Below are 56,680 nucleotides of genomic sequence, written 5' to 3'. Positions count from 1 at the left end.
TGCCGCCGCCGATATCATCAATCAGCTCACCCAGCGTGATGCCGAAAGCGACTTCGAAGAGGCCGCCGAACTTGATGTTACCCGCGAGCTGGATCGGCATCGTGCCACGCGAGCGGCCCATGCCGTAATCCGCATAGGCCTTGGCGCCGTTGTCGAGGATGAACGGTATCGCCGCAAACGAGAGGACGTTGTTGATGACCGTCGGCTTGCCGAACAGGCCTTTATGCGCCGGCAGCGGCGGCTTGGCGCGGACGATGCCGCGACGGCCTTCGAGACTCTCCAGCAGTGAGGTCTCCTCGCCGCAGACATAGGCGCCGGCGCCGACGCGGACTTCGAGATCGAATGCGTGCGCCGAGCCGCGAATCTTGTCGCCGAGATAACCGGCGCGCTTGGCGGCAGCGATACCCTCATTCATCGCCTCGACGGCATGCGGATATTCCGAACGGATATAGATGTAGCCCTTGGTGGCGCCCACCGCGATGCCGGCAATGGTCATGCCTTCGATCACCACGAAGGGATCGCCTTCCATGATCATGCGGTCGGCGAAGGTGCCGCTGTCGCCCTCGTCCGCATTGCAGACGATGAATTTACGATCGGCTTTGGTATCGGCAACGGTCTTCCACTTGATACCGGTCGGGAAGCCAGCGCCACCGCGGCCACGCAGGCCGGATGTGGTGACGTCGGCAATGATGCCGGCGCTATCCAGCGTCAGCGCGCGAGTGAGGCCCCTGTAGCCATCATGCGCGATGTAATCCTCGACCGACCGGGGATCGACGACGCCGCAGCGCACAAAGGTCAGACGCGTCTGCTTCTTGAGCCACGGAATCTCCTCCGCGACACCAAGACGCAGCGCGTGAGAGCCGTTTGCGACCATCGCATCGAGCACCGACGCAACGTCTTTCTCTTCGACCGGCCCGAAGGCGACGCGACCTTCCGGCGTCGCGACTTCGATCATCGGCTCCAGCCACAGCAATCCGCGCGAACCGGGGCGAATGATCTCGATTGCAAGCTTGCGCTTTTGAGCCTCCGCTTCGAAGGCACTGACGAGTTCATCGGCACCGACGGAAACGGCGGCCGCATCGCGCGGAATGTAGATCTTCAGAGTTTTATCAGACGATGTCATCGCTGTGCCTCCGCGACCAGCGCATCGATGCGCTTCTCATCGAGGCGGCCAACCAGACGGCCATCGAGCATCGCCGATGGCGCCGTGGCGCAGAGCCCGAGGCAATAGATCGGCTCCAACGTAACACGCTGATCCGCCGTCGTGTTTCCGAATTTTACTCCCAATTTCGCTTCCGCGCGCGCAGCCAGCGCGTCGCCGCCGGCCGCCTGGCAAGCCTCGGCCCGGCAGATCTTCAGCACATGTTTGCCAGCCGGTTCATGCCGGAAGTCGTGATAGAAGGTGAACACGCCATGGACCTCAGCGCGCGACAGGTTACGCGCCAGCGCGATCATCGGGATTGCCGGCTCTGGCACATAACCGAAGGCTTCCTGCATCGCATGCAGAATCACGATCACGCCGCCTTCCACATGGGACAGGCTCTCGATGATCTCGGTGCCTCGGTCAGCACTCCAAGGCTCATAAGCATTCGGCTCGTAGGCTGCGTTCATCCCGGTACTCGATTGATCTTATGACTGGAAAACCAATCAAAATTGGAATCGATCCAAAGATCAATAAAGCTGTCTCATGCTGCGATACGGAAACGGTATCGACACCCGGCGAAATCGATGAATTTGAAATGGTTAGCTTGGTTGCAGCGCAGCAATTACAGCGCCCGAAACGAAGGTCTTACGCCTCCAGCGACGGTGCAACCTCCCGGGCGATCTGGACCAGAGTCGCCACCAGCGGGGTCATGGGATCGCGCTGGGGCACCACAAGGCCGACGCCATAATTCACCACAGGATCGACGATCGGGATCATACGGACCGAGTCATTGGCGGTCAGACCCAGCGTCTCCGCCAGCTTGGCCGGCATCACGCTGGCCCAACGGCCGGTCTTCACATGGGTATAGAGCACGATGATCGAATTCGACGTCAGCATCGGCATCGCCTCGGCGCCGACCGACTTCAGGGCACGATCGATGATGCGTCGATTCTGCATATCGGGGGTCAGCAGGCACAGCGGCACTTGGCCGACTTCGGACCAGGTGACACTCTTGCGATCGCCGAACATGCTGTCCGGCGAGGTCAGCAGCCGGTAGCTTTCTTTATAAAGCGGGATCGAACGCACTTTGCCGAGCGGTTCGTTCTCGATGTAGGTCAGGCCCGCATCGACTTCGAGATTTTCAAGCAGACCGAGCACGGCCGTGGAGGTGCAGGACACGATGCGAAACCGCACATCGGGATGCCGCGCACGAAACGGCGTCGTCAGTGAGGCGACCATGCCGAGCACCGTAGGAATTGCGGCGATGCGGATCTCGCCGGACAGACTGTCCTTGAGGCCGTTGATTTCCTGCTTCATCGCGCGAGCATCGCCGACGATGCGGCGTGCCCAATCGAGTGCGCGTTCGCCTTCCGGCGTAAACCCCTGGAAGCGCGAGCCGCGCTGCACCAGCATCACGCCGAGCATGTCCTCGAGCTGCTTGAGGCTCGTGGACATGGTGGGCTGCGTCACGCCGCAAGCTTCCGCGGCGCGGCCGAAATGCCGTTCCTTCGCCAGCGACAACAGCAGTTCAAGTTTTTCGATCAAGGGACGCCCCGCTCCGACCACATCATTTTGCCGAGGTGCGGCGCGACGATCGCGTGTGTGGCCTTCGGTACCCGCCCTCGGGGCAAAGCATATGGTGCGAAGCCGCCTTGCCGCAACCATCGCAGCAGGACGAGTAGAGATCAGCCCCGGCCAAGCTTCCCGCTTCAAGATAGAATCTGGTTGGGGTCTTTGGGGCGGTCTGCTTCGTCGCGGGGTCCAAGGCCCCGGCGACGACAGCAAACGGCAAGTACGATCAGCAAGAAGGCTGATCCGAGATCAACCCAGGCGGCTGATCTGCTCTTCGGTCACGACACGCTCGATGTTCTCGGACTTGCTCTTGATCCGGTAACGCGGGCGACCATCGGCTTCGATCGGAAGGCGAGAGGTGATGGTGTAGATGCTGCGTTCCTTGATGGTGGAACGGCCCTGCGGCCCCTGCAGCTGGTGGTGAACGTCCTCATTAATTGCGTAGTTATGCGCCATTATTCATACTCTCCACGATGAGCGGCTTTTAGCCACAACTTGCTCAAAAAGCAAGAAATCTCTAGCAATTTCGGTCAGATAGCTCGTCAGTCCTGATATGCAACGACGGGCAACAGGTCATAATTTGGATGCCTCTGCGACAGATTCCATCTCATGCTGCCGATCTGGTCAGCAGCAATTCTGCCGTTTTCAGAGGGGGTTGGACTGATTCAAGGACGTGCCGGCATGACACAGTTCCCGCGCCCTTCCGCGTTAGCAATAATCCTGGAATACCAGCGGGCCACTCGAAACTGGCCCCAAAAAAGCCGAAAAACCACCGGCAGGGCATTGCCGGTGGTTTCGGAGATTTACAGCAGAGTGCGCGAGTCTCCTCGAAGACTTAGGGCCGTCAAAAATTTGCCGGCTGCGCACGAAAATATTACATGAGCCAGAATGTTGAGCGCAATACCTGATTTGCTCAATCAAATATATTATTGGCCGCTATCGTTAGCGGGAAACATGATGTGGGCTGGCGCCAGCCCTGCCCGGGCCCGTTCGGCCATTTTGCGAAATGCGGTTTCGATATCACGCGCCAGACACCGGGTGTCGAAGGCCGGCATGTTCAGACGATTGGCCGATAATTTCTCCCGGATCGACGACAACCGCTCGGGATTTTCCGCCAGCTCGATCGCCATACGCTCATAGTCATCTCGCTTCGCCGCAATCAACTCCGGCACACCCAGATTCTGCAGAAGACTCGCGGCAACGCGCCCTGCAAAGGTTTCTCCACGACACGTCAGCAACGGCAATCCAGCCCATAATGCGTCGCTCGCTGTCGTATGCGCATTGTACGGCAACGTATCGAGAAATAGATCCGCACAACGATGCCGCGCCAGGTGCTCGGCCGGCAGCATGCGCGCGGCAAACACCAGACGCGCGGGGGCGATGCCCCGCAATTCCGCTTCGCGGCGCAGATTCGCCACAGCCGCAGCGCTGTCCTCCAGCAGCCAGAGAACGCTACCGTCAACGGCTGACAGAATCCGCGTCCAGCTATCGAAGACATCGGGCGTGATCTTGTAGGCATTGTTGAAGCAACAGAACACGAAGCCCTGCGCAGGCAAGCCGACCTCCGCGCGCGCGAATGCACGCGTCGATATCTCCCGGCGATCGTCATTGGCCTGATAGCAATTCGGCAGCCAGGCCACCTTCTCGCTATAGAATTGCCGGTGCTCGGGCGGCAGGACGTGCTGATCGGCGAGGATGTAATCCATGAAACCCGCGCCGAGCGTGCCGGGAAAGCCGAGATAATTGACCTGCACCGGCGCGGCCCTGCGCGCGAATACGCCGGTGCGCTGCTCGCCGAAATAGCCGTTGAGATTGACGAGGATGTCGATGCGCTGCGCACGAATGGCGTCCACCGCCTGCGGATCGTTCAGTGTGGAGATATCGACGATCCCATCCACGGCGCCAGCGATGCGTCGCCTGATGTCGCTGCCGTCGTCATGCCCGTTGTCGATGGCGAAAATCTCGAATGCGCTTTTGTCGTGCTGCTCCAGCACACCGACCAGCAGCAGCGAGGTCGCCTGCTGTCGAAATTCACCCGAGAGATAGCCGACACGAATTTTTGCATTCGGCCCGCTCGGGGACGCGCGCAGCAGTGGAGCTTGCATGGGAAAGCGCGAGGCGTTGGTCAGTTCGGCGCAGCGCTGCAGGCTGCGTTCCGAAGTGGCCACGCCTTGCCAGCCAAACGGCTCGGCGGCCAGTTTGCCGACTATGAGATCAACCTCGATCTCGGCAATCAGCGCATTCGCGTCATGCCAGTCGCAGATCAGCATCTTCTGATGCAGCAGATTGCCCTTCAGCAGCGGCATGTCCGGATTGAACTGGCGTGCGCGGCCATAGGCCTCCACCGCTTCTGCCGGCATCCGCATCTGGCCAAAGATGTAGCCGCGACCAAACCAAGCTTCCGCCAGATCGGGCTGCAAGGCGAGCGCCGACCCGCAGGCTGCGAGCGCCTCGTCATAGCGCTTCAACTCCGCCAGCGACTTGCTCTTGTTGAAGAAGGCTGCGGCATAGCGCGGGCGGAGCACCAGCGCGCGATCGAAATCAGCCAGCGCGGCGGGGTAGTCGCGCAGATCGTTCAGAACCGTGCCACGGTTATTCAGCGTTTCGGCATTGCCAGGATTGAGCGCCAGCGATTCGGTAAAACGCTGCAGCGCCTCATCCGGCCGGTTCAGCGCCTTCAGCACCAGGCCGTAATTGTAGAACGTAGCATCCGATGTCGCATCGATGCGCAGGGCCGCTTTCAGATGCGGCTCGGCTTCCGCATGGCGCTTCAGCGCGACCAGCACGATGGCGAGAATATTCAGCGCCGGGAAATGCTTCGGATCCTTGCGCAAGAACTTGCTGAACCCGCGCTCGGCCTCCTGGAGGCGGCCCTGCTGGAAGGCGGCGAATGCGCTTTGAAACAGTTCAGCTGGAGACGCCATGGTTCTTCGGACTTCTGGCTTTGCGGCTTGCGCGGCCGGAGGCCACGCCGCCCGGTATAGACGCCCGCCTCCGCGGCGTCGAGAACGCCTAGTCGAGCGGACGAAGTCGGACGCGGCTCCATACAAGCAAAAACCCCCGGCAGTTTCCTGCCGGGGGTCTTTGTTTCAAAGACTGGTCGTCGTGAGACGATCAGAATTAGAAGGAGCGCAGGATCTGCACCGAACCGTTGTAGAGGTTCTGGTCGGCGGTCGTGAAGACCGTACCAGTCGGCTTGCCCGACATGCCACCAGCGGCGGTGGTGTAGGTGCCGTTCAGGTTCTGATCGAGACGGCTGTAGGTAAACTGAGCCGACAGGGTCAGGTTCTGAACCGGGGTCCAGGCCGTACGGGTACCGATCTGGGCGAGACCCAGGTCGAAGTTGCCGGTGCCGGCGAAGACGCCAGCGCGAGCAGCTGCGGCTGCCGAGCTATTCGCACCCGGACCACCCGTCGCGCCGGGGGCTGCCGAGAATGCAGCAAGCATAGCGGCGTTACCCGAACCATACGAGATGTGGCTGTAGTTGCCGAACAGCGAGGTACGCCAAGCCGGGGTCCAGTAGTGCTCGTAGAAAGCACTGACCTGCCATGCGTCACTCTGAACGATCTGGCCACCGTTGTTGTAAACGCCGTCCAGCACGTAGCCGAAGCCGAGGGTCGAACCATCAACCTTCGCGTAACGACCACCACCGACGGTGTCGGTCGTACCGCCGAAGACGTACTTGGCAGCGCCCTTGGCGTAAGTTGCTTCGAGCTTCAAGCTGTCGCCTGCGCCGGTGGGCAGGTTCTTGAATTCGACCGCGCCGGTGACAGCGAAGCCGTACTTGTCGTCAGCGTGACCGAGCGACTCGTTGCCTGCACCGCCCGCAGCCGTGGCGTAGAAGCCAGGAGTTGCAGCATGCATCGCAGCGGCGAAGTGCAGGGTGCCCCAAGCCTGATCGAGGCGGATGTTGCCGACGATTTCAGGAATGTGGTTGCCGCCGTAGGCGTTGCCCAGGAAGGTGTTCGAGTTCGAACCGTAGAACGTACCGGTGAAGGTCGTAGCGCCCGGGCCGACGATGAAGGTGTCGGTGTTCCAGAGGCCGGCGTTGCGGTAGGCCGAACCGTTCTCAACCGAGATCGTGCCCGACACGCCGTTACCGAACGAAGCGGTGTAGGCGAGCTGCGGGATACCGGTTGCGTTGTTCGAACCAGCGTTGAAGCCCGACGAGATGTATGGCTTGGCAAGCGCCCACTGGGGATCGAACTGCGAAACGGCCTTACCGAAGGTGAAGCCGGCGAACTGGATGAACGCGTAGTCGACTTCGGTGTAACCACCAGCGATCGATTCACGATCCTGGAGGAAGTCGAACTGGATGTTCGCGTAGGTACGAACCACGCCGTATTCGGTCGCGGTGCGGGTGTCCGTCGTCAAGTTGACGCGTTCACGGGTCGAGAAATAGTTCTTGGTCCAGAGATTGTTGCCACCGGCACCACCCTGCCAGAACGGAACGTCGTAGGTGCTGCCGTTGAACGCAACGTCCAAACGGATCGCGCCGCCGATCTTGATGCAGGTATCGGTGCCCGGGATGTAGTAGAAGCCTGCGCCATAGAGCGAGCAGATCTTCACGTATTCCACTGCCTTGGCCTTCACCGGAAGATCGGCTGCCTGAGCTCCGCCGATGGCGATCAGACCCGCCGCCGAGCCGAGGATAAGGCTCTTAATCATCGTCATGTTAAACCTCCAAGTTGTCCAAAAGGGAAGGTTCCGGATCTGCCAGGCGCGTGCGCCCGAAGATTTAGTCCCCCAAGTCCCCAAACTAACCGCTAGAGCACTTCGCGCTTTCGGAAACACCCGCATAACGCGAGGCACTCAAGCGAACTACTTCAACGGGACGATCGAGGGTTTCCCCATCGCCGGAACTGAGAATGCCTGCGCAATTCTTAGAAGCAAAATACTTTATGAACTCAGGTAACTTTATCGCGATGCAGTGTGGTTTCCCGGCAACACACGAAATCGTGGTTTGCACGTCACAATTCACTGATACAATTATAGAATTCTGAGAAGTGTGGGACGATGGAATGGCCGGCGGGGCAGTGGTGACTATGCGTGGGGGATCTGCGGGCTGGAACGAAAATGAGCTTTCGATTTGGGTGACCGGCCAGAATCAGGAGATCATCCGACAGTTCATCTGGGACATCGCCTCGATCAACGTCCATCTTGAGGGAATCCGACAATTCTGGGCCAAGGAGCTCGGCATCAGCGGACCGCAATGGATGATCCTGATGGCCGTCAGCGACCTCGATCGCGGCAACGGCGTGCCGGTCAAGGATGTGTCCGCCATGCTCCACGTCGACCCCTCCTTCGTCACCACCCAATCCAAGATGCTCGAGAAGAATGGCTTCATGCGGCGCGTCGCGTCCCGCGAGGATGCCCGCGTCGTACTGATGTCGCTGTCCGAAAAGGCCAGCAAGAAGATCTCCGCGCTATCAACTCGCAGGGAGTCGCTCGGGGATTTCATTCTCAGCGATTTCGACGAGCAGGCCTTGAAGGAGATCGGACAGCACATGTCCCGGCTCAAGAATCGCCTCGAAAAAGCGACACTGATGCTGGAAGTTGAGAGCTGACCATCGCCGGATGAGCGGCGGGTCAATCGACCGAGCCGCGCCTGCCTACTTCGTCATTGAGTTCAAACGATCGACAATCCAGTCGAAAATGAACTCGTTGCCCACGGTCGGAATATCGATCTGGGCGGGCGGGGCCACCGTTTCCGACGCGCGAAAGATCTTCAGTTCGATGTCGAGACCGTTTTGTTTCATGACGCGGCAACATTCCGTGACGTGATCGACATCGAGCCAGTCGCGCTCGCCCATCGCAACTAGGACCGGGCATTTGATATTGGCGGCGACACTGCTGCTGTTGAAGCCCTCGATTTCACTCGGACAGCCCAGACCAGCCCGGCCTGAAATGCGGCTGGCAATAAACGCGCGCTCGTGAAGCTCCCAGATTCCGGCATCGCAAACAGCTGCTGCAAAGCGGTCGTCGAGATTGGCGCCGCGCGTCGCAAAGGCAGCTCCCAAGCCGTCTCCGAAGATCGCAATTCGCTCCTGATCGATATCGCTGCGGTCGGCCAGGAAATCGACCCAGCCGCTGATCGCCGTTTCGACCTCATACCGACAAGGCGACCCGATCATCTCCTGGCTATAGGATTGACCGGGCAGATCGACGAGCAACAGCGAGAGACCGCGTTCCAGCGCGTAGCTGGGCACCCTGTGCAGATGCTCTTCCTTGTAGTGGCCCTGCCCGACGACGCAGAGAACGACCGGCAGCGGCCGCGTCGCGCGCGGCGCAGGAACGAAGTATCCCTGCAACACACCGTCCCGCCACGGGATCTCGACGACCTCGCCGGCAGGCGTTGCATGCTGCACGTAAAGTCGGGCGCAATCCTGCATCAGAGCAATGGCGGCGCCTTGCCGCGGATCGCTGCAAGCGAGCATGACCTGAGCGGTGCGATAGTAGTTGGCCGCGCGCAGCCAGTTGCTCAGGGCCGTCGGGATACGGCCGCTGGCCAGCGCCTCCGCGGCGCGCTCACGGTTGATATCAGCCGCGCTGTGCCATTCGCGATACCAGCTCTCGTCATCGCGCGGATTGATGCGCTCCGCCGCCAGGAAACATTCCGAAACGGTACTTCCGCCTTCCTGCGCCGCGCGCAGCACGCGCAGGAACTGCAGCGAAAAGTCTTCATGGCCAGGCCATTGCTGCCAGCCGCGCCCCTGCGACGATGGGATGGCCCTGCCGAAATCGATAATGGTCACATCCCTGGCCCTTGACGGAGATCGCTTGAAAGATCGACGAGAAGCATGGGTCTTGCGCCCATTTGTGTACTGCCAGACACACTCGGGAGTCCGACTTTTCAGCAGTATTATCCGCGCTTTACGAGGGGGCAAGCATGATTATTATACCGCAACTGCACTAATTGAATGCTGCAGCGCCAACGAATTCTGCATCCGGGCCCGATGCCGCGTAACTCGCGCGAAGGCTTGTTACTTCGGGACGATGGCCTGTGCATCGACCCAGATTTGCGCATCGCTTTCGCGCACCGGATAGCGTCGCAAACCCCTGCTCGGCCAACCCGGCGACATGCTGCCGTCTGCCAGATCGAACCAGGCCAGATGACGCGGACAGTGCAGCCGGCGATCGGCGACGCGGCCAAGGCTGAGATCGGCCTGCTCATGCGGACAGGCGCGCTCGCAGGCGTAGATCGTCTCGCCATCCTGCACGATGAGAACACCGAGGCCAGCCACGTTGACGCAGACGATTGTCTGCTCGGTCAGGCGCTCGCGCGAACAGACCGCGACCCATCGGGCGGGATTGTCGTCATCCGCCAAGATAGGCCCGTCGGACATGCTCGTTCTCGATCAGCTCCGCTCCCGCGCCGGACAGCACGACACGGCCGGACTCCAGCAGATAGGCATGATCGCACATCTCGAGCGCGGCGAAGGCATTCTGCTCAACTAGCAAAACAGTCGTGCCGGCATCGCGGATCGCGCGGATGATCGCAAAGGTGCGCTCGACGATGTTGGGCGCGAGACCGAGCGAGGGTTCATCGAACATCACAAGGCGCGGGCGCGACATCAATGCACGGCCGATGGCCAGCATCTGCTGCTCGCCGCCGGACAGCGTGCCAGCCGCCTGCTTGCGGCGTTCGGCGAGGCGCGGGAACTCGCCATAAATGCGATCGCGGTCCACTCCGACTTCGCTCGTGTCCGAGCGCAGATAGGCGCCCATGTCGAGATTTTCGGCCACCGTCATATGCGGAAAAACGCGACGTCCTTCCGGACAATGTGCGATGCCCTTTGTGAGCACCCGCTGCGCGCCAATGCCGGTGATGTCTTCGCCGTCGAAATGCAGACTGCCGGAGCGCGATGGCACGAGGCCCGAGATCGCCCGCAGCGTCGTGCTTTTGCCGGCGCCATTGGCGCCAATCAGCGCCACGAGCTGACCGGCCTTGACCGAAAGCGAAATGCCCTTGAGGGCTGAGATCTGGCCATAGGCGCAGACCATGTCACGGATCTCAAGCATGGACTGCGACCTCCTTGACCACATCCTTCGCGCTCTGACCGAGATAGGCTTCGATCACTGCGGGATTCTTGCGGATTTCGTCGGGCGGTCCTTCGGCGATGATGCGGCCGTAATTCAGCACCACGATCCGATCCGATACGCTCATCACCATCGGCATGTCGTGCTCGACCAAGAGAATCGTGACGCCACGATCCCGGATATTGCGGATCAGCTGCACGAAAGTATGCGTCTCCGACGCGTTCATGCCGGACACAGGCTCGTCCAGCAGCAGCATCTTCGGCTGCGCGGCGAGCGCCAGCGCGACACCGACGAGACGCTGCTCGCCGTAGGACAGCGAGCCCGCAAGATCGTTGGCGCGCGCTTCCAGCCCGATCCAGCGCACCAGTTCGGCTGCACGGGCGCGCTGCGCTTTCTCCGATGCGCGGGCGCGCGGCAGGCCGAGAATGGCTTCGGCAAGGCCAAGCTTGCCTTTAAGCTCCCCTTGGCGATGCAGGCCGATCAGGACGTTGTCGTAGACGGTGTCGTTCGGAAACACGCTGGTGCGCTGAAAGGTGCGGATCAGACCGAGATCCGCGATTTCATGCGGTTTCTTGCCCTTGAGGTCCGCGCCGCAATAGTTCACCGCGCCCTTCGTGGGCGTGAGAAAGCCGGTCATGACGTTGAAGGCCGTGGTCTTGCCGGCACCGTTCGGCCCGATCAGGCTGACGATCTCACCTTTGTTGACATGGAAGTTCATGTCCGAGATTGCGACGAGGCCACCGAAATGGACCGCGACGTGTTCGATGCTGAGTACTGTCTCGGCCATCAGGCGTGCTCCTCGGCGGTACGTTCGGAGACGGCGATGGACGCCCGCCTGGTTCCGCCGGCCCGCGCTAAACCGAGTTTCGCGGCAAGCGACGGCACGATGCCGCGCGGCATGACGAACAGGATGACGATCAGCACCACGCCATAGGTGATCCACTGTGCCTCCGGCGGCATGATCGGCCGCAGGAACACCGGCAGCAGGCCAAAGATGACGCCGCCTACCACAGGCCCGGCCAGCGACCCCTTACCGCCCGACACCACCATGATCACCATGGTCACCGTCGAGATGAAAGCGAAGACGTCGGGATCGATGATGCGGATGTAATGCGCGTAAAGGCTTCCCGCCGCGCCGGCGATACCGGCAGAGATCACGGCGGCCAAGGTCAGCGTCTTGGTGACATCGATGCCAACGGCAACCGCGAGCGTCTCGTTCTCCATCAGCCCGCGCATGGCGCGGCCGTAATGCGAATGAACGAGGCGCGAGATCAGGAAATACGAAATCGCGGCGACAGCGAGCACTAGATAGTAATTGTGAAACTTGGTCTTCAGCACGAGATAGCCAAGCCCTGGCAGCCCGATGGTGATGGAGGGAATATTGGTCAACGCCAGCGGACCTTGCGTCAGCTCGACCCAGTTCAGCGCCACCAGCCGCACAACTTCGGCGAACGAAATCGTTACGATGACGAAGTAAGCGCCGCGCACGCTGAAGGACAGGCGTCCGACCAGATAGCCGCAGAAGCCCGAGATGATGATCGCCAGAAAGAAACCTGCAATCGGCGGCCACGGCACGTGGACGATGTGGAAATCACCGTAGATCGGCACATCGAAGCCCAGCGAGGTCAACGCGCTGACATAGGCGCCGATGCCGAAGAAGGCGATATGGCCAAGACTGAGCTGGCCGGTGAAGCCGAGCAGCAAATTGAGGCTCATGGCGCCGATGATGAAGATGCCGGTGGTGATCAGCGCATTGAGCAGATACGGGTCCGTCAGCCACATCGGTACGGAGGAGAAGAAAGCGAGACAGAGGAGCGTGGCGATCTGCTTCATCCGACGCGCTCCGCCCGTGCAAACAATCCTGTCGGCTTGAAGATCAGCACCATGATGATGATCAGGAAGCCCATGGCATCGCGATAGCCCGACGACACGTAGCCGGCGCCAAGCTCTTCCGCCAAAGCGAGAATGAAACCGCCGATGACCGCGCCGGTAATGTTGCCGAGACCGCCGAGAATGACGATGGCAAAGGCTTTCACCGCGGCGAGATCGCCCATCTGCGGGAACACGACATAGACCGGACCGAGCAAGGCACCGGCGGCGGCGGCAAGGCTGGAGCCGATGGCAAAGGTCGAGGTGTAGATCAGGCTGACATTGACACCCATCAGCGCGGCGGTGTCGGAATCCTGGAAGGTCGCGCGCATCGCCTTGCCGAGTTTCGTGAGATTGATCAGCGAGTAGGCCAGCACTATCAGCAGCGCGGCCGCGAACAGCACGAACAGGCGAAGCCAGGACACGGACACGGACCCGATCACCAGCGGCGCATCGGGAAACGGATTGTCGATGGACTTGGCGACGCCACCCCAGATCCACAGCGCGCCAGACTGCATCGCGATCCAGGCACCGATCATCACCAGCATGGTAGTATCGATATCGGCGCCGCGCAGCGGCCGCAGCAGCGTGATCTCGATGACGGCACCCAGCAACCAACCAGCGACGATCGCCACCGGCAGCGCCACGAAGAAATTCAGCCCGAGCTGATGCACGACAATGAACATCATATAGGCGCCGAATGTGTAGAGGATGCCGTGGGTGAAGTTCACCACGTTCATGATGCCGAAGATCAGCGTCAACCCGATGCCGAGCAGCGCATAGGTGCCGCCGAGCACGAGCATATTGACGAGGTGTTGCAGGAGCTGGTCCACGATCTATCCTTCTTGGTCATTCCGGGATTCGTGCGGGCGGCGCTTGCCGACCGTGACGAAGACCCGGAATCCCGCAGTGTTCATCCATGTCGAGGTTCCCAGCCACTCCGGCTGGAGTGGCTGAGGTTCGCCCGCAGCATGCGCTGCGGACGCCCCGGAACGACGAGTTTCGATCAGAGATCCTTCATCACGATCTTGCCGCCGGAGATCTCGACCAGATAGACATTCGGGAAGCTCTGACCGCTCTCCGAACCGGCCGGGCCCGACTTCTTGAAGATGATGTCGCCATTCAAACCTTTGACGTCGATCTTCCAGAGCGCATCCTTGATCGCGGCCGGCTCGGCCTTGCCGGCCTTCTCGATGGCTGCCGCGATGGTGCGGATGCCGTCATAGCCGCGGAAGCTCTCAGTGCAGCCGGCGAAATCGAAGCCGCGCTTCTTCCACTCGTTGATGAAATAGGTGGTGGCTTCCGGGTTGGGCGTCTTTTCCGGCATCCACGGCAAGAACGTCGTCAGATGCATGGTGTCGTTCGCGGCGGCACCGGCCTGCGCGATGATCTGATCGGGATTCTGCGAACCGCCGGTAGTGATGATCCGCTTCTTCAGGCCGAGTGCTGCGGCCTGCTTGAAGATCAAAGTGAGCTGGTCGACCGCAGCCGTGATGATCACGGTCTCGGAATCCGTTGCCTTGATCTTGGCGAGCTGGGCGCTCATGTCCTGCGCCGACTGGTCCATGGTCTCGACCAGACCGATGGTGATGCCTTTTTCCTTCATCATCTTGCTGAAGTCTTCGGCGGTGCCGCGGCCCCAGTCATTGTTGATCACGAGGAAGTCGACTTTCTTCAGCGCCAGCTTGTCGACGATGTTCTTGAACGCAGCCGCTTCCACGAAAGACGGTGGCGAGATGCGGAACACGTAAGGATTGCCCGAGGTGGTGATCTTGCTGGCCGAGGAGGTCTCGACGACCATCGCGGTTTCGTATTCGACCAGCTTCGGCATCACCGCCAGCGTGAGGCTCGAGCCCCAGGCGCCGAGCATCACCGGCGTCTTGTCGCGGGTGATCAGCTTTTCGGCGACGGCAGCGGCTTCGGTCGGGTTGCTCTTGTTGTCCTCGATGACGAGTTCGATCTTCTTGCCGAGCAGGCCGCCCTTGGCGTTGATTTCGTCGGCGGCGATCTTGGCGCCGTTGACGACATAGGTACCCGACGCGGCGAAGGCGCCGGTCAAAGGCTCGTTGACGCCGATCTTAATGGTTTGCGCAGTGGCGGCGCTGCTCAGGAAAGCAATGGCCAGGGCGGTCGCCGAGGCGGCTTTGATGGTCCGTATCATGTGGTCCTCCAGTGTTACGCTGATGAAACTTGCGCAGTCCAAACCCCGCCGCTCGCATGTCCGCGCGAACGTCGATCTCTCACGCCGATCCTCCGCGCCCGGTGAGGCGGCGAACAACATTCGTCGCGCGCTCACGCAGGAGACCAAGAATCAGCGAAACACCATTCAGATCGGCTGCCGCTGACGGCGCCGATGTCACATCGCCCGACAGGCGGCGATCGAGATTGCCGGCGAATTCCGCGACCAGCCGCGCCGCGAGATCGCGCACCAACCCGCTGCGACCGACCTGTGCCAGCATGCCGGTGAGGCTGTAGCCGATGGAAAGCTCCACACGCGTCGCCGCGCCGTCATCCTGCGGCACCAGCCGGTAACGGATTTCGCCTTGCGTGGTGGAGCGGCTGCGCTGGTCGCTGCCTATGCCGAGAATGCGGCCGGCGAGATCGGCCTCGTTGCGCTCAACGCGGGCGGCGCCGTTGAAGTTGGCCGAGATCGGCCCGATCTTGACGCGGATCGCGCCTTCGACACGCTCGGGTCTGGGCGTGCCGACCAGCGTGGCGCCCGGCAGGCACGAGGCGACGGCCGCGATGTCATCGAACAGTGCGAAAACTTTTGCAGGTGCATGCGCGACAGTGAATTGCTGCTCAAGCGTAGTCGATGGCGTGAAGTCTGGAATGTCCAGCGGTACGACGGCGGCAGCCGGTCCGGATACAACAGGCTTCGCGGGCATCAGCTTCTGGGAGCTGACACACCCATTGTGCCCCGAGCCGGCTGGCCCCAGCACCTTGCGGCCAGCATCCGGCTCCGGCGCGATATCGCGTGCACGGCGCTCTGATATCACCGACTGCACGGCGCGGACGATGCCGACATATCCGGTGCAACGGCAGAGATTGCCTGACATCCCGATGCGGATCTGCTTCTCGTCAGCATCCGGCAGGCGCTTCACCAGATCGCGTGCGGAGACCAGCATACCCGGCGTGCAGTAGCCGCACTGCAAGGCATGTTCGCGCGTGAAAGCCGCGCGTAACTCGCCAGCGATCTCGTCGTCATCGAGACCTTCGATGGTGGTGACGTCAGCGCCATCGCAGGCCACCGCATAGGTGATGCAGGACCGCGTCGGCACGCCATCGACCAGGATCGTGCAGGCGCCGCAGACGCCGTGCTCGCATCCGAGATGCGTACCCGTGAGGTCGAGCGTGTCACGCATCATGTCGGCGAGACTCGTGCGCGGCTCGACGTCCCTCTTCACGGCGCGGGTGTTGACAGTGAGTTCGACCGAGTTCATGCCGCGGCCTCCGCAACGGCGCGGCGCAGCACCGTGACATGGATGTGCCGGTCGGCCGCATCACTCATGCCGGCGTTCGACAGCATTCTATCGGCAACCCGCGCATCGAAACGCGTCTTGAAATCGTGGGCGATGCGACCGCCGAATAGCTCCTCGGCACTCTCGACGATGATGGGAGCCGCCTCTACCGCGCCGATCACAACACGTGCCTTGCCTGCTTCCGGATCGATCAACACCGCGCCGATGGCATGCGCGAATTCACCTGTCTTGCGACAGCTCTTCACATAACCCCAGCGCGCCGAGGCGGACATCGCCGGCACGCGCACGGCCTCCAGCATTTCGCCGGGCCGCAGCACACTTTCCAGCGCACCCAGCATGAAATCCTTCATCGCCACACGGCGCGCGCCTTTGGCGCTGCGCAGCGAGAGCGTTGCGCCGAGCGCTGCGAAGGTGGAGACCCAATCGGCGGAGGGATCGGCATGGCTGAGCGAACCGCCGATCGTGCCGCGGTTGCGCACGGCGCGATAGGCGATGGCGCTGGCCACACGCTGCATCGCGCCGCGCGTCACATCAGGAATGCGACCGTCCTCGATATCCGCATGAGTCACGCAGGCGCCGATCACCAGCTCATTGCCGGCGACTTCAACATGCTTCAATTCGGCGAGCCCGGTGATATCGACGATCACATCTGGTGCCACGAGACGCAGATTCAGCATCGGCCCAAGCGACTGGCCGCCAGCCATGATCTTCACAACGCCTTCGGTGCCAGCCATTGAGGCCAGAGCCGAGGCCATATCGCGCGGACGCTCATAGGCGAAAGGTGCCGGCTTCATGCGGCGGTCCTCTTCGCATCGCGCGCGGCGAGAATGCCTTCGAGCACGCGGCGCGGCGTGATCGGCGACTGCAGCATCTCGACGCCGAGACCGCGCAACGCATCGTTCACGGCATTGCCGATCGCCGCCGGCGGCGCGATGGCGCCACCCTCGCCGATGCCCTTGACGCCGAATTTGGTGTAAGGCGACGGCGTTTCCATGTGGTCCAGCCACGGCATCGGCACTTCGGTCGGACCGGGCAGCAGATAGTCGGCGAGCGTCGTATTGAGGGGCTGACCGGCGCGATCGAACGGCATTTCTTCGTAGAGCGCGGTGCCGATGCCCTGCGCGAGGCCGCCATAGATCTGGCCGTCGACGATCATAGGATTGACCAGCACGCCGCCGTCTTCGACGATGACGTAATCGAGAATTTCCACATCGCCCAAATCAGGATCGACGGCGACGGTGACCGCATGCGCGGCGTAGCTGAACGTACCGCTGTCACGCTGCGGCTTGTAACCGGAGGTCGCTTCAAGCCCGCCGGGATCGACATCGCCCGGCAGATCCTGCGGGCGGCGATACCAGGTGTGTGCGATTTCCTTCAGCGTGACGCTGCCATTGGGCCCGCGGATCTCGCCATCCACCAGCACCACATTGGCTTCGTCGACCTGTAGCAGCTTGGCGCCGATCTTCTTGGCGCGCTCGCCGAGTTCGTGGCACGCCGTCGCCACCGCGCCGCCGGCCATCACCATACAGCGCGAGCCCCAGGTACCGGTCGAATAGGGCGTCATTGCCGTGTCGCCATGCACCACGCGAATCTTGGCGACATCGACGCCGAGCATTTCGAACGCGACTTGCGACAGCGTCGTCTCGAGGCCCTGACCGTGCGAATGCACGCCTACCTTGAGTTCGAGTCCGCCATCCGGCGTCAGTCGCGCGGAGGCCTGTTCATGGCCGGGCACCATGGGAATGCCCCAACCGGAATAGACCGAGGTGCCATGCGCCGCCTGCTCGCAATAGATCGAGAGACCGACACCGATCAGCCGTCCGTCGGCTTCACCCTTGCGCTGACGCGCACGGATGCCATCGATATCGATCTGCGCCACCGCACGGCGTAGCGCCTCGGGATAATCGCCACTATCGAAATGCTTCTTAGTGATGTTGTCGAACGGCATCTGCTCCGGCCGCACCAGATTGCGCAGCCGGACGTCGCCCGGCTCAAGTCCTGCTTCCGCCGCGACAAGATCGAGCATCAGCTCCAGCGCGAAACACACGCCGGTGCGGGCAACGCCACGATAGGGCAGGATCGGACACTTGTTGGTGGCCACCGAATAGGTGCGGCAGCGATAGGCCGGCATCTGATAGGGGCCGGGCAAGATGCTGACCACCTGCGCCGCTTCGAGGCAGGCCGAGAACGGATAGGACGAATAGGCACCGGAATCGACCGTGGCTTCGCAATCGATTCCGCGCAGCGTGCCGTCGCGGTCGGCATAGACGGTGATCTTGTAGTGATGCTCACGGCAATTCGAACTCGCGACGAGATGTTCGCGGCGATCCTCGATCCAGCGAACCGGGAAGCCGCGCTTCATGGCGAGCCATGACAGGCAGACTTCCTCCGGCAGCAAGATGCCCTTGTGGCCAAAACCGCCGCCGACATCCGGCGAGACGATTCTGATCTGTCCTTGATCCATCTCAAGGCAGTCGGACAGACCGTTGCGCACAATGTGTGGCATCTGACTGCCCGTATAGAGCGTGAGCTGATCGAGACGATGATCGAACGTGGCGATGACACCCCGACCTTCGAGCGGCGACATGCATTGCCGCGCGGTCGAGATCTCGCGTGTCACCTTGATCGGTGCGTCAAGAGCGCTGGAGATATCGAGCTCGAAGAAGCTTTCGAGAAAGACATTGTCGCCCCAGTGTTCATGCACCAGAGGCGATCCGGGCTCGCGCGCCTTCAACATGTCGTAGACGGCGGGCAGTTCTTCGAGATCGAGCGTGACGGAGGCCGCGATATCCTCGGCTTCGGCACGCGTCGGCGCAACGCACATGGCGACGAGTTCGCCGACCTGACGAATTTTGTCGGTGGCCAGAATGGGTTGATCGGACGGCTTGAAACCGGCCAGCCCCGTAATCGCGCGGATCGGCTTGATACCGACAAGATCTGCGGACGTGAACACCACGTCGCGATAGCGTTCCGGAATATGGATTGCCCGGATTCGCGCATGCGCCAGCGGGCTGCGGACGAAAGCAACGTCCTGCAATCCCGCCAGCCTGATATCGCCGACGAATTGCCCGCGCCCGCGCATGAGGCGATCGTCCTCCTTGCGCGGCACGCGCGCGCCCACGCCCTGCTTTGAAGCAGGGGCGGCGGGCGAGATATCTCGCTCATTGCGCATCGACGAACTCCCGGCGCCTTCCGGATTGACTAGCGAACTGGCTTGCAAAGCTCAGGCCGCAACGGCCTGAGGAAGGATCGGAGCGATCGGATCGAAGCGGGTGCCCGCGCGCAGGCAGAAGGCCGGCTGCAGCAGGCCGTTCGCAATCACGTCGGTGTTCTCGTTGTCGCGCAGGATGTAACGACCGGGCTTTTCTACGAGCACCGAGACATCGGCATCCATGCCGACCTTGAGCGAGCCAATCTTGTCGGGCAGGCCGATCATCTTGGCCGGATTCGACGTCACCATTGGCACCACCTGCTCAAGCGTCAGGCCGAGCGAAATCATCGAACTCATCGCCTGCACCAGGCTGAACTTGGCCTGGCCCTTGAACGGATGATTCTCGTCATCCTCGTGCTCGTCCGGCGTACCGGCAGGCGCGGGCACCTCGGTGTTGTAACCGTGAATGTCGGCGCCGAGTGTGTTCGGCACGATGCCGGCGGCAATCGCCTTCTTGGCGAGGCGATAGGAAAAGTGGCTGCCATGACCGACATCGATCCTGAGGCCGCGATCGATCGCGGCCTGGATCACCGGGTGCACTTCACCTTCGCGATTGACGAAACCGCCGGGATGCCGCGTGAACGGATGCGCCAGAACATCGCCTTCCTTGAGCAGCGGGATCACACGCTCCAGAATCGTATCGACGTCCTCGCCATTATTGCCTGACTCCGGCAGGCCCCAGAGCTGGCCGAAATGCACATACACCGGCAATTCCGCGCGCTTGCCGATTTCGGCCGCCATTTCCATCACGCGAATGCCCCAGCGCGCGAAGCCGCCGATTTCCGCATGGGCCTTGATGCCGCGAACGAGATCGCGATTGGCCACCGCCGATTTCACGGTCGCGTCGATATCGACGCCATCCGGGCTGTAGAGGTTGGGATAGAAGTGGCCTTCAAGACCACCGACGAGATAGGCAGAGAGAAACGCGTAGACCCGCGATTTCGCGGGCTCGGCGATGAAGTGACGAAAGCCGGGCAGCGTCATGCAGGACGGGCCGCCCTGGTCGATCAGCGTGGTGACGCCGGATTGCACGCCGACCATGTCGGGCTGCATGCCGAAACGACCGCTGACATATTGAAAGACGTGCGCGTGGGTATCGATCAAGCCCGGTAGCACCAGCTTGCCGGTCACATCCACCACTTCCTTCGCGCTGGTCGGCAGAATATCGGACTGCACGGCGGCAATCTTGCCATTGCGAATGGCGACATCCTTGATGCCGTCGATGCCGGCTGCAGGATCGATAACGCGACCACCGCGCAGCAACAGGTCGAATGAGGCAGTAACAGACATGGCGATCTCCTTACGCTTTGGCGGCTCCTCTTTAGAGGCCCACCAAAATACGAAGCATACTTCGTATTTTACAAAAGCAAAGTCCGTGCCATAAACATTGCGATGCGGTAGTTTTTCAACGCGCTCGCACCATACGAGCCGTAGCCGACACAAGGAGAGACTGCGTTGCCCCAGGCCAAGCCACGCCGTGACAAGCCCGTCCATAAGCCCTGGCCGCTGGCCCAGCGACCGGGATTTTTGATCAGACGGCTACACCAGATCCATGTCGCGCTGTTCCAGGAAGCCTGCAGTGCCTTCGAGATGACGCCACTCCAGTACAGCCTGCTGTCTGCATTGGCGGCGCGTGGAACCGCCGATCAAACCAGCTTAGCCGCTGATATTGCTCTGGATCGCACGACGACGACGGGCGCGCTGAAGCGACTCGAAGCACGCAGGCTGGTCGAGCGTCCGGTCAGCGACGACGACCGCCGCGCCCGCGTCTGCCGGCTCACACCGGCCGGTGCAGCCCTGCTCGACAAGATCGAAACCGCCGCACGCGAGGCGCACCGCGCCACGCTCGGCAACCTCACCAAAACGGAACAGACTGCGTTTATTGCCATGATGCAGCGCATTGTCGCAGCGAACAGCAGCCGCGACGGAGTCGCTGATCTATCGGATTGAAGGTCGCCGAGACGGCTCTTCCCAGATTAGAACGGCTATAAATTAATCAGCCTGATCGCCGCGCAGGCAGACAATTATTCAGGACCGCAGCATCAGCCGTTCATCAGGCGGTGCGATTTCAGTGACGAGATCGCGGATCAGCGCCTTTTTCGGCAGCGGCGCGAGCGTCGTCATTCCCTCTTTGAGCCGAACCGTGCAGGCATAATCAACCTTGCCGTCGATCAGCATCATGCATTCCTTGCACGCATTCGCATTGATGCAGGAGAAGCGAAACGCCAGCGAGGGATCCATGCTGCGCCTGATGGCACGCAAGCCATCGAGAATGGACTGGCCGTGTTCAAAGGGAATGTCGAACGTGTCCTGATGCGGTGCTTCGCCGAGTGCGCCGCGCTGAATGCTGAGCGTCGCCTTCATGCGGCAGCCTTTCCGGTGGTGGGCATCACTTTGCGCAGGGTCATGTCGCCATCCGACATCGACACGATCTGGTTGACGCTCCACGCATCGTTCAGACCGAGATGATCATCACGCTGATGCGCGCCGCGGCTTTCGGTACGTGCGAGTGCGGGGACAGCGATGGATTGCGCGACGGCGAGCATGTTGCGCAGGTCGAGCCAGTCGGCCAGTACAGGATCAAACGCGTCTGCAGATGCAAATGGCGTATCGCCGATATCGGCCTTCAATTGCGCGATGGCTGATATCGCCGCACGCAATTTCGCATCGGTGCGGAACGGACCGACATCGTCGGCCATCACGGCCTGCAGCTTCACGATGACCGCTGCGGGATTTGGCGCATCGCGCTTGCTGGCGCTGCGCAGCAGATCGATTACCGGCTTCGCGGCATCGGCTGACCACATCGACGCATTCTGCTTTGCGCACTCCGCGGCGCTACGGCCTGCCCGCGCGCCGAACACGAAGGCTTCGGTGATCGCATTGCCCGACAACCGGTTGGCGCCATTGGCACCGCCGACCGCCTCCCCGCAGGCATAGAGCCCGGGTATGCCGGTCGCCATCATCTCGTCCACGCGAATGCCGCCCATATGATAATGCGCGATCGGGGCGACCTCGACAGGACGCTGCGCGAGATCGATGCCGTTTTCGGCGAGGCGATCCACCACCGGCCCAAATGCCTTGCGTATCTCGGCTTCAGGCACATGCTGGAAGCTCAGATAGGCGCCGCCGGCGGGGCTGCCGCGGCCAGCTTCGACCTCCTTGGTGATCGCATAGGTCGCCAGATCGCGCGTCAGCCTATAGGTGCCGTCGCTGCGCGCGTCCTTGGTCGCGTAATCCGTCTCGAATTCACGCATTTCGGAATTCAACAGCTTGCCGCCGAGCTTGTAGCGGAACGGGTCCCACATGATCGGATCCATCCCGACGAGACGCGGGGCGAGATGACCGATCGGGAAGAACTGCACGAATTCCATGTCGATCAGTTCGGCGCCGGCGCGGAGTGCCAGCGCATAGCCATCGCCACCCATATTCGATGAGGCGCTGTTGCGACGATAAAGCCCGGTGAGACCACCGGTAGCAATGACAACAGCCTTCGCGGCCAGCGTCACCGCCTGCCCGGTCGGCAGATGCAGCCCCGTGGCACCGCAGGCTTCGCCGTCACGCAGCGCGATATCGACAATGTTGAGATCGCCGATACGGCGAATGCCGCTGGCGTTGTTGAGCTGCGTGCGCAGCGTCTTCGACACCGCCGGACCGGTGGAAAGAAAATCCACATAGGCACAGCGCGGCCGGTCATGGCCCGGCGCCTGCGCCTGTTTGATATGGCCGTCCTCGCGTGCCCAGCCGACCTTCCAGGCATCCATCTCGCGCAATCGCTGCGGGCCGTCTTCGCAGAGCAGTGCAGCGAGCCGCTCGTCGCAGAGCCCGCGGCCCGCCGCGAGCGTATCGGCGAAGTGATGTTCCCAGTGATCCGGCGTCTGCTCGCCCAGCGCCGCTGCCACCGTCATCTGCGCCATCACCGTGGCGCCACCGCGCCCGATCAGGCTCCGATCGGCGAGAACGACCGACGCGCCGCCCTTCGCTGCTTCCAGCGCCGCATACATGCCGGCGCCGCCAGCGCCGATCACGAGAACATCGGCTTCGAGATGGGTGGGAACCGAAGTATTGGGAGAAGGTGATGTCATGGTCAGGCGAGTGTCTCTTCAAACAAAGGCGTTGTCAGCAACCGTCGCCGGGCCAGAACCATGCCACGCGGCGTCTCCCGTCGTCAGATATCCGTGCGCAGGATCGCCCGCGCCAGTGTCTGTGCACGCGGAACGATGCTCTCGATGTCCAGCCACTCCAGGTCGGTATGGACATTGCCGCCGACCGGGCCAAGACCGCAGAGCGTCGGCGTGCCGACGCTGGCGGTGAAACCGGAATCTGCACAGCCGCCGGCAAATTCGCCGGTCAACGTGGTGAGGCCCGAGTCGACAGCGGCCGCCTGATAGGCTTCGAACATCGCCTTCGCCGCAGCGTCCTGCACCAGCGGCAGGAATTCGCCGTTGATATGCAGCTTTGCCGTCGTGCCCGGCACGGTCGACGTCGCAATAATCTTCTCGATGGCGCCCATGATGGTCGCGCGGTCCGCCGGATCGATGTAACGGAAATCGATCTCGCCTTCGGCATGCGGCGCCGTGGTGTTGACCGACTGTCCGCCGGACACCAGGCCGACATTCAGCGTGATGCCCTTGTCCATATCGGTCAGCGCATGAATCTGCACGATCTTGTGCGCGAGTTCGCCGATGGCACTGATGCCCACCGAGAAATTGTTGCCGGAATGCGCGGCCTTGCCGAATACCTCGAAGCGCATGAACACGCCGCCCTTGCGGCCCGTGGTGATATTGCCGGTCGGACGTCCCGGTTCCGAATTATAGACGGCGCGCGCCGCACGGCCCTCGCGCTCGATGATCGGCCGCGACGAGCGCGACGCGATCTCCTCATCGCCGGTGATCAGCAGCTTGATGGGGCACGGCGCAGCATCGAACTTCTTTAGCGCGGCGGCCACGAATACGTTGATGACGACGCCGGCCTTCATGTCGGCAACACCAGGCCCATGGGCCAGATTGCCTTTAATAGTGAAGGGGCGCTTGGCGACTTCGCCCTTGGGAAACACGGTATCGCGATGGCCCATCAGCAGGATCGGCTTTTCGTTGCTGCCGGGTTTGGTGATCAGCCCATGCACGGCATCGCCATAGACATCATGAGGCTCGCGCCAGGTTTCGATGCCGTATTCGGCGAAGTGCTGTTCGAAACGAGCGCCGACGGCATCGACACCTTCCTTGTCGAAGGAGCCGGAATCGATGTTCACGACGTCGCGCAGCAGGTCGATCATCGGCTGCTTCTGGGACGCGAGCCAGTCGATGATCTGGGTTTCGGTAGTGTTCAACATGAATTGTCCTTCGGTCACTCTTGAGCGCTTGCGTTGCGCGTTCTTACTTCGCCATCGCCACGACGGGCGACGCTACATTCGACCTGCGCATCATCATGCGCGCAATGGCTTCGCCGATCACCACCGTGGTGAAATGAGTGTTGGCGCGGCAATCCGACGGCATGATCGACGCATCGGCAATGCGCAGACCCTTGAGGCCCTTCACGGTGCCATCCGGATTGACCACGCCACCCGTATCCTTGAAGCCGGTCATGCGGCAGGTGCCGGCGGCGTGCTGGATATCGCCGGTGTCACGGCGCAGCACGGCTTCAAGCTCGCGCGTCGGCAACGCCGCCGCCTGCGGCAGCGTCATGTCGGTATCGGTGAGGCGGATCCAGTCCGCGATGCCGGCCAGCGCCGGCTGCGTGGTGATCACGGCAAGCCGCTTCACGGCATCGACCATCCGCAGCATGTCGCGGGGGTCTGCCAGCATGTTCTCCTCGACGATCGGGTCGATCGACGCATCGGTCGATGCGAGCTTCAGCGTGCCGCGTGAGAACGCATTGAACAGGCCGGCGCCGATGGCACCGGGATTGCCGATGCCACGGTGATTGAACGCGATCAGGATCATGTCGCGCTTGCCGCCCTCGGCCAAGCCCGACGAGTAAGTTACACAGCAATTGGTGTGGCGGGTGTCCCGATCCTTTGGCGCGACGGCATCCTGCAGCTTGAGGGTGGTGCGAAACAGCGGATGATCGAAGAAATTCCGGCCGACGGGCAGATCGCACTCGACAGCGATGCCCATGTCCTTCAGCTCGTCCGCCGGACCGATGCCCGAGCGCAGCAGGATCGCCGGGCTGTGGATCGAGCCACCGCATAGCACGATCTCGCGCGCGCTGATTTCCTGCGTGCCCTGCCCCTCGAAGTGCACGATCACACCGGTCGCCTGACCGTCCTTGATCACAACGCGGTCGACCAGCGCATGACCGCGGATTTCGAGATTGGCGCGGCCGCGCGCCGGTTCGAGATAGGCTTCATTGGTGGAGATGCGACGCAGATCGCGGCTGTTGATCGGATAGCAGGCGACGCCTTCGCCATCCGGTCCGTTGACGTCGTCGCACCACGCATAGCCCGACGCCAGCGCCGCATCGCGCAAGCCATTGTCGATCGGCCCCCATGTCTCCGGCGGCGCGCGATAGACCGGCAGCGGACCACCACGGCCATGGCCGGGCCTGTCGCCGAAGTCCAGATCATCCTCGATCACCGAGAATAGCGGCATGACGTCCCTGGCCGACCAGCCGGTGCACCCCAGCGATGCCCATTCGTCGAATGCAGCGGCGACACCGCGGATCGCGATCTGGCCGTTCATCATCGACGAGCCTCCGAGGCCCTTGCCGCGCCAGTAGAAGCGCTGATCCTGTCCGGCAACGCGACGCGAATGCAGCTGCGGCCACTGCCACTTTTCCTGGAATTCGCGCTGGTGAATGATCGGGATCGGGTTCGCTGTGGTGACTTCCCACGGCGCATCCGCCGCGCGCCAGTCGAGCCCGGCTTCCAGCAGCAGCACGCGCGTGGCGGGATTTTCGGAGAGCCTGGCAGCCACGGCAGCGCCGGCAGATCCACCGCCGACGACGATCACATCATACATAGTGCTTCATTTCTTTCTGCTGCGGCGCCCTACGCCGATCTTGTCCGGCCGAACGCGTGCAAAATCCGTTCCCGCCATTATGCGCCCGGTGCACAGCAGACGCCAGCACGCGCGCTGCAGAGGCAACGCGCGGCAAAGGCATGGCGGTTGGAAAAAAATATGGCCACAAGTTGTGGCGGTGATGGATTGAACGGAAAGAGCCGCCTCAGAGGGGATCGCCAGGCTTCTTCGCCGGCGGATCCTCATCGAGAATCGCGCGCCATCCCGCACCTTCCAGATCCTCATACTGTCCGCTTTTCAGCGACCACATGAAGGCCCAGAGGCCGAGCAACCCAAGCGCGAGCGCCAGCGGCACGAGGACGACGAGGGACTGCATGGTTGGACCTATTTCAGCACGAGGCGGTTCTTCGACAGGAACATGCGCTGTCCGCCGGCCTCGCCTTCAAGCACCAGATCCCACAGTCCCGGCGCAAGTTCGGCGACCTTGCCGCGATAGACCACGCCCCCGGCCCCGATCAGCTCAACCGGCCGGTCCGCGCGACGATCGGCCGGCCGCTCCAGCCGCCCGGTGAAACTCAGCCCCGTGATCGGATTGCCGTGACGATCGCGCGCTTCGACACGGACCGCGGCATCACCTGCAGCATCGCGCTCGACATGCGCGCTGACCTTCCAGCCGCGACTGCTCTGGCCGCGCGCGGCCTCGATCTCGTTGCCGTAAGCGAGGCTCGCTGTATAGGGACTATCCACTTCGACACCCGGCAGCGTCTCCAGCGCGAATTTCATCATGACGACATTGACGCTGATGATCATGCCGAAAAACAAAATCAGGCAGATCAGGACGAACCGGCCGGTGATCGGACGAGGTGCGGCAACGGCGGCGCTCATACTGTTCTCCTTCACGGTGCAACGAAATGATCGGTCGCCGACGCCATGTCGCCATGGACGGCATCGGTGACCCGCATCACAAGCGGGATCGACTTCTCGGAATTGCCCGCCGCGGGCGCCGTCACCAGTACACGCAGTTCGGTAGTCTGGTCGCGGCCCAGCACGATCTCCGGCCGGCCCGATGACACCGCATCCATACCCACCACATGCACCGTGGCATTGACCGGCCCGTTGACGTCGAGCGTGACCACGCGGCCGGCGCCGCGCTTGTTCAAGAGGCGCACCGTATAGGCATTGCGGATCGAACCGTCGCTGAGGCGCACGGCAACCGGATTGCGGTCATGCAGCACATTGATATCGAGCAGCGAGCGGTTCAGCAGCGCATAGAGCATCACCGCACCGACAGCGACAATCATGCCGACATAGGCCACCGTACGCGGCCGGATGACGCGATAGATTTCGGACTTGCCCGCCTTGCGCCTGGCAATGTTGATGTCGGTGTCATAGCCGATCAGCCGGGTCGGCCGGCCGATCTTGCTCATCACGCCGTCGCAGGCGTCGATACACAACCCACACTGGATGCAATCCATCTGCAAGCCATTGCGGATATCGATGCCGACGGGGCAGACGTTGACGCATTGATAGCAGTCGATGCAGTCGCCTGCGGGTTGGCCGAGCGCGCGCAGCTCGGCCGCCTTCTTCAACGAGGTCCGCTGCTCACCGCGATCGGTCTTGTAGGTGACGTTGAGCGCCCATTCGTCGGTCAGGGCCGCCTGGATGCGAGGCCACGGACACATATAGAGACAGACCTGCTCGCGCATCCAGCCTGCCAGTGTGTAGGTCGTCGCCGTCAGGATCGCGATCCAGATATAAGCCAGCGCGGGCGCCTGAAAGGTGACGAGTTCCCTCACCAGCGTCGGCGCATCGTTGAAATAGAGCACCCAGGCGCCGCCGGTCCACCATGCGATCAGGAGCCAGATCGAATGCTTCATCGTCAGTTCGACGACACGCTGCAGCGTGAGCCCTTCGGCCTCCTTCTTCATCCGCTCGCGGCGGTCGCCTTCGATCAGGCGTTCGACGGCGAAAAACAAGTCGGTCCAGACTGTCTGCGGACAGAGATAACCGCACCAGACGCGACCACCGATGGCATTCATCAGGAACAGCGTGAGGGCGGCAAGGATCAGCAGGCCGGTGAAGAAATAAACTTCCTGCGGCCACAGCTCGATGAAAAAGAAATAGAAGCGACTGTTCGGCAGATCGACCAGCACCGCCTGATCGGGGGCACCGGGACCGCGGTTCCAACGCACGAAGGGCAGCAGATAATAGATGCCAAGGCAGACCGCCATCAGCGCCCATTTGACGTTGCGATACCTGCCGGAGACCTTCTGCGGATAGACTTTTTTCTGCGCCGCATAGAGCGGGCCGTAGTCGAATTCCTGGGGCGTAACAGGCTTGTTCATGAAGGTCACTCTCGTCCTTGGAATGACCCTAGACTTCGCCGGTGCGATGCAATTGATGTACGTCAAAGGCACGCGCGGGATTGGCCGCGCGCGCTATGACTTATTGTCCCCCCCCCAGCGAATGGACATAGATCGTCAGTGCCTTGATGGTCGCCGGATCGAGACGGCCAATCCAGGCCGGCATCACGCCGTTGCGGCCATTGGTGATGGTCTCGACGATGGTCGCTTCGTCCGACCCGTAGAGCCAGATATTATCGGTCAGGTTCGGCGCACCCATGTCGGGATTTCCCTTGCCGGCGTCGCCGTGACACGAGGCGCAGTTGTCGGCGAACAGCTTCTGGCCGGCATTGGCGTCGTAACCCTTGGCCGTCGGCAATCCCGACAGTGAGCGCACGTAATTCGCAACAGTCTCGATCTCCGGCTTCTTCAACATGCCGTCGCGGCCGAAGGCCAGCATCGATCCTTCATGCGATTCCGCATGGGCGGAACGCGCGCCGAACTGGATGGTCTTCTCGATCTGCTCCAGTGTGCCGCCCCACAGCCAGTCGTCATCGTTCAGATTGGGGAAGCCCTTGGCACCGGTCGCACCAGTGCCGTGACACGGCGCGCAATTGTCACCGAACACCACACGGCCTCTGGCGCGCCCCAGTGCCAGCAGCGCCGGATCCTTCTCAATTTCCGCGAGCGGCGCAGCGCCGAGCGTCGCCATCTTGCCTCCGCGGATCTTCTCGAGATTGGCGAGATCGACGGCGACATCCGCACGCGACGAATAGCCCATGACGCCCGTCGCATAGCTCTGCACCAGCGGCCAGGACGGATACACGACCCAATAGCCGATCGCCCAAACGATGGTGAGATAGAAAGTCATCACCCACCAGCGCGGCAGCGGCGTGTTGAGTTCCTTGATACCATCCCAGGAGTGACCTGTGGTGGTCTTGCCGGTGGCCTTGTCGAATTCACCTTCGTGATCGCTCATGATCTGATCAATCCTCTCGCAACGGCTGACGCGCAGCTGCGTCAAACATCGCCTTGTTGCGGGGCCACAATGCGTAGGTCAGAATTGCGATGAAGATTCCGACAAAGACCGGCGTCCAGAATGTGAGGACGAGGTTCGACGCGAAGTTCTCGACGGTCAGGATTGCGCGCATGCTTCCATCTCCTCAGCGGAGGTTTGCTTTTTCGTTGTAGAGTTTGAAATCGACCAGCGTGCCCAGCATCTGCAGATAGGCGACCAGTGCGTCCATCTCGGTGGGCAGCCCCGGCTTGCCATCGAAGTTACGTGCCACCGATTTCGGATAGCGCTTGAGCAGCGCGTCGGTATCGCCATTGTCGGGATCGGCCTGGATCTTCAGGTCCGCCACCGCATTGGTGATCTGATCGTCCGTATAGGGCACACCCACCGCGCGGTTGGTGCGCAGATGATCGGCGACGTTCTCGGTGCTGACAGGCGTCTCGGCCAGGAACTTGTAGGACGGCATCACCGATTGCGGCACGATGGCGCGCGGATTGCTCAGATGCGTGACGTGCCATTCATCGGAATATTTCGCGCCGACACGCGCGAGATCCGGACCGGTGCGCTTCGAGCCCCACTGGAACGGATGGTCATACATGCTCTCCGCCGCGAGCGAATAGTGCCCATAGCGTTCGACCTCGTCACGCAGCGGCCGCACCATCTGCGAATGACAGAGATAGCAGCCCTCACGGACATAGACGTTGCGCCCGGCGAGTTCGAGCGGTGTATAGGGCCGCATGCCCTCGACGGCTTCGATGGTGCTCTTGAGATAGAACAAAGGCGCAATCTCGACGATGCCACCGATGGCGATGACGAGGATGATACCCACGATCAAGACGATCGAGTTCTTCTCGAAGATTTGGTGCCGACTCCAGAACGACATAATTGATCCTCACTCAGCCGGCTGCAACGTGGCGCCAGGGCTCGACAGCGCGCCCTCTTCCGCTTCGCCGACGCGCACGGTCATCCACAAATTCCAGGCCATGATCAGCGCACCGATCAGGAACAGCCCGCCGCCCGCTGCACGGATGATGTAGAACGGGTGCATCGCTTCGACGCTTTCGATGAAGGAATATTCGAGGAAGCCCAGCGACGTGTAGGCACGCCACATCAGCCCCTGCAGGATGCCCGACACCCACATCGCCGAGATGTAGAGAACGATGCCGAGCGTCGCGATCCAGAAGTGCCACTCGACCAGCTTCAGGCTGTAGAGCTGCTTGCGATTCCACAGCCACGGCACCAGGCAGTACAGCGCGCCAAAGGAGACGAAGCCGACCCAGCCGAGCGCGCCGGAATGCACGTGACCGATGGTCCAGTCGGTATAGTGGCTGAGCGAATTGACCACCTTGATGGACATCAGCGGACCCTCGAAGGTCGCCATGCCGTAGAACGCCACCGACACCACCAGCATGCGCAGCACTGGATCGGTGCGCAGCTTGTCCCATGCGCCGGACAGCGTCATAAGGCCGTTGATCATGCCGCCCCAGGAGGGCATCCACAGCATGATCGAGAAGGTCATGCCGAGCGTCTGCGTCCAGTCGGGCAGCGCCGAATAATGCAGGTGATGCGGACCGGCCCAGATATAGAGGAAGATGATCGCCCAGAAGTGCACGATCGACAGCCGATAGGAATAGACCGGCCGCTCGGCGCGCTTCGGAATGAAGTAATACATGATAGCGAGGAAGCCGGCGGTGAGGAAGAAGCCTACCGCGTTGTGGCCGTACCACCACTGGAACATGGCATCCTGCACGCCGGCCCAGGCGACATAGGACTTGGAGCCGAAGACCGAGACGGGCAGCGCCGGGTTATTGCCGAGATGCAGCACCGCGATGGTGATAATGAAGGCGAGATAGAACCAGTTGGCGACGAAGATATGCGGTTCCTTGCGCTTCACGAGCGTCATCAGGAACACCAGCAGATAAGTCACCCAGACGATGGTCAGCCAGAGATCGGCATACCATTCCGGTTCGGCGTATTCCTTGGATTGCGTGACGCCGAGCAGATAGCCGGTGCCGGCAATGACGATGAAGAAGTTGTAGCCCAGCACCACGAACCATGGCGCGAGATCGCCGGCGAGCCGCGTGCGGCAGGTCTTCTGCACCACGAAGAAGGACGTCGCGATCAGCACGTTGCCGCCGAAGGCGAACACCACCGCCGACGTATGCAACGGCCGCAGCCGGCCGAAGCTCGTCCAGGGCAGATTGAAGTTCAGGTCCGGCCACGCCAACTGCATGGCGATCAGAAGACCCACCGTGAAGCCGGCGATGCCCCAGAATACCGAGGCCACAGCGGCAAACTTGATCGGCCCGAAATTGTAATTCGGCCGCCCGTCGATCTCCTGCGGTGGCAATGCGCCGCGCTCGAAATAGCGATTGAGGATGACGAACACGGAGGCCAGGCTGGCGAAGCCGGCCAGCGTCACGTGAAAGGCATAGGCCGCATCTTCCGCCTTGGCCGCTGCGATGATGGAGAGAAATACGGTGGCCGCGAGGATCACGGTCAGACCGGACTCGCCGATCGTCATCCACTTCACGCTGTCAGTCTGTTTCGTCATGATGATTCTTTCCCGAGCACGCACCCATCAATCACGGCGGTGCGCTCAGTGAATTGATTGAAATCAAAGTTCGGGGAAAGCTCGCTTGCTCGCTGCGCGAGTCGTCAGGCGAGAACGGAAGCCGCGACGGTTTCGGTGTCCAGCAACCGGATCCGGCCCGGCAGAATCTCGATCGCGCCGCGGCGTTCGAGCTTGGCCAGCGTCCGGCAGACGGTCTCGACGGTGAGGCCGAGATGATCGGCGATATCGCGTCGGCTCATCGGCACCGGAAGCGGATCGACAGCGCGGCCGAGCCGTACCAGCCGATCACGCCAGCATGTCAGAAACACAATCAGTTTCTCTTCAGCCACGCGGCGGCCCAGCGAGAACATCTTGTCATGTGCATCGGCGATCTCGGCCGCCATCAGCGCGACGATCTCGTTCAACACATAGGGCCGGTGACTGGCGAATTGCGCGAATTTCTCACGCGGGATTTCCCAGACCACTGCAGGACCGATTGCAGCGGCGGACACTTCATGATGCCCCTGCGTTGCGATCTCGAGGATGTCGCCCGGCAGCGCAAAACTTGTGATCTGGCGACGATTATCGCATTCGGTCCTGTAGATACCGACCACACCCTCGACCACGCTCAAGCACTTGCCGGCCGGCGCTCCCTGCGTGAACAGGACATCCTGCGAAGTGTAGGGCACCCGCTCGCCCAGGGCCATCAACTGACGCAGATCGGCGGCGCCCAGATGAGACAGGAAGCCGCCCGGCTGCGCAGCCGCATTCGCACAAGGCGCAGCGAACGACGATGCAGCCATCAGCTTTGTCATGCGCTCCCCGGGTTTCGTTGGCCTCGCGGAAGTGCGGGGCACTTTTGGATAACCGGATCAGCGCGGCACACATTGATACACATCAATCGCCTCTTACCTCTCCCCGCATCTTGCGCGGGGAGAGGTCCGGTCGCGCGCATCGCGCGTGATCCGGGTGAGGGGCGGCGCACTGCAGTTGCCGCCTAACAAGACCTATCGAATCGAAGAAGCAGAGATGGCAGTGGCTGAGGTGCCACGCCCCTCACCCCACCCCTCTCCCCGCGCAGAACGGGGAGAGGGAGCCGGCCGCGTCTGCCGCAACTATTCAACTCTAACGCGGCCGGATGAAACTAAAACATCTCGCTTTCGATGGCCGCAACCGTCCCGGCATCGAGCAGATGCGCACCCCAGCCGCGTTTCGCCAGCACATGCGACAGCTTCGGCGACACCAGCAGCAACAGCGCAGTCATCATCAGCGGCACTACGCTGAGCCAGTCGATGCGCACCGGCGTGAGCTCTTCGGAGCTGCCGGCATAGTCGCCACGGCGACACCAGATATCGCGGCAAATGCATAGCAGATCTCGCCTGTCGCCGCCGCGCTGCGCACCGCCGAGCAGCACCTGCATGGCCTGATGCGTGACGACGCCCTCGCGCGTCGCCGGTGCGACATCCGGCGTCTCGCCAAGCGAGATGCGCAGCAGCAGATCGACCAGATCAACGCCGGCCAGATAAGCCGCCATCGGCTCCACCAGCCGCGGATTGCAGTCGATATAGAATGGCCCGCCGTCATCGTCCGGCATGATGAAGTCGATCGACAGCGCGCCGTGCCAGGCGAGATGCCTACCGATGGTGGCGAGATCGTCGCGCACGCGGTCACGCCGCACGCTGCGCTTGATGGCATCGCCGCCGCCGGCGCCTTCCATGATCTGGCGATAGGCATGGAAGCCGACCAGTTCGCCGCGGCAGAACACGCCCTGCGCCTTCTCGGTCGCGCCGTTGACACGGGCCTGCACCAGCACTTCGCCGGCAAAGCCTTTGCTGGCCTCGAGCTCTTTCATTGCAAGCGCAAGGTCAGCATCATTGCGCACCATCCAGACGCCACGGCTCGCAGTGCCGATCGCTGTCTTGATGACGCAGGGAAAACGGACTGCAGCACGAAGCGTATCAGCGCCGGCGACGATCTGGGTCTCGGGTTGCGGCAATCCAAGCTCGTTCAGCATACGGCTGAAACCAGCCTTGCTATGCGCCGCCCGATAGCTCGCGAAGGACGGCAAGGCCAGGCCGGCCAGCGGCCTCAGCCGCTCCTGCACTTTCGCGAACAGGAAGCCCTGTTCGTGGATCGGCAGCAGCACGTCGTAGTCGCCAGTCGCCAGCAGGCCTTCGATGAACCGCAGGAAGCCCAGGGGATTTTCCCGCATTCCCGGGCAGCGGTGATACATGCGGACAAATCGCGAGAACCGCGCCAGCCCGGCAGCGGCGGGATCGCAGACATCCACCACATGGCCGGCGAGGCCGAGCACGGTGACAGCCTCCCGCGCGGAGGTGCTGGTGCCTTCCGACAGCAGGATCCGCAGCGGCTTAAAATTCGGGCTGCTCGTCATCATGCTCAATCATGTCGCATTCCCGGGCCGTGGTCGCGTTTCCCGCTGCTGCCCTGCACGGGCCGCAACACCTGCATGTCGCAGCGCTGATAGACATTAACCTGCTGAGAACGTAGGCATAGCGCACCTTTTCGAGGCTGCAAAAAGCGGCCGTCAGCCGCCTTGGGTGGAAACGCATATGGTCGATATTCCGGCCTCGACCTCGCATCTCGCGTCGCGTGACCACGTCCCTTCGGCGACGCGGACGCTGACGGCGATTTCCACTGCGCATTGGGTCAGTCACTTCCACATCTTCGTGCTGCCAATGCTGTTTCCCTTCCTGAAAGAGAAGCTCGGCGTCGGCTATATCGAGCTCGGCTTTGCCCTTACCACGTTCGCTGTCGTCTCCGGCCTCACCCAGGCGCCGATCGGCTATCTCGTCGACCGCATCGGCGCGCGCAAGATCCTGATCCTCGGCGTCATGCTCGGCGGCTGTGCGCTGATCGCGCTCGGCCTGTTGCTGAGCTACCCCGCGCTGATTATCTGCGCCGCGCTGCTTGGCCTCGCCAACAGCGTCTATCACCCGGCCGACTACGCCATCCTCGCCGCGCATATGGACGAGTCGAAGATGGGCCGCGCATTCTCGATTCATACATTCGCAGGCTTCGTCGGCGGCGCGGTCGCGCCTCCCTTGATGGCGGCACTGCTGGTCGGTATCGGTGGCCAGGGCGCGCTGATCGTCGCGGGCGCCATCGGCGTGGCGATCGCACTGATGCTGATCGTGGTCGGCATTCCCGATGCCGGCGCGATGGCTGATGGCGATGACGCCAAGGGCGCCGAGTCGCCGAAGGTCAGCATGATGACCCCGGCGATCCTGATGCTGACACTGTTCTTCACGCTGCTGTCGCTGTCACAGAACGGTATCAACAGTTTCGGCATCGTCGCGCTGATGAACGGCTACGGCACATCGCTGTCATCGGCGAATATCGCGCTCACGGCTTTCCTCGCCGCCAGCGCCGTCGGCGTGCTTGCCGGCGGCTGGCTGGCCGATCGCACCCAGCATCACAGCCGCGTCGCCGCCGTGTGCTTCACGATCAATGCCGCCATCATCTGTGCCATCGCGGTGTTCACGCTGCCGACGCCGGTGATCGTCGCAGCCATGACCACCGCGGGCTTCCTCGGCGGCGTGCTGACGCCGTCGCGCGACATGCTGGTGCGCGAGGCGGCCCCTCCTGGCGCTGCCGGCCGCGCTTTCGGCATCGTCTCCACCGGCTTCAATTTCGGCGGCATCATCAGCCCCATCCTGTTCGGCTGGTTCATGGACCATGCCTTGCCCCATTGGGTGTTCGGCGCGTCCGCCTGCTTCATGGCGGCGACAGTGCTGCTGGCGCTGGTATCGGAACGCAAGCGGTAACGCTGGCGTCATCGCGCAGGCGATGTGCTTCTGCTATGCTGGCGCCGCATGCTCACGGTTCGCCATCTCACCAAATCCTATCGCTCAGCCCAGGAACAGGTCGACGTTCTGCGCTGCGTCGATCTCAGCGTTGCCGCAGGCGAGAGCGTGGCGCTGACCGGCGAATCCGGCAGCGGCAAGAGCACGCTGCTGCATCTGATCGCCGGCCTCGATGAAGCCGACAGCGGCGAGATCCAACTCGGCGATATCATCGTCACCGGGCTCCAAGATTCCGCCCGCGCCGCGCTGCGCCGCGACCAGCTCGGCCTCGTGTTCCAGCAGTTCAACCTGATCCCGTCGCTGTCGGTGGCAGACAATCTGGCGTTTCAATCGCGCATCTCCGGCAAGCATGACGCAGCCTGGCAAAACGAGCTCACTGAACGCCTCGGCCTCGGCGCGCTGCTCAAGCGCTATCCCGAACAACTCTCCGGCGGCCAGCAGCAACGCGTCGCCATCGGTCGTGCGCTGGCCTCGAAACCGCTGCTGCTGCTCGCCGACGAACCCACCGGCAATCTCGACGAAGACACTGCCGACGAGGTGCTGAAACTGGCGCGCGATCTCGTCACCCGCACCGGCTGCGGTTTCCTGATGGTGACCCATAGCGAGCGTCTCGCGGCCACGCTGGATCGCCGCATCCACCTTCATGCCGGATTGATCGCGTGAGACGCGCGCTCTGGATCCTTGCGGTGCTACTCAGCCACTGGCGCCGGCATCCGATGCAGTTCGCCACGCTCCTGATCGGCCTGATCGCCGCCACCGCATTGTGGAGCGGCGTACAGGCGCTCAACCAGCAGGCGCGCACCAGCTATGACCGCGCCGCCGCCGCCTTCGGCGGCACGCGCACGCCGATGCTGGTCGCAACCAATGGCGGCGCGTTTTCACAACAGCTCTTTGTCGATCTGCGCCGCGCCGGCTGGCCGGTCTCGCCCGTCGTCGAAGGCCGCGTGCAAATCGGCGGCCGCTCCGTGCGCCTGCTCGGCATCGAGCCGGTGACCATGCCTGTCGAAGCCAGCGCTGCGACGGAGATCGGCAGGACCGGCGCGCAGGCCTTTCTCACACCGCCCGGGCAGGTGCTGGTCGCGCCGGAAACGCTGGCCAGCCTCGGCCTCGCCGAGGGCGCGACGCCTGCGCTCAATGACGGAGCCCTGCTGCCGCCGTTGAAACTGCAGCCGCAGCTCGCACCCGGCGTCCTGGTGGTCGATATCGGCATCGCCCAGAAACTCCTGAAAATGCCGGACCAGATCTCGCGCCTGCTGATCGGCAGCGCCAAGGGTCCCCGCGCTTCGCTTGAAAGCGTCGCCGTCGATCGGTTGCGGCTGGTGCAGCCCGATGCAGAGACCGACCTCGAACGTCTCACCGACAGTTTCCATCTCAATCTCACCGCCTTCGGCCTGCTATCCTTCTTCGTCGGGCTGTTCATCGTCAATTCGGCCATCGGCCTCGGCTTCGAACAGCGCCTGCCGATGCTGCGCACCCTGCGAGCCTGCGGCGTCTCGACGCGGCAGCTCAACAGCGTGCTGGTGCTGGAGCTTGTCAGCATCGCGCTGATCGCCGGCGTCATCGGTCTCGTCTGCGGCTATTTCATCGCTGCATCGCTGCTGCCCGACGTTGCGGCCAGCCTGCGCGGTCTCTATGGCGCGCAGATCCCGGGACAACTCACACTCAAACCCGAATGGTGGTTCGCGGGTCTCGCGATTTCCGTGATCGGCGCACTGCTGGCAGCGACATCGAGCCTGCTGAAAGCTGTCCGCCTGCCCTTGCTCGCCACCGCACAGCCCTATGCCTGGCAACAGGCACAGCATCGCTGGCTGCGGCTGCAAGGCGCGGGCGCATTGCTCGTGTTCATCGCTGCCGGACTTGCGCTCTGGTTTGGCGATTCACTGATTGCTGGCTTCTTCGTGCTTGCCGCATTGCTGCTCGGCGCAGCGCTCGCATTGCCGGTCATCCTCGGTATCGTCCTTGCCGGCGGTGAACGCAGCACGCGACGGCCACTCGTCACATGGTTCTGGGCCGACAGCCGGCTGCAACTCTCCGGCCTGTCGCTGGCGCTGATGGCGCTGCTGCTGGCGCTCGCCGTCAATGTCGGCGTCGGCACCATGGTGGAGAGTTTCAGCCGGACCTTTACGGGATGGCTCGACGGGCGGCTGGCGTCCGAGATCTATCTGAATGCGGCAAGCGAGAAGCAGGCAATCGAGATCAAGACCTGGCTGAAGACGCGCCCCGACGTGCAGGCAGTTCTGCCCGGCAGCCGCACTGACGTGCAGTTCAACGGTGCGCCGATCGAGCTTCTCGGCTTCGCCGATCACGCCACCTATCGCGATCAATGGCCGCTGCTGGATTCCACCAGCGATGCATGGGATCGCGTGCGCACCGGCGACGGCGCGCTCATCAGCGAACAACTCTCGCTGCGCATGAAGCTCAAACTCGGCGATCGTCTGGACGTGCCGACGCCGACCGGTACATGGCCGATGGACGTTGTTGCCGTGTATGCGGATTACGGCAATCCCAAAAGCCAGATCGGCGTGAATATCGATGCGCTGGTCAGACATTTCCCTGACATTTCGCAGACCCGCATGGGCCTGCGCGTCGCACCTGCGGATGTGCCCGGGCTGATCGACGCCATCCGCACGCGCTTCGGTCTCGACGGCCGCAACCTCGCCGATCAGACGACGGTGAAATCGGAGTCACGGGCAATCTTCAACCGCACTTTCGCGGTCACCGCAGCGCTCAATGCCTTTACGCTTGGCGTTGCAGGCGTCGCGTTGCTCACCAGCCTGCTCACGCTGAGCAATTCGCGCCTGCCCCAACTCGCGCCCCTCTGGGCCATTGGCATCACACGTCGCCGCCTTGCCGGTATCGAGCTGTTGAAGACACTGTCGGTTGCCTTGATTACCTCACTGCTGGCGCTGCCGCTCGGGCTGCTGGTGGCGTGGTGCCTCATCGCTATCGTCAATGTGAAGGCCTTTGGCTGGCGACTTCCGTTCCATGTGTTTCCGCTGCAACTGGTCCAGTTGCTCGGCGTTGCCATGTTGGCCTCGCTGCTCGCAGCTCTGCTACCGATCCTGAAACTGCTGCGCATGCAACCGGCCACGCTGGTGAAAGTGTTCGCCAATGAGCGATAGCTTGCTCACACGTCGCAGCTTGATCGGCGCCGCCGCATTGCTCGGCCTCGGCGGTTCACGCGCATTCGCCCAGGGCTTTGCCGGCCTCGGCCGCGACGCCGAAGGTTTTGCGGCTGTCGTTCCGGGCCGCCCCCTCACCTTTCCGGCTGATCACGGCCCGCATCCGGATTATCGCATCGAATGGTGGTACCTCACCGCCAATCTCACGGATGCATCAGGCAATGCCTATGGCGCGCAGTGGACGCTGTTTCGTCAGGCGATGGCGGCGGGCGCGCCAGACGATGGCTGGGCGACGCCGCAGATCTGGATGGGCCACGCGGCGGTGACATCTGCAAAGTCGCATCATGCGACAGAAACCTTTGCCCGCGGCGGCATCGGCCAGGCCGGCGTGACTGCGACGCCGTTCCGGGCATGGATCGATGCATGGGAGATCCGTGGGCTTGAGAACTTCGACGACGTGTCGATTGCGCCGCTCGACGTGTCCGCTTCGTCAGCGGATTTCAGCTACCGGCTCCGGCTCACTGCGCAGCAGCCGCTGGTGCTGCAGGGCGACAACGGCTTCAGCCGCAAGTCGGAACGTGGGCAAGCGTCGTATTACTACAGCCAGCCCTATTTCACCGCATCGGGCGTGCTGACCATCGACGGCAAGGAGATTGCCGTCACCGGCCACGCCTGGATGGACAGGGAATATTCGAGCCAGCCGCTCGCTTCCGACCAAACCGGCTGGGACTGGTTCTCGCTGCATCTGCCCGATAACGCAAAGCTGATGCTGTTTCGTCTCCGGCAGAAGGATGGCGCGCATTATTTTGCCGGCAACTGGATCACCGCGGACGGAAAATCCGAACAGCTTGCCTCAGGCGCTATAGATATGACGCCGACGGTCATGACGGAGATCGCCGGCCGCAGGATCCCGACGTCATGGAAGGTATCGATCGCATCGCGCGGATTGCAGATCGCGACCTCGCCGCTGAATACCAGGAGCTGGATGACGACGAGCTTCCCCTATTGGGAAGGGCCGGTGAGCTTCACCGGCAGCCACAGCGGTACAGGCTATCTGGAAATGACGGGATATTGAGGCTGTTACCTAACCTCTCCCCGCCCTTTGCGGGGAGAGGTCGACCGGCGAAGCGCAGCGAAGACGGTCGGGTGAGGGGCATGGCACACTGCCTACCCGATCACCCAACTCTCTGATCGCATCATCATCCGATCCGCGAATACGAGCTTGCGGCGAACGCCGTACCTTGCCCCTCACCCGGAGCCGTCGCTTCGCGTCGACTCCGACCTCTCCCCGCAAGCGGGGAGAGGTTAAGGAAGCGAAGCTTACTTCGTCAGCGGGCATCCGCTCTCGGCCGCGGTCGGATAGGCCTTGTCGCCGGGCACCACGGCGAGCTGCTTGTAGTAATCCCATGGCTTCTTCGATTCCGACGGCTTCTTGACCTCGAACAGATAGAGGTCCTTCACCATGCGGCCATTGGCGAGCACCTTGCCGCCCTGGGCGAAGGCGTCATCGACCGGAAGTTCCTTCAGCTTCTTCGCGACAGCTTCGGAGTCCTTGGTGCCTGCCGCCTTGACTGCCTTCAGATAAGACAGCGTCGACGAATAGGTGCCGGCCTGGATCATGTTCGGCATGCGCTGGGTGCGCTTGAAGAAGCGATCGGCGAACTCACGCGATTTGTCGTCGCGATCCCAGTAGAAAGATTCCGTCAGCACCAGGCCTTGCGCCGCCTGCAGGCCGAGGCCGTTGACTTCGGCCAGCGTCAGCAGGAGACCGGCGAGCTTCTGGCCGCCGGCGACGATGCCGAATTCAGCCGCCTGCTTCACGGCGTTGGTGGTGTCGAGGCCGGCATTGGCAAGGCCGATGACCTTTGCCTTGGACGCCTGCGCCTGCAGCAGGAACGACGAGAAGTCAGACGAGTTCAGCGGATGGCGAACGGCGCCGAGCACCTTGCCGCCCTTTGCCTTCACGATGTCGCCGGTGTCCTTCTCCAGCGAATAGCCGAAGGCATAGTCTGCCGTGAGAAAGAACCAGGTATCGCCGCCAGCTTCGGTCAGCGCGCCGCCGGTGCCAACGCCCAAGGCGCGTGTATCGAACGACCAGTGGAAGCCATAGGGCGTGCAGGCATCGCCGGTAACGCGCGACGAGGCCGCGCCGACCACGATATCGATCTTCTTCTCCTGATTGGAGAGCTCCTGCACCGCGAGCGCTACCGACGAGGTGGTCAATTCAGTGATCATGTCGACGCCTTCGACGTCATACCAGCGCCGCGCGATCGAGACGGCGAGATCAGGCTTGTTCTGGTGGTCCGCGGTGACCAGTTCGATCTTCTTGCCGAGCACCTCGCCGCCGAAATCCTCGATCGCCATCTTGGCGGCTTCGACCGAATATTTGCCGCCGTAATCGGCATAGACACCGGACTGATCGTTGAGAATGCCGATCTTGACGCCTTGCGCCGAGGCCGGCGCGGCCAGGAAAAGACCGCACAGCGCAGCCGTCGACAACAGTCCAAACTTCATCAATGCCTCCCAAGTTTTTAATTTGGGCGCACGCTATGTGAGAAGCTCGGGACGAACCAGATAATCTTTCGACTTAGCCGAAATGTGCAGATCAGCCTTGCGCTAGTTCAAGACCACGCCCAACGACGATTGCTGCAACGCACGCGCGCGGTCACTGCATCCGCTTTTTCAGCGCAGCATCGATACAGGCGAGTTCCCGCTCGATCTCCGCGACCATCGAGACAGGATCGGTGTCGGAGATCAGGTGCATCTTCTCGTATGTACCGTCCTGAATGCTCTTCAGGATGGCCAGGCGATCGTCCCGATAACCCTGCAGGCGCTCGAAATCGCCGCGCTCGGCGTATTTCGCGATGAGTTTCTCGAAGACAGTGCTCATGGGTGGAGTTCCTTGGCATCAAAAGCGCGGGGGACGAATGCCCCGCGCCGTGAACGGTCGGCGATCACAAACCGCGCAGCACCAACCGGTTGAGACGGCTCGCAAACGCGGCCGGATCTTCCGGCAATTCGCCGTCGAGGATCTGCGCCTGCTCGAGCAGCAGGAACGCGATGTCGGACGCCTCGCCGCCCGCCGCTTTGTCCGCACCGGCGATCTTCGCCACCAGCGGATGGCGCAGATTGATCTCGAGGATCGGCTTGGTGACGCTGCCGCGATTCTGCATCGCCAGCATGCGCTCGAGCTCGCGATCCGGACCGGCGCCGCCGGCCACGAGACACGACGCCGACGTGGTCAGACGCGTCGAGACCTTCACGTCCGAAACGCGCTCGCCGAGCGCATCCTTGATGACGGCGATGGTCCCGGCCTCGTCGGTCTCGGTCTTCAGCTCGTCCTTGGTCGCGTCTTCATCAATGCGCGGGATCAGATCGAGATTGACCTCGCCCTGGCTCAGCGACTTCAGCGGCTTGCCGTCGAAATCGAGCGGCGCCGAGCTCCAGAACGCATCGACCGCGTCGGTCAACAGCAACACTTCGATGCCGCGTGACTTGGCGGCTTCCAGCTTCGGATTCGACTTCAGGCGATCGAGGCTGTCGCCGGCGAGATAATAGATTTCGGTCTGGTTCGGCTTCAGGTCGGCGACATAATCCTTCAGCGAACGCTTCTCGCCCGAGGTCGTGGTGAAACGCGACAGTGCCAGCAGCTTCTCGCGGCGCTCGAAATCCTCATAGATGCCTTCCTTGATCACCGGACCGAACGCGTCCCAGATCTTGGTGAAGGTCTCGGCATCCTTCTCGCTCAGCGTCTCCAGCTCGCCGATCACGCGGGTCGCCACGGCCTTCCTGATTTGCGCGAGCTGCGGATTGTTCTGCAGCATCTCCCGGGAGAGGTTCAGCGGCAGATCCTCGGCATCGATGACGCCGCGGATGAAGCGCAGATAGGACGGCAACAGGTCCGCATCGTTGGTGATGAAGACGCGGCGCACATAGAGCTTCACATGGCCCTTGCGGTTCGGCTCAAACAGGTCGAACGGCTTCTGCGATGGCGCGAACAGCAGCACCGCATAGGAATAGCGGCCCTCGGCACGGTAATGTAGCGTCATCGCCGGTTCGTCATAGGCATGCGCGATGGACTTGTAAGCCGCGCTGTAATCCTCCGGCGTCAGTTCGGACTTGGAGCGCTGCCACAGCGCGCTGGCCGAATTGATCTGCCGCGGCTCGGCGTCGCCGTCCTTGAGCATGATCGGAAACTGGATGTTGTCCGAATAGGCGCCGACAATGCGCTCGATCTCATAGGTCTCGAGATATTTCTTCGCGTCGTCTTTCAGATGCAGCACGATCGACGTGCCGGTCGGCACGCTCATGCCGTCACTGACCTGGCCGATCTCGAAACCGGCACCGCCGGTCGAGGTCCAGGTGAAGGCGTCATGAGTACCGGCACGGTGGCTGGTGACGACGATCTTCTCCGCCACCATGAAGGCCGCATAGAAGCCGACGCCGAATTGGCCGATCAGGTTGGAGCCATCCTTGGCTTCGGTCAGGCGCGACAGGAATGACTTGGTGCCGGATTTCGCGATGGTCCCTAGGTTGTCGATCAGTTCCTGGCGATCCATGCCGATACCGGTATCGACGATCGACAGCGTGCCCGCCGCCTTGTCCGGAATGATGGTGATGTTGGGCGACTGACCGTCGGGGATCAGCTGCGGATTGGCGATCGCCTCATAGCGCAGCTTGTCGCAGGCATCGGACGCATTGGAGACCAGTTCGCGCAGAAAAATGTCGGTCTCGGAATAGACCGAGTGAACCATCAGGTTCAGCAATTCGGCGACTTCGGCCTGGAACGGCTGGGAAACGGGTGCAGCGGTGTCAGTGGTCGTCATGAAAAGTGCCCGATACTGGTAAGGGAGAGATCACGCATATAGCGACGCGGATTTGCCGAGTCCATGGTGCAAACCGATGGTTTCCGCGCGAAAAGGCTGATCGGGAACTGAAACTCGCGACGCTACTTTGAAGCAGCGACCTGCGATGCGAGCAGAGCCGTGGTCGCATCGAGATCGACCAGCGGATAGACCTCGAACTGAGCCGGAATGATATCGGCCCATTCGTTGAGGATGCGATGCAGCACGTCGTTACTCTCGACCTTGAACACCGCAACCACGCCGCGGCCGACGCGGGGATAGATGTGCTGGCAGATGCCCGACGCCTGATACCCCGCCATCCACGGCCAGAAGCTCTGACGCGCGGCCGCCATGTCGGACGGACGATCAGCGCGCGGATTCGAGATCACCAGAAACAGCATCGCTGATCTCCTGTCGGCGCACTCAGAATGCGTCAGCCCTGCAGCGCACCGTGATAGGCGCTTTCCAGCATGGCCAGGCATTCACGCGCACGCGCCTGCGCGATGTCGTTCGCGGTCTGGGAGATTTCGCGGAGATCGCGGATCGCCAGATCGACGGCGCTCAGCAGATCGATTTCGCACTCATCGGCCTGGGGGGCCGCTACACGCATGGGGAAAGGGATAACTACACTCACTGGCACGCCCGCTCTTCACGATTGCAACGCTCGAATCACTCGCGACTCATTTGGCCTGCGAATGGTTAAGCCAATCGGTAGGAAGCAACGGATCTGACGTAAAACTGTCGCGCCGCCGTCAATCCTGCCAGCTCACCGGCGGGATCAGACCGACGGACGGGTCATCGCCAGGGTCATCCGACGGCTGGATCGTGGGCGCTTCGTCCTGTTCGGGCGTCGCGTCGATAATCATGGCCGGCGACGGAAGCTGTGGAACGGCCATGCTCTGCTGCCCGCGCCGATAAGATTCGAATTCGAGCTGTTTGGCGAAATACCGGAACAGGTCAGCCGCGTATTTGCGCTGCTCGGGGCTGGACGCCGAGGCGATCTGGAAGATCAATTCGTCGGACAGTTCCGACGTGGTCGCACCGGTCAGGTCTTCGAGAACGCTCATCACAATGGCTCGGCCTATGAAGCCTTGAGCCTGCACGAGTGTGGTTGATATCGCGTTGTTCGTCAGAATAATCGGGCGCGCGTGCATAAGCATCACTAATGACGCCCTAATTTGTACCGTTAGGGGGCATCGAACGTCCTGCGGATGCGGCCGCGCATGACCAGACACAATGAGATAGTGGCTGTTGCGCACTCCTGCCGCTTATTCGTGCAAGTCGGCGGAACCCGGCACACGGAAAATTAAGCCACGATTAACCATGACCGGGCAATAACGGGGAGGTAACTGATTGCTGTCAACGGGGATACGACGATGGTCTTGGCAATGAACCGCAGCAGTCATTCTGCGCATGCCAATGCAACCGGAGAGAACGACGATAGCTCCGATATCTCCGCGCTGATCGGGCGGTTGACCGCCGAGGTCAACGAGATCGCCTGCGAAAAGACCAGGTCGATCCAGCACATCACCAACCAGATGAAGATGCTGGCGCTGAACGCGCTGATCGAAAGCTCGCGCGCCGGCGCGCAGGGCGCGGGCTTCGCCGTCGTCGCGCAGGAAGTGCGTAATGTCGGCCAGCAGGTCGAGACCATCGCGCGCGATCTGGAATCCCAGCTCACAGCCCGCACCGGCAGCCTGATGGCGTCGATCGAGAAGATGACCGAACGCTCGCGCGGCGAACGCATGGTCGACCTGTCGCTGAATGCCATCGAGCTGATCGACCGCAATCTCTATGAGCGGACCTGCGACGTCCGCTGGTGGGCGACCGACTCCGCCGTCGTCGACTGCGCGGCCGCACCGAGCGACGCCACCGTCGCCCATGTATCGGAGCGGCTCGCCGTGATCCTCGGCGCCTACACCGTCTATCTCGATCTCTGGCTGTGCGACATGCAGGGCAACGTCATCGCCAGTGGCCGTGGCGATCGTTTCAATGTGACGGGCCAGAACATCGCCGGCACCGCCTGGTTTCGCGATGCCCGTACGCTGCGCTCCGGCGACGACTACACCGCGGGCGACGTCGAGCGCCAGCCGCTCCTGAACAATGCGCAGGTCGCGACCTATTGCGCCAGCGTGCGCGAAGGCGGCAAGGCCAATGGCCGCGCCATCGGCGTGCTCGCGATTCATTTCGACTGGGAAGCTCAGGCGCGCGCCATCGTCGAGGGCGTTCGCGTCGACGACGACAAGACGCGCGTGCTGCTGGTGGATTCGAACCTGCGCGTCATCGCCTCGTCCGACGGCCAGGGCCTGCTCACCGAACGCATCCCGCTGGCCTTGAACGGCCGCCGCAGCGGCTTCTATCACGACCGTTCGGGCGGCCTCGTCGCCTTCCATGCCACACCGGGCTATGAGACTTACAAAGGTCTCGGCTGGTACGGCGTGATCATGCGCGGCGCCTAGCCGCACGATCTAGTCAATGACGACTTCGCTGCGATAATCTCCCCTACGCCACGAGCGGGAGACAGCGATGACCGACGTCACTTTCGAACCGGCAATTCCGGTTCTGCGCATCTATGACATTGCTAAAGCGAAGGAGTTCTATGTCGACTTCCTCGGCTTTGCGATCGACTGGGAACATCGTTACGAGCCGGACTCCCCGCTCTACATGCAGGTATCGCTCGGCGGCGTGAAGCTGCATCTCAGCGAACACTATGGCGACGGCACGCCGGGCACCGTGGTCTATATCCGCGGCAGCAATATCGCGGCTTTCGCAAAGGAGCTGCATGACAAGCAGGCCCGCTTCGCGCGCCCGAGTCCGACCGATAGGGGCCCAAAGATCACCGACCCGTTCGGCAATGTGCTGCGCTTCGATGATGCGACCAACACGCACTGAGCCCGCCGCTTCAGCCATCGCTGCAACGAGAGAACTTACCCGTTCAACCAGTTCCGGATCTTCGCGAAGAACCCCGTGTCACGTCGCACGGCGACAGGCCCCACGGCAATTGGCCGCACCGGCTCGCCATCCACGACCGGCGCTGCCCTTGCTGCCGCCAGCGCCATGGGCCCGACCTGCGCGAGGAACGCATGTTCATGGCTGCGCGTCAGCCGCGCCAGGGCGGCGTCAAATGGCAACCACGCGACTTCGCTGATATCCTTCATCAGCTTGCGTGACGGCGCGGGCGCGGCCTCCATATGCCAGAAATGCACGACCTTGGTCCGTTCGCCGAGCGGATAGGCCAGCGCACCGAGATAGTCATGCACCGACGCAGCATGACCGGTCTCTTCCAGCACCTCGCGCTCGGCCGCATCACGCGGCGTCTCGCCATTGTCGAGCTTGCCTTTTGGAAGCACCCAGTCGCCGCGCTTGCGCAGGCACACCACAGCGAACAGCGGCGTCTCGCCCCGCCGCACGACAATGCCTCCCGCCGCCATGATGATATCGCGCGCCATGATTGTCCTTAACCGCTAACGCACAAAGACGCCATCGAGGTCATCCTCGATATGAGCATGAATGATGGAATCGAAACTCTGTTCCGCCTGAAAGCCTAGCGCCAGCGCACGTTTGGTATCGAACATCGTGGGCCATCCGGCAACCATCGCCATAGTGGCGGGATCTGGCACATGCTTGATGCGTGTCACAACACTGTCACCTGCCACACGACGTAGCGCCGCGATCATGTCGGCGACCGATGCCCGTACGCCGGGCATCATCACCGTGCGGCGTGCGCCGAGCTTGGCGCTGTCGAGCGTCGCACCATGAAGCAGGAATTCCGTCGTTGCGCGCGGACTGGCATGGGTCTGACCTACATCGTCGGTTACCGGCAGCACCGCCTCACGCCCGGCCAGCGGCTCGCGAATGATATTGGAGAAGAAACCCGACGCAGCCGCATTGGGCTTGCCCGGCCGTACGCAGATATTCGGCAGGCGAATTCCGATGCCGTCGAAGAAGCCGCGCCGCGTATAATCCGCCAGCAGCAATTCGCAGATCGCCTTCTGCGTCCCGTAGCTCGACAGCGGCGTATGAAAAAAAACGTCGGCGATCGGCCCGTTATAGGGCGCGCCGAAGGTCGCGATTGACGAGGTGTAGACGATGCGAGGGCGATAACCGCCCCCCATCGCGCGGATCGCCTCGAACAGATTGCGCGTGCCGTCGAGATTGACCGCGTAGCCCTTGTCAAAATTCTGCTCGGCTTCGCCTGAGACGACCGCAGCAAGATGGAAGATCAGGTCGGGCTTTGACGCCAGCAGTGCTGCGGGCGCATCCGGTTTTGCGAGATCGACCATGATGCTGCGCGCGCCGACCAGATCGCTGGGGATCGCATCGGCCATCGCCAGATCGCCGATTTCCCCACCGCCGACATGACCGTCCTTCAGCAGCCGCTCACACAGCTTGCGGCCGATCATGCCGGCCGCGCCAATCACCAGAACCTTCATTCCTTGATCTTCACTCTTTGGGTGCCGACAGCTTGTAGATCTCCAGCGCGTCGGCATCGGCGCCGCGCACCGCCTTGCCCATGCGGAAGATCTGCGCCGCGAGCGCCGCCATCGGCACCGGCGTCGATGTGTCCTGCGCCACGGCGACGACCGTATCGAGATCCTTGAGCATCGTATGGATGTGGCCGAGCGGCGGCGAATGAATGCCCTGCGCCATGCGCGGCACGAACAATTGCAGCGGGATCGAGTCTGCAAAACCGCCCGCCAGCGCCTCCGGCAGACGCTTGGCGTCGATGCCGGCATTCACGGCAAGCCGCGTCGCTTCGGCCAGCACCGCCATGGCGCAGCCGACGATCACCTGGTTGCAGAGTTTGGTCATCTGCCCGGCGCCGGTCGGCCCCATATGCGTGAAGTTGCGCGCCATCGCCAGAATATAAGGCCTGATACGTTCGACATCGGCGGCGGTGCCGCCGGCCATGATGGCCAGCGTGGCTTCCTCAGCGCCCTTGGTGCCGCCCGACACCGGCGCATCAATCCAGCCCATGCCGTTCGCCGCCTTCAGCCGCGCCGCGATGGACTTCGTCTTGTCCGGATGGATCGAGGAGAAATCGACGACGAGCTTGCCGTTGCCATCGGCGCCGGACAGGCCGTTGTCGCCAAACACGACCTCCTCCACCGCCGATGCATCGGTGAGGCACATGAAGACGATGCTGGCATGAGCGACGACATCACGTGGACTGGCGGCTGCTTTCGCACCGGCCTCCACCAGAGCATTGGCCTTGCCGGGCGAGCGATTCCAGACGGCCACATCGTAACCGGCGCCCAGCAACCGTTTGGTCATCGGCAGTCCCATCAGGCCGAGGCCGAGGTAACCGAGCTTCTCTTTGCCGCCCGCTGTATCCACCATTTTGACGCCGTTGTCCTTCTGCCGCCGAGCCACGCTGCTCGCATCTGCGAGCTATCTACGCTGCGTCCGCAGCCGCAGCAACGATGATATCAGCGCCTGCGCAACTGCCAAATGTTGCGCCACAGCACGAATGAATGTTGGGCACGCACCTCGCTTGCCAGAATATTTGAAGCATGAAAGGCTTCAAGACAGTGGGGCTTTTCTTTTGGCCGTGTCTGGCCATCATCAAACGGAGTGAGCGGGCATGAAGCTGGGTTCTTCGAAGTGGCTGATGGCGGCGACTCTCGCGGCGGGGGCGCTGTCGGGTGCGGCACAGGCGCAGACGATTCCGACCATCAAGGTCGGCTGGACCATTCCGGCCGAAGAATCCAAATACTGGATGATGAAGCGCCCGACCGAGTTCACCAATCTCGGCAAGACCTACAATATCGAATGGACCCAGTTTCAGGGCACCTCGCCGATGACGCAGGCGCTCGCCGCCGGCGCGCTGGATTGCGCCACCCAGGGCGTGCTGTCGCTCGCCAACGGCGTCAACGGCGGCAACCTCAAGGCCTATATCGTCGCGCAGCACGTGTCGGAAAAGCCCGGCAGCTTCTCGGTCTACTGGGCCGTGAAGGATGACTCGCCGATCAAGACCATCGCCGATCTCAAGGGCAAGAATGTCGGCATTTCCGTCATTGGCGGCGGCACCTACGGGCCGTTCAAGATGCTGCTGAAGGGCGCCGGCGTCGATCCCGAGAAGGACGTCAAGCTGATCGAGATCGGCTTCGCAGCTTCCGAGGATGCGCTGCGCCAGGGCCGCGTCGACGCGATCAACATGAACCAGCCATTTGCCGCGCGCATGGAAGCTAAGGGCGGCACGCGCAAGCTGTTCTCGCTGAACGAAGCGATGCCGAACATCGTGCATATCCTTGAAGCCTGCCGCGCCGATTTCGTCGACAAGAATCCCGAACTCGCCAAGGCCTATGTCGCCGACATCACCCTTGGCATGAAGAAAGCGTTGGCCAACCGCGAGGAAACGCTGAAGGTCGTCAACGAAGTCATGAAGGCGCCGATCCCGGTGCTGGAAACCTATCTGCTGAAGGAGAACGACTTCGCCCGCGACCCGGGCGCAGCACCGAACTTCCCCGCCATGCAGAAGATGCTCGATATCTATACCGAGGCCGGCATGCTGCCGAAGATGGACGCGATGCAGTTCAAGCACCCGACCATCGTGGCGCCGATCCAGTAGAGCAAGACGCGACATCTCATTGTATGATGTCCTGAGGCCACGCCCACGGCGTGGCCTCAATGCATTGGACGACAAGACCAAGAAACGGAAAGATACGCCCCATGAAGAAATTGCGATCCCGCGTCACCACCGACGGCCTCGACCGTGCCCCGCACCGCGCTTTCATGCGCGCCATGGGCCTCGACGACGAGGCGATCGCAAAACCCATGATCGGCGTGGTGTCGATGAAGGGCGAGCAGACGCCCTGCAACATGACCCATGACTTTCAGGTCGACGCCGCCAAGACCGGTATTTCCGAAGCCGGCGGCACGCCGCGCGAGTTCTCGACCATCTCGGTCTCCGATGCCATCAGCATGAACCATGAGGGCATGAAGTTCTCGCTGCTGTCGCGCGAAATCATCGCCGACAGTATCGAAGCCGTGATGCACGGCCTCGCTTACGACGCACTGATCGGCTTCGGTGGCTGCGACAAGACGTTGCCCGGCGTCATCATGGGCATGGTCCGTTGCAATGTGCCGTCGATCTTCATCTATGGCGGCAGCGCGCTGCCGGGATTACACAAGGGCAAGACGCTGACTGCGCTGGATTCCTATGAAGCCGTCGGCGCCTTCATGACCGGCGACATCGACAAGCAGGAGCTGGAGGCCATCGAGCGCGCGTGCCTGCCAACCATCGGCGCCTGTGCGGGCCAGTTCACCGCCAATACGATGGCGATGGTCTCCGAGGCGCTGGGGATCACCATGCCCAACGTCTCGATGATCCCCGGCGTCTATGCCGAACGCGCGCAATTCGCGCGGCGCGCCGGACGTCTGGTGATGGAGATGCTGCGCAAGAGCGGCCCGTTGCCGCGCGACATCGTCACCCGCAAATCGCTGGAGAACGGCGCGGCCATCGTCGCCGCCACGGGCGGCTCGACCAATGCCGCATTGCATCTGCCGGCCATCGCCAACGAGGCCGGTATCAAATTTACCATCGACGATGTCGGTGAAGTCTTCGCGCGCACGCCGCTGATCGGCAATCTGCGGCCGGGCGGCAAATATGTGGCCAAGGATGTCTACGATATCGGCGGTACGGCGGTCGTCATTCGTGCACTGGTCGAGAGCGGCCATATCGACGGTTCGTGCCTGACCATCACCGGCCGAACCATCGCGGAAGAATACGGCAACGCCAACAAGGCCGATGGCGAGATCATCTACTCCTCAGCAAAGCCGATCATGCCCGATGGCGGCGTCGCGGTGTTGAAGGGCAACCTGTCCCCCGATGGTGCGGTGATCAAGGTCGCCGGTCTGAAGAAGACGGTGTTCGAGGGCACGGCGCGCGTGTTCGAAGACGAAGAAAGCTGCGTCGCCGCGGTAAAGGACCAGAACTACAAGGAAGGCGACGTGCTCATCATCCGCAACGAAGGCCCGGTCGGCGGCCCCGGCATGCGCGAGATGCTCGGGGTCACCGCGCTCATCTACGGCCAGGGCATGGGCGAGAAGGTCGCGCTGATCACCGACGGGCGCTTCTCTGGCGCCACGCGCGGCATGTGCATCGGCTATGTCTCGCCGGAAGCCTATATCGGCGGCCCACTCGCGCTGGTGCGCGATGGTGACAAGATCCGCATCGACGCGCCGGCGCGGCGACTGGATCTGATGATCAGTGATACCGAATTCGCCGCACGCAAGGCCGCATGGACCCAGCGCCCGCCGCGTCACCGCGCCGGTGCGCTGGCGAAATATGCCAAGCTCGTCGGACAGGCCCCCGGCGGCGCCGTCACACATGATGGCGGCGCGGAATGGCCGTGGTTTGAGTGAGTAGTCCTGGCGCCGGCAGTGCGCTCCTTCTCCCCGAACTGCGCGGGGAGAAGGTCAGGATGAGGGGCAAGGTAACGGCCTATCATCTCGCATGGTCTATCGGGTCGGGATCGGTGCGAACCGTGAATGCGATTGTGCGACGACTACAGCGCGCCGCCCCTCACCCGCCGCGAAGACGCGGCGACCTCTCCCCGCAAAAGGCGGGGAGAGGTTAGGGAAGCTCCGCGGTCGCGGCCCTGAGCTCATCCGCCGTCGCCGCCTTCAGCCCAACCGCCTCGATCGCGCGTCGCGCCGCCGCAACCAAATCCTGATTGCCTTTGGCGCGGCAGCCATCCGGCAGCAATTCGTTGTTCTCAAAGCCGACGCGGATATGGCCGCCGAGCAATGCGCCCGCGGTGACGCAGGCCGTCTCCTGCGCACCGAAGGCGCAGACACTCCAGTGTTCGAATGTTGGCGCGCCGGATACGACGAACGGCAGCAGATCGGCCGGGTGTGACGTCTGCCCCGCCGTATAACGGCCGAGCACGAACAACACTGGCAGCTTCTCGAACGGCACTAGCCCGCGCTTGCGAAACTCGGCCAGCCGCGCAGCATCCTGCGCATCGTAGAGAATGATTTGCGGTGTCACGCGCTCGCGCTTCATCCAGCCGAGCAGATCGGCGAAGGCCTGCTCCTCGCTGGCATCGGGCACCAGTTCGCGCAGCGCCAGCGACGCCGCTTCCGGCTTCACCGCCTGCACCACCGCGCGCTGCTGCGCCGGTGTGTATTTGCCGAGCGCCTCGGAGGTGATCTGGATGACAAGCCTGTCGCCGACCGCGCTGCGGATCGCCGCGATGGCGTCCCGATAGGCCGCCGCATCGAGCAGGTGACTGCCGTCGGGATGACGCACATGGGCATGGATCATCGCCGCGCCTGCCTCAAGGCAATGCGCAGCCGTCACCGCCAACTCCGCCGGCGTCAGCGGCACGGCGGGATGGTCGGCCTTGACCTTGCGGCCGCCGTTGGGGGCGACCGCAATGGCAACGGGAGGCATGATTTACGGAATCGCTGCGATAACGGCGATCTCGACCTTGATGGCGGGGTCGGCGAGCTTCGACTCGACGCAGGCGCGCGCTGGGCCGACTTCGGGCACCCAGGCATCCCACACTGTGTTCATGGCATCGCGGTCATTGATGTTCGGCAGCCAGACGGTGGCGCTGAGGATGTTGTTCTTGTCGGTGCCGGCTTCCTTTAGGAGCGCATCGATCTTGTCGAGCACCTGCTTGGTCTGCGTCTTGACGTCGCCCGAATATTCATCGGGCACCTGGCCGGCCAGATAGACGGTGTTGCCATGGATGGAAGCCTGGCTGAGACGCTTGCCGGGACCGAGACGCTTGATCATGCAGAAGTCTTTCATTGAGTGTGGAACGGAGTGACCCGGGCGCGACCATCCCCGCTCGGAACTGGCCCGTCAAGCCCATGACGCCACACGGCACAAGTGGCCCCGCGTGGACCACGTCCACTATTCCGCGGCGCGGGCCCGCTTCACGGCATCGTCCATCAACGCCTTTGGCGCTGGCAGCCGCAACCGGCGGCCATGCTGCAGATAGAGCAGCGCGACACGCTTCGGATCTGACAGGTTCCAGATTTCGACCGCGGGCAGCCGCCCGACCAGCGTCACGGACGGCCGATGCGCGATGACATGGGACAGGATCGCGGACTTTGGCCCCTTTTTGAATTTCCGGCGCACTTTGCGCGCGGCATTCTCATTGGCCGCGTGCCAGCGGATCTTGGGTCCGCGGCGACGGTTCAGAAGCCAAGAAAAGATTCGCAAAATGAATGGCATACGGCTTTTCTTTTTGCCCGGTTGCAGCGACGCTGGCGCGGTCGCGCACTCATTCTCTTAGAACGGATCATCGACAGGGGTAAAGCGGCGCGATCAAGGCGAAACGTCGCGATGCCATAGAGAATGAAGCATTCTCTCGGGAATGACGCGTTCTCCTGGGGGAACGACGCGTTTCCCGGGATATACGCGACCCTCGAATCAGGAATAGACCTGCGCCATGTCCGTTCCCGCCGGCGCCTCGCGTCAATCGAAAAATCAGCCAGACGTGTTCCAGACCTCGGACGCATTGTCCGTGCTGCATTCGGTGTTCGGCCTGCCGGGTTTTCGCGGTGCACAGGAAGATATCGTTCGCCACGTGACCGATGGCGGCAATTGCCTGGTGCTGATGCCGACCGGCGGCGGCAAGTCGCTGTGTTACCAGTTGCCATCCTTGCTGCGCCCGGGCTGCGGTATCGTCGTGTCGCCCTTGATTGCGCTGATGCGCGATCAGGTCGCGGGCCTGCTTGAGGCGGGCGTCAAGGCGGCGGTGCTGAATTCCACCCTGTCTTGGGACGAAGCCAACGAGGTCGAGCGGCAATTGCTCGCCGGAGAACTGGACCTTCTCTACGTCGCCCCTGAACGTCTGGTCACGCCGCGGTGCCTGTCGATGCTCGGCCGCGCCAAGATCGCCCTGTTCGCCATCGATGAGGCGCATTGCGTCGCGCAATGGGGCCACGATTTCAGGCCCGAATATATCGGCCTCTCGGTCATCGCCGAACGGTTCCCGAACATTCCGCGCATTGCGCTGACGGCCACTGCCGACGATCTGACCCGGCAGGAGATCGTGCAACGCCTCCGCCTGGAAGACGCACCGAATTTCGTGGCGAGTTTCGACCGGCCCAACATCAAATACGAGATCGTCGACAAGACCAGCGCACAGAAGCAGTTGCAGGCTTTCATCAGCGACCGGCATTCCGGCGAGGCCGGCGTGGTCTATTGCCTGTCGCGTGCCAAGGTCGAGGACACCGCCGCCGCATTGAACAAGGCCGGAATCCTCGCGCTGCCCTATCACGCCGGGCTCGACGCACGCCTGCGTGAGACCAATCAGGATCGCTTCATCAATGAAGACGGCGTGGTGATCGTCGCCACCGTCGCCTTCGGCATGGGCATCGACAAGCCCGACGTGCGCTTCGTCTGCCATCTCGATCTGCCGAAGAGCATCGAGGCCTATTATCAGGAAACCGGCCGCGCCGGACGCGACGGCAAGCCGTCCAATGCCTGGATGGCCTATGGTCTCTCCGACATCGTGCAGCAGCGCCGCATGATCGACGAGTCCACGGGGTCGGAGACGTTCAAGCGCGTCTCGATCGGGAAGCTCGATGCGCTGGTAGGCCTCGCCGAAACCGTCGATTGCCGGCGCACGCGGCTGCTGGGTTACTTCGGCGAAGAGGCCACCGGCACGCGCTGCGGCAATTGCGACAATTGCCTCTCGCCGCCGAAAGTCTGGAACGGTAGCGTCGCCGCGCAGAAGCTGTTGTCCTGCGCCTATCGCACCGGGCAGAAATTCGGCGCCATGCATCTGGTCGACGTGCTGATCGGCCGCCTCACCGACAAGGTCAAGCAATTCGGCCATGACAAGCTGTCGGTGTTCGGCATCGGCGGCGAGCTCACCGAGAAACAATGGCGCGCCGTGATGCGGCAACTGGTGGCGCGCGGCTTTCTCTATGCGGATGCGGACGCATTCAATGCGCTGAAGCTCACCGAAGAAGCGCGCGGTGTGCTGAAGGGCGAGATCGAGCTGATGTTTCGCGAGGAGACCGGCGGCACCGGCCGCGCCCCGCGCAGCAAATCCCGCCGCGGCGATCTCGCGGCACCGCGCAGCGACAACGCCAATCCCGATCTGCTCGCCGTGCTACGCGCCTGGCGTTCCGAAGTCGCGAAGAAGCGCAACGTCCCGGCCTATGTCGTGCTACACGACGCCACCATCGATGGCATCGCCAGCGAACATCCCACCACGCTCGACCAGCTCCGCGAAATCCCGGGGATCGGCGACAAGAAGCTGGAGCATTACGGCGACGAGATCCTCGCGCTAGTGAATGCGACGCCAGGGCGATAGCGGCGTTCGAAGCCACCGATGTCTATCGGGCGGGCTTGTAACCCTTGACGACGGACTCCGACTTCTTCAGGGCCGCCACAAGTTCCGCCCCGGTCATCAATGCAGTCGTCTGGCTGGACTTGATGGCGCCACCCGCCGCAATCGCGACGGCGATGGCCGCCATGCTCTCGATATCCGGCACATCGGCGATCAGCATCACGTCATATTCGCCCAGGCAATACCAACCTCCGATCAATGTTCCTCCGACGGCCTCCGTCGTCTGCCGTCCAACGGATTCAACGCGGTTCTGCGGATTCTTCATTTGCGCGGCCCATGATTCCGGCGTGTAGGCAGCCTGATACATATAGAGCGGCATGTTCGACCTCCGTCAGCCGGGATTGTCCTGACCTTTCACCGGGAGAACAGCGCGAGCTTC

General features: G+C 62.4%; 55 protein-coding genes (2 of these 55 cut by a window edge). 11 read left to right on the top strand and 44 right to left on the bottom strand.

Annotated features, from left to right (window positions below; all coding sequences use genetic code 11):
* The 6 genes from LPB73_RS27875 to LPB73_RS27850 form a co-directional block, all read right to left on the bottom strand.
* Positions 1–1,123 carry the 5' portion of a formate dehydrogenase beta subunit gene (locus LPB73_RS27875; protein ID WP_231078882.1) on the bottom strand. It extends 449 nt beyond the left edge of the window, so the window shows 1,123 of its 1,572 coding nt (coding positions 1–1,123); its start codon is at positions 1,121–1,123; its stop codon lies beyond the left edge, outside the window.
* Positions 1,120–1,611 (bottom strand): formate dehydrogenase subunit gamma, encoded by a 492-nt coding sequence (locus tag LPB73_RS27870; protein ID WP_184512234.1) that lies wholly within the window; start codon positions 1,609–1,611, stop codon positions 1,120–1,122. Before LPB73_RS27870 ends, LPB73_RS27875 begins: the two co-directional genes overlap by 4 nt.
* A gap of 178 nt (positions 1,612–1,789) precedes the next feature.
* Positions 1,790–2,689 (bottom strand): LysR family transcriptional regulator, encoded by a 900-nt coding sequence (locus tag LPB73_RS27865; RefSeq protein WP_068729536.1) that lies wholly within the window; start codon positions 2,687–2,689, stop codon positions 1,790–1,792.
* 276 nt (positions 2,690–2,965) lie between these two features.
* Positions 2,966–3,172 (bottom strand): hypothetical protein, encoded by a 207-nt coding sequence (locus tag LPB73_RS27860; protein ID WP_068729538.1) that lies wholly within the window; start codon positions 3,170–3,172, stop codon positions 2,966–2,968.
* Between the two features lie 470 nt (positions 3,173–3,642).
* Positions 3,643–5,640, bottom strand: coding sequence for a tetratricopeptide repeat protein (locus tag LPB73_RS27855; protein WP_231078881.1), 1,998 nt, complete (start codon positions 5,638–5,640; stop codon positions 3,643–3,645).
* Positions 5,641–5,836: 196 nt separating this feature from the next.
* Positions 5,837–7,390 carry a porin gene (locus LPB73_RS27850; RefSeq protein WP_231078880.1) on the bottom strand — a complete coding sequence of 518 codons (1,554 nt, stop codon included), beginning with the start codon at positions 7,388–7,390 and terminating at the stop codon, positions 5,837–5,839.
* Positions 7,391–7,809: 419 nt separating this feature from the next.
* On the opposite strand from LPB73_RS27850, the gene LPB73_RS27845 reads away from it, so the two are divergent.
* Positions 7,810–8,283, top strand: a complete 474-nt coding sequence (locus tag LPB73_RS27845; protein ID WP_231078879.1) for a MarR family winged helix-turn-helix transcriptional regulator — start codon at positions 7,810–7,812, stop codon at positions 8,281–8,283.
* A gap of 45 nt (positions 8,284–8,328) precedes the next feature.
* Here LPB73_RS27845 and LPB73_RS27840 read toward each other — a convergent pair whose 3' ends face one another.
* The 11 genes from LPB73_RS27840 to LPB73_RS27790 all read right to left on the bottom strand — a co-directional run bounded on the left by LPB73_RS27840 (position 8,329) and on the right by LPB73_RS27790 (position 20,608).
* Entirely contained in the window at positions 8,329–9,471 is a 1,143-nt protein-coding gene (locus LPB73_RS27840) for an alpha/beta hydrolase family protein (protein ID WP_231078878.1), read from the bottom strand.
* A gap of 228 nt (positions 9,472–9,699) precedes the next feature.
* Positions 9,700–10,062: a Rieske (2Fe-2S) protein gene (locus LPB73_RS27835; protein ID WP_231078877.1), complete on the bottom strand. Its 363-nt coding sequence runs from the start codon at positions 10,060–10,062 to the stop codon at positions 9,700–9,702.
* Positions 10,034–10,738, bottom strand: a complete 705-nt coding sequence (locus LPB73_RS27830; RefSeq protein WP_231078876.1) for an ABC transporter ATP-binding protein — start codon at positions 10,736–10,738, stop codon at positions 10,034–10,036. The genes LPB73_RS27835 and LPB73_RS27830 overlap by 29 nt, the downstream gene beginning before the upstream one ends.
* Entirely contained in the window at positions 10,731–11,543 is an 813-nt protein-coding gene (locus LPB73_RS27825) for an ABC transporter ATP-binding protein (RefSeq protein WP_093757539.1), read from the bottom strand. The genes LPB73_RS27830 and LPB73_RS27825 overlap by 8 nt, the downstream gene beginning before the upstream one ends.
* On the bottom strand, positions 11,543–12,589 hold the full coding sequence (locus tag LPB73_RS27820; RefSeq protein ID WP_231078875.1) for a branched-chain amino acid ABC transporter permease: 1,047 nt from the start codon (positions 12,587–12,589) through the stop codon (positions 11,543–11,545). Before LPB73_RS27820 ends, LPB73_RS27825 begins: the two co-directional genes overlap by 1 nt.
* Positions 12,586–13,458: a branched-chain amino acid ABC transporter permease gene (locus LPB73_RS27815; protein WP_231078874.1), complete on the bottom strand. Its 873-nt coding sequence runs from the start codon at positions 13,456–13,458 to the stop codon at positions 12,586–12,588. Before LPB73_RS27815 ends, LPB73_RS27820 begins: the two co-directional genes overlap by 4 nt.
* Positions 13,459–13,631: 173 nt before the next feature.
* Positions 13,632–14,786, bottom strand: a complete 1,155-nt coding sequence (locus LPB73_RS27810; protein WP_231078873.1) for an ABC transporter substrate-binding protein — start codon at positions 14,784–14,786, stop codon at positions 13,632–13,634.
* A 79-nt stretch (positions 14,787–14,865) separates the two neighbouring features.
* Entirely contained in the window at positions 14,866–16,068 is a 1,203-nt protein-coding gene (locus LPB73_RS27805; RefSeq protein WP_231078872.1) for a xanthine dehydrogenase family Fe-S subunit, read from the bottom strand.
* A complete protein-coding gene (locus tag LPB73_RS27800; RefSeq protein ID WP_231078871.1) occupies positions 16,065–16,901 on the bottom strand; it encodes an FAD binding domain-containing protein in 837 nt (278 codons plus the stop codon). Before LPB73_RS27800 ends, LPB73_RS27805 begins: the two co-directional genes overlap by 4 nt.
* Positions 16,898–19,279: a xanthine dehydrogenase family protein molybdopterin-binding subunit gene (locus tag LPB73_RS27795; RefSeq protein WP_231078870.1), complete on the bottom strand. Its 2,382-nt coding sequence runs from the start codon at positions 19,277–19,279 to the stop codon at positions 16,898–16,900. The genes LPB73_RS27800 and LPB73_RS27795 overlap by 4 nt, the downstream gene beginning before the upstream one ends.
* Before the next feature lie 51 nt (positions 19,280–19,330).
* Complete coding sequence (locus tag LPB73_RS27790; RefSeq protein WP_231078869.1) at positions 19,331–20,608, bottom strand: amidohydrolase/deacetylase family metallohydrolase; 1,278 nt, start codon at positions 20,606–20,608, stop codon at positions 19,331–19,333.
* A 165-nt stretch (positions 20,609–20,773) separates the two neighbouring features.
* On the opposite strand from LPB73_RS27790, the gene LPB73_RS27785 reads away from it, so the two are divergent.
* A complete protein-coding gene (locus tag LPB73_RS27785; RefSeq protein WP_231078868.1) occupies positions 20,774–21,268 on the top strand; it encodes a MarR family winged helix-turn-helix transcriptional regulator in 495 nt (164 codons plus the stop codon).
* Positions 21,269–21,346: 78 nt separating this feature from the next.
* Here the strand turns inward: LPB73_RS27785 and LPB73_RS27780 are convergent, their stop codons facing one another.
* The 13 genes from LPB73_RS27780 to LPB73_RS27720 all read right to left on the bottom strand — a co-directional run bounded on the left by LPB73_RS27780 (position 21,347) and on the right by LPB73_RS27720 (position 34,583).
* On the bottom strand, positions 21,347–21,682 hold the full coding sequence (locus LPB73_RS27780; protein ID WP_184512243.1) for a 2Fe-2S iron-sulfur cluster-binding protein: 336 nt from the start codon (positions 21,680–21,682) through the stop codon (positions 21,347–21,349).
* Positions 21,679–23,400, bottom strand: a complete 1,722-nt coding sequence (locus LPB73_RS27775) for an FAD-binding protein (protein ID WP_231078867.1) — start codon at positions 23,398–23,400, stop codon at positions 21,679–21,681. The genes LPB73_RS27780 and LPB73_RS27775 overlap by 4 nt, the downstream gene beginning before the upstream one ends.
* Positions 23,401–23,483: 83 nt before the next feature.
* The gene (locus LPB73_RS27770; protein WP_231078866.1) at positions 23,484–24,647 is read right to left on the bottom strand and encodes a M20 family metallopeptidase; all 1,164 of its coding nucleotides are present in this window, start codon (positions 24,645–24,647) and stop codon (positions 23,484–23,486) included.
* 43 nt (positions 24,648–24,690) lie between these two features.
* Entirely contained in the window at positions 24,691–26,274 is a 1,584-nt protein-coding gene (locus LPB73_RS27765; RefSeq protein ID WP_231078865.1) for a GMC family oxidoreductase, read from the bottom strand.
* A 205-nt stretch (positions 26,275–26,479) separates the two neighbouring features.
* Positions 26,480–26,650, bottom strand: coding sequence for a cbb3-type cytochrome oxidase assembly protein CcoS (gene ccoS / locus LPB73_RS27760; RefSeq protein ID WP_089267801.1), 171 nt, complete (start codon positions 26,648–26,650; stop codon positions 26,480–26,482).
* A gap of 8 nt (positions 26,651–26,658) precedes the next feature.
* Positions 26,659–27,159 carry a FixH family protein gene (locus LPB73_RS27755; RefSeq protein ID WP_231078864.1) on the bottom strand — a complete coding sequence of 167 codons (501 nt, stop codon included), beginning with the start codon at positions 27,157–27,159 and terminating at the stop codon, positions 26,659–26,661.
* Between the two features lie 11 nt (positions 27,160–27,170).
* On the bottom strand, positions 27,171–28,619 hold the full coding sequence (gene ccoG / locus LPB73_RS27750; protein WP_231078863.1) for a cytochrome c oxidase accessory protein CcoG: 1,449 nt from the start codon (positions 28,617–28,619) through the stop codon (positions 27,171–27,173).
* Positions 28,620–28,719: 100 nt separating this feature from the next.
* On the bottom strand, positions 28,720–29,595 hold the full coding sequence (gene ccoP, locus LPB73_RS27745) for a cytochrome-c oxidase, cbb3-type subunit III (RefSeq protein WP_231078862.1): 876 nt from the start codon (positions 29,593–29,595) through the stop codon (positions 28,720–28,722).
* Between the two features lie 7 nt (positions 29,596–29,602).
* Entirely contained in the window at positions 29,603–29,767 is a 165-nt protein-coding gene (locus LPB73_RS27740; protein ID WP_068729582.1) for a cbb3-type cytochrome oxidase subunit 3, read from the bottom strand.
* A 12-nt stretch (positions 29,768–29,779) separates the two neighbouring features.
* The gene (gene ccoO / locus LPB73_RS27735) at positions 29,780–30,514 is read right to left on the bottom strand and encodes a cytochrome-c oxidase, cbb3-type subunit II (RefSeq protein WP_231078861.1); all 735 of its coding nucleotides are present in this window, start codon (positions 30,512–30,514) and stop codon (positions 29,780–29,782) included.
* A 9-nt stretch (positions 30,515–30,523) separates the two neighbouring features.
* Positions 30,524–32,155, bottom strand: a complete 1,632-nt coding sequence (gene ccoN, locus LPB73_RS27730; RefSeq protein ID WP_175368156.1) for a cytochrome-c oxidase, cbb3-type subunit I — start codon at positions 32,153–32,155, stop codon at positions 30,524–30,526.
* Between the two features lie 134 nt (positions 32,156–32,289).
* Positions 32,290–33,000 carry a Crp/Fnr family transcriptional regulator gene (locus LPB73_RS27725; RefSeq protein WP_175368130.1) on the bottom strand — a complete coding sequence of 237 codons (711 nt, stop codon included), beginning with the start codon at positions 32,998–33,000 and terminating at the stop codon, positions 32,290–32,292.
* A 329-nt stretch (positions 33,001–33,329) separates the two neighbouring features.
* Positions 33,330–34,583 (bottom strand): ATP-grasp domain-containing protein, encoded by a 1,254-nt coding sequence (locus LPB73_RS27720; RefSeq protein WP_231078860.1) that lies wholly within the window; start codon positions 34,581–34,583, stop codon positions 33,330–33,332.
* 175 nt (positions 34,584–34,758) lie between these two features.
* Here LPB73_RS27720 and LPB73_RS27715 point away from each other — a divergent pair, with 175 nt between their 5' ends.
* The 4 genes from LPB73_RS27715 to LPB73_RS27700 are packed head-to-tail and all read left to right on the top strand — an operon-like array spanning position 34,759 to position 40,209.
* Complete coding sequence (locus LPB73_RS27715) at positions 34,759–35,973, top strand: MFS transporter (RefSeq protein ID WP_231078859.1); 1,215 nt, start codon at positions 34,759–34,761, stop codon at positions 35,971–35,973.
* Between the two features lie 48 nt (positions 35,974–36,021).
* Positions 36,022–36,675 carry an ABC transporter ATP-binding protein gene (locus LPB73_RS27710; protein WP_231078858.1) on the top strand — a complete coding sequence of 218 codons (654 nt, stop codon included), beginning with the start codon at positions 36,022–36,024 and terminating at the stop codon, positions 36,673–36,675.
* Complete coding sequence (locus LPB73_RS27705) at positions 36,672–39,134, top strand: FtsX-like permease family protein (RefSeq protein ID WP_231078857.1); 2,463 nt, start codon at positions 36,672–36,674, stop codon at positions 39,132–39,134. Before LPB73_RS27710 ends, LPB73_RS27705 begins: the two co-directional genes overlap by 4 nt.
* Positions 39,124–40,209 carry a lipocalin-like domain-containing protein gene (locus LPB73_RS27700; RefSeq protein ID WP_120287439.1) on the top strand — a complete coding sequence of 362 codons (1,086 nt, stop codon included), beginning with the start codon at positions 39,124–39,126 and terminating at the stop codon, positions 40,207–40,209. Before LPB73_RS27705 ends, LPB73_RS27700 begins: the two co-directional genes overlap by 11 nt.
* 245 nt (positions 40,210–40,454) lie before the next feature.
* Here LPB73_RS27700 and LPB73_RS27695 read toward each other — a convergent pair whose 3' ends face one another.
* The 6 genes from LPB73_RS27695 to LPB73_RS27670 all read right to left on the bottom strand — a co-directional run bounded on the left by LPB73_RS27695 (position 40,455) and on the right by LPB73_RS27670 (position 45,045).
* Positions 40,455–41,648 (bottom strand): ABC transporter substrate-binding protein, encoded by a 1,194-nt coding sequence (locus LPB73_RS27695; protein WP_089267812.1) that lies wholly within the window; start codon positions 41,646–41,648, stop codon positions 40,455–40,457.
* A gap of 151 nt (positions 41,649–41,799) precedes the next feature.
* Positions 41,800–42,024, bottom strand: coding sequence for a hypothetical protein (locus tag LPB73_RS27690; RefSeq protein ID WP_089267813.1), 225 nt, complete (start codon positions 42,022–42,024; stop codon positions 41,800–41,802).
* A gap of 64 nt (positions 42,025–42,088) precedes the next feature.
* Positions 42,089–43,960 carry a molecular chaperone HtpG gene (htpG, locus tag LPB73_RS27685; protein WP_231078856.1) on the bottom strand — a complete coding sequence of 624 codons (1,872 nt, stop codon included), beginning with the start codon at positions 43,958–43,960 and terminating at the stop codon, positions 42,089–42,091.
* Between the two features lie 122 nt (positions 43,961–44,082).
* The gene (locus LPB73_RS27680; protein WP_089267815.1) at positions 44,083–44,379 is read right to left on the bottom strand and encodes a DUF3303 family protein; all 297 of its coding nucleotides are present in this window, start codon (positions 44,377–44,379) and stop codon (positions 44,083–44,085) included.
* A gap of 32 nt (positions 44,380–44,411) precedes the next feature.
* Positions 44,412–44,588 carry a hypothetical protein gene (locus LPB73_RS27675; RefSeq protein ID WP_210269243.1) on the bottom strand — a complete coding sequence of 59 codons (177 nt, stop codon included), beginning with the start codon at positions 44,586–44,588 and terminating at the stop codon, positions 44,412–44,414.
* 142 nt (positions 44,589–44,730) lie between these two features.
* A complete protein-coding gene (locus LPB73_RS27670; RefSeq protein WP_089267817.1) occupies positions 44,731–45,045 on the bottom strand; it encodes a hypothetical protein in 315 nt (104 codons plus the stop codon).
* Between the two features lie 309 nt (positions 45,046–45,354).
* On the opposite strand from LPB73_RS27670, the gene LPB73_RS27665 reads away from it, so the two are divergent.
* Positions 45,355–46,437: a methyl-accepting chemotaxis protein gene (locus tag LPB73_RS27665; protein WP_120287443.1), complete on the top strand. Its 1,083-nt coding sequence runs from the start codon at positions 45,355–45,357 to the stop codon at positions 46,435–46,437.
* Between the two features lie 67 nt (positions 46,438–46,504).
* Positions 46,505–46,870, top strand: a complete 366-nt coding sequence (locus tag LPB73_RS27660; protein ID WP_231078855.1) for a glyoxalase superfamily protein — start codon at positions 46,505–46,507, stop codon at positions 46,868–46,870.
* 35 nt (positions 46,871–46,905) lie between these two features.
* On the opposite strand, the gene LPB73_RS27655 is transcribed toward LPB73_RS27660, so the two are convergent.
* Genes LPB73_RS27655 through LPB73_RS27645 form a run of 3 tightly spaced genes read right to left on the bottom strand, consistent with a single transcriptional unit; the run spans position 46,906 to position 49,318 of the window.
* A complete protein-coding gene (locus tag LPB73_RS27655; RefSeq protein ID WP_231078854.1) occupies positions 46,906–47,427 on the bottom strand; it encodes an NUDIX hydrolase in 522 nt (173 codons plus the stop codon).
* A 15-nt stretch (positions 47,428–47,442) separates the two neighbouring features.
* Positions 47,443–48,411, bottom strand: coding sequence for a D-erythronate dehydrogenase (gene denD / locus LPB73_RS27650; RefSeq protein ID WP_231078853.1), 969 nt, complete (start codon positions 48,409–48,411; stop codon positions 47,443–47,445).
* Between the two features lie 10 nt (positions 48,412–48,421).
* Complete coding sequence (locus tag LPB73_RS27645; RefSeq protein ID WP_231078852.1) at positions 48,422–49,318, bottom strand: NAD(P)-dependent oxidoreductase; 897 nt, start codon at positions 49,316–49,318, stop codon at positions 48,422–48,424.
* Between the two features lie 271 nt (positions 49,319–49,589).
* Between LPB73_RS27645 and LPB73_RS27640 the strand changes: the two genes are divergently transcribed.
* Complete coding sequence (locus LPB73_RS27640; protein WP_414716920.1) at positions 49,590–50,549, top strand: ABC transporter substrate-binding protein; 960 nt, start codon at positions 49,590–49,592, stop codon at positions 50,547–50,549.
* 101 nt (positions 50,550–50,650) lie between these two features.
* Positions 50,651–52,345 carry a dihydroxy-acid dehydratase gene (gene ilvD, locus LPB73_RS27635; protein WP_231078850.1) on the top strand — a complete coding sequence of 565 codons (1,695 nt, stop codon included), beginning with the start codon at positions 50,651–50,653 and terminating at the stop codon, positions 52,343–52,345.
* A gap of 211 nt (positions 52,346–52,556) precedes the next feature.
* Here the strand turns inward: ilvD and LPB73_RS27630 are convergent, their stop codons facing one another.
* The 3 genes from LPB73_RS27630 to LPB73_RS27620 all read right to left on the bottom strand — a co-directional run bounded on the left by LPB73_RS27630 (position 52,557) and on the right by LPB73_RS27620 (position 54,074).
* Entirely contained in the window at positions 52,557–53,378 is an 822-nt protein-coding gene (locus tag LPB73_RS27630; protein ID WP_231078849.1) for a 3-keto-5-aminohexanoate cleavage protein, read from the bottom strand.
* Between the two features lie 3 nt (positions 53,379–53,381).
* Positions 53,382–53,726: a RidA family protein gene (locus tag LPB73_RS27625; RefSeq protein WP_120288051.1), complete on the bottom strand. Its 345-nt coding sequence runs from the start codon at positions 53,724–53,726 to the stop codon at positions 53,382–53,384.
* A 120-nt stretch (positions 53,727–53,846) separates the two neighbouring features.
* Positions 53,847–54,074: a hypothetical protein gene (locus LPB73_RS27620; RefSeq protein ID WP_147421582.1), complete on the bottom strand. Its 228-nt coding sequence runs from the start codon at positions 54,072–54,074 to the stop codon at positions 53,847–53,849.
* Positions 54,075–54,387: 313 nt separating this feature from the next.
* Here LPB73_RS27620 and recQ point away from each other — a divergent pair, with 313 nt between their 5' ends.
* Complete coding sequence (recQ, locus tag LPB73_RS27615) at positions 54,388–56,265, top strand: DNA helicase RecQ (RefSeq protein ID WP_231078848.1); 1,878 nt, start codon at positions 54,388–54,390, stop codon at positions 56,263–56,265.
* A 22-nt stretch (positions 56,266–56,287) separates the two neighbouring features.
* Here recQ and LPB73_RS27610 read toward each other — a convergent pair whose 3' ends face one another.
* Positions 56,288–56,620 (bottom strand): GYD domain-containing protein, encoded by a 333-nt coding sequence (locus LPB73_RS27610; protein WP_184512264.1) that lies wholly within the window; start codon positions 56,618–56,620, stop codon positions 56,288–56,290.
* A 35-nt stretch (positions 56,621–56,655) separates the two neighbouring features.
* Positions 56,656–56,680, bottom strand: the end of a protein-coding gene (locus LPB73_RS27605) for a hypothetical protein (RefSeq protein WP_210269244.1). Its footprint extends 479 nt past the window's final position; the window shows 25 of its 504 coding nt (coding positions 480–504); its start codon lies beyond the right edge, outside the window; its stop codon occupies positions 56,656–56,658.

The organism is Tardiphaga sp. 37S4 (assembly GCF_021044645.1).
GTDB classification, from domain to species: domain Bacteria; phylum Pseudomonadota; class Alphaproteobacteria; order Rhizobiales; family Xanthobacteraceae; genus Tardiphaga; species Tardiphaga robiniae.
This window is presented reverse-complemented; position numbering and strand designations above follow the sequence as displayed.

What these genes read in the sequence shown, in the direction of transcription:
- LPB73_RS27870 (WP_184512234.1), bottom strand. Translation starts at nt 1,611, where the DNA reads ATGAACGCAGCCTACGAGCCGAATGCTTATGAGCCTTGGAGTGCTGAC.
- LPB73_RS27860 (WP_068729538.1), bottom strand. Translation starts at nt 3,172, where the DNA reads ATGGCGCATAACTACGCAATTAATGAGGACGTTCACCACCAGCTGCAG.
- LPB73_RS27855 (WP_231078881.1), bottom strand. Translation starts at nt 5,640, where the DNA reads ATGGCGTCTCCAGCTGAACTGTTTCAAAGCGCATTCGCCGCCTTCCAG.
- LPB73_RS27850 (WP_231078880.1), bottom strand. Translation starts at nt 7,390, where the DNA reads ATGACGATGATTAAGAGCCTTATCCTCGGCTCGGCGGCGGGTCTGATC.
- LPB73_RS27835 (WP_231078877.1), bottom strand. Translation starts at nt 10,062, where the DNA reads ATGTCCGACGGGCCTATCTTGGCGGATGACGACAATCCCGCCCGATGG.
- LPB73_RS27830 (WP_231078876.1), bottom strand. Translation starts at nt 10,738, where the DNA reads ATGCTTGAGATCCGTGACATGGTCTGCGCCTATGGCCAGATCTCAGCC.
- LPB73_RS27825 (WP_093757539.1), bottom strand. Translation starts at nt 11,543, where the DNA reads ATGGCCGAGACAGTACTCAGCATCGAACACGTCGCGGTCCATTTCGGT.
- LPB73_RS27820 (WP_231078875.1), bottom strand. Translation starts at nt 12,589, where the DNA reads ATGAAGCAGATCGCCACGCTCCTCTGTCTCGCTTTCTTCTCCTCCGTA.
- LPB73_RS27810 (WP_231078873.1), bottom strand. Translation starts at nt 14,786, where the DNA reads ATGATACGGACCATCAAAGCCGCCTCGGCGACCGCCCTGGCCATTGCT.
- LPB73_RS27805 (WP_231078872.1), bottom strand. Translation starts at nt 16,068, where the DNA reads ATGAACTCGGTCGAACTCACTGTCAACACCCGCGCCGTGAAGAGGGAC.
- LPB73_RS27800 (WP_231078871.1), bottom strand. Translation starts at nt 16,901, where the DNA reads ATGAAGCCGGCACCTTTCGCCTATGAGCGTCCGCGCGATATGGCCTCG.
- LPB73_RS27795 (WP_231078870.1), bottom strand. Translation starts at nt 19,279, where the DNA reads ATGCGCAATGAGCGAGATATCTCGCCCGCCGCCCCTGCTTCAAAGCAG.
- LPB73_RS27790 (WP_231078869.1), bottom strand. Translation starts at nt 20,608, where the DNA reads ATGTCTGTTACTGCCTCATTCGACCTGTTGCTGCGCGGTGGTCGCGTT.
- LPB73_RS27780 (WP_184512243.1), bottom strand. Translation starts at nt 21,682, where the DNA reads ATGAAGGCGACGCTCAGCATTCAGCGCGGCGCACTCGGCGAAGCACCG.
- LPB73_RS27775 (WP_231078867.1), bottom strand. Translation starts at nt 23,400, where the DNA reads ATGACATCACCTTCTCCCAATACTTCGGTTCCCACCCATCTCGAAGCC.
- LPB73_RS27770 (WP_231078866.1), bottom strand. Translation starts at nt 24,647, where the DNA reads ATGTTGAACACTACCGAAACCCAGATCATCGACTGGCTCGCGTCCCAG.
- LPB73_RS27765 (WP_231078865.1), bottom strand. Translation starts at nt 26,274, where the DNA reads ATGTATGATGTGATCGTCGTCGGCGGTGGATCTGCCGGCGCTGCCGTG.
- ccoS (WP_089267801.1), bottom strand. Translation starts at nt 26,650, where the DNA reads ATGCAGTCCCTCGTCGTCCTCGTGCCGCTGGCGCTCGCGCTTGGGTTG.
- LPB73_RS27755 (WP_231078864.1), bottom strand. Translation starts at nt 27,159, where the DNA reads ATGAGCGCCGCCGTTGCCGCACCTCGTCCGATCACCGGCCGGTTCGTC.
- ccoG (WP_231078863.1), bottom strand. Translation starts at nt 28,619, where the DNA reads ATGAACAAGCCTGTTACGCCCCAGGAATTCGACTACGGCCCGCTCTAT.
- ccoP (WP_231078862.1), bottom strand. Translation starts at nt 29,595, where the DNA reads ATGAGCGATCACGAAGGTGAATTCGACAAGGCCACCGGCAAGACCACC.
- LPB73_RS27740 (WP_068729582.1), bottom strand. Translation starts at nt 29,767, where the DNA reads ATGCGCGCAATCCTGACCGTCGAGAACTTCGCGTCGAACCTCGTCCTC.
- ccoO (WP_231078861.1), bottom strand. Translation starts at nt 30,514, where the DNA reads ATGTCGTTCTGGAGTCGGCACCAAATCTTCGAGAAGAACTCGATCGTC.
- ccoN (WP_175368156.1), bottom strand. Translation starts at nt 32,155, where the DNA reads ATGACGATCGGCGAGTCCGGTCTGACCGTGATCCTCGCGGCCACCGTA.
- LPB73_RS27725 (WP_175368130.1), bottom strand. Translation starts at nt 33,000, where the DNA reads ATGACAAAGCTGATGGCTGCATCGTCGTTCGCTGCGCCTTGTGCGAAT.
- LPB73_RS27720 (WP_231078860.1), bottom strand. Translation starts at nt 34,583, where the DNA reads ATGATGACGAGCAGCCCGAATTTTAAGCCGCTGCGGATCCTGCTGTCG.
- LPB73_RS27715 (WP_231078859.1), top strand. Translation starts at nt 34,759, where the DNA reads ATGGTCGATATTCCGGCCTCGACCTCGCATCTCGCGTCGCGTGACCAC.
- LPB73_RS27710 (WP_231078858.1), top strand. Translation starts at nt 36,022, where the DNA reads ATGCTCACGGTTCGCCATCTCACCAAATCCTATCGCTCAGCCCAGGAA.
- LPB73_RS27700 (WP_120287439.1), top strand. Translation starts at nt 39,124, where the DNA reads ATGAGCGATAGCTTGCTCACACGTCGCAGCTTGATCGGCGCCGCCGCA.
- LPB73_RS27695 (WP_089267812.1), bottom strand. Translation starts at nt 41,648, where the DNA reads ATGAAGTTTGGACTGTTGTCGACGGCTGCGCTGTGCGGTCTTTTCCTG.
- LPB73_RS27690 (WP_089267813.1), bottom strand. Translation starts at nt 42,024, where the DNA reads ATGAGCACTGTCTTCGAGAAACTCATCGCGAAATACGCCGAGCGCGGC.
- htpG (WP_231078856.1), bottom strand. Translation starts at nt 43,960, where the DNA reads ATGACGACCACTGACACCGCTGCACCCGTTTCCCAGCCGTTCCAGGCC.
- LPB73_RS27680 (WP_089267815.1), bottom strand. Translation starts at nt 44,379, where the DNA reads ATGCTGTTTCTGGTGATCTCGAATCCGCGCGCTGATCGTCCGTCCGAC.
- LPB73_RS27675 (WP_210269243.1), bottom strand. Translation starts at nt 44,588, where the DNA reads ATGCGTGTAGCGGCCCCCCAGGCCGATGAGTGCGAAATCGATCTGCTG.
- LPB73_RS27670 (WP_089267817.1), bottom strand. Translation starts at nt 45,045, where the DNA reads ATGAGCGTTCTCGAAGACCTGACCGGTGCGACCACGTCGGAACTGTCC.
- LPB73_RS27665 (WP_120287443.1), top strand. Translation starts at nt 45,355, where the DNA reads ATGGTCTTGGCAATGAACCGCAGCAGTCATTCTGCGCATGCCAATGCA.
- LPB73_RS27660 (WP_231078855.1), top strand. Translation starts at nt 46,505, where the DNA reads ATGACCGACGTCACTTTCGAACCGGCAATTCCGGTTCTGCGCATCTAT.
- LPB73_RS27655 (WP_231078854.1), bottom strand. Translation starts at nt 47,427, where the DNA reads ATGGCGCGCGATATCATCATGGCGGCGGGAGGCATTGTCGTGCGGCGG.
- denD (WP_231078853.1), bottom strand. Translation starts at nt 48,411, where the DNA reads ATGAAGGTTCTGGTGATTGGCGCGGCCGGCATGATCGGCCGCAAGCTG.
- LPB73_RS27645 (WP_231078852.1), bottom strand. Translation starts at nt 49,318, where the DNA reads ATGGTGGATACAGCGGGCGGCAAAGAGAAGCTCGGTTACCTCGGCCTC.
- LPB73_RS27640 (WP_414716920.1), top strand. Translation starts at nt 49,590, where the DNA reads ATGGCGGCGACTCTCGCGGCGGGGGCGCTGTCGGGTGCGGCACAGGCG.
- ilvD (WP_231078850.1), top strand. Translation starts at nt 50,651, where the DNA reads ATGAAGAAATTGCGATCCCGCGTCACCACCGACGGCCTCGACCGTGCC.
- LPB73_RS27630 (WP_231078849.1), bottom strand. Translation starts at nt 53,378, where the DNA reads ATGCCTCCCGTTGCCATTGCGGTCGCCCCCAACGGCGGCCGCAAGGTC.
- LPB73_RS27625 (WP_120288051.1), bottom strand. Translation starts at nt 53,726, where the DNA reads ATGATCAAGCGTCTCGGTCCCGGCAAGCGTCTCAGCCAGGCTTCCATC.
- recQ (WP_231078848.1), top strand. Translation starts at nt 54,388, where the DNA reads ATGTCCGTTCCCGCCGGCGCCTCGCGTCAATCGAAAAATCAGCCAGAC.
- LPB73_RS27610 (WP_184512264.1), bottom strand. Translation starts at nt 56,620, where the DNA reads ATGCCGCTCTATATGTATCAGGCTGCCTACACGCCGGAATCATGGGCC.